The 48,054-nt window shown below is 64.6% G+C and carries 48 protein-coding genes and 1 pseudogene; 27 read left to right on the top strand and 22 right to left on the bottom strand.

What is annotated here, in order from left to right; genetic code table 11:
* A partial coding sequence (locus M3I53_RS25530) for a hypothetical protein (protein WP_254318616.1) occupies positions 1–757 on the bottom strand: 757 nt, incomplete at its 3' end.
* Positions 758–1,174: 417 nt separating this feature from the next.
* Positions 1,175–1,768 (bottom strand): TetR/AcrR family transcriptional regulator, encoded by a 594-nt coding sequence (locus tag M3I53_RS25525; RefSeq protein WP_254318615.1) that lies wholly within the window; start codon positions 1,766–1,768, stop codon positions 1,175–1,177.
* 124 nt (positions 1,769–1,892) lie between these two features.
* On the opposite strand from M3I53_RS25525, the gene M3I53_RS25520 reads away from it, so the two are divergent.
* Together M3I53_RS25520 and M3I53_RS25515 are read left to right on the top strand one after the other, a co-directional pair.
* The gene (locus M3I53_RS25520) at positions 1,893–2,318 is read left to right on the top strand and encodes a Tautomerase enzyme (RefSeq protein ID WP_254318614.1); all 426 of its coding nucleotides are present in this window, start codon (positions 1,893–1,895) and stop codon (positions 2,316–2,318) included.
* 154 nt (positions 2,319–2,472) lie between these two features.
* On the top strand, positions 2,473–2,781 hold the full coding sequence (locus tag M3I53_RS25515; RefSeq protein WP_254318613.1) for a DUF4148 domain-containing protein: 309 nt from the start codon (positions 2,473–2,475) through the stop codon (positions 2,779–2,781).
* 24 nt (positions 2,782–2,805) lie between these two features.
* Here M3I53_RS25515 and M3I53_RS25510 read toward each other — a convergent pair whose 3' ends face one another.
* Positions 2,806–3,639, bottom strand: coding sequence for an oxidoreductase (locus M3I53_RS25510; protein ID WP_254318612.1), 834 nt, complete (start codon positions 3,637–3,639; stop codon positions 2,806–2,808).
* Positions 3,640–3,732: 93 nt separating this feature from the next.
* Here M3I53_RS25510 and M3I53_RS25505 point away from each other — a divergent pair, with 93 nt between their 5' ends.
* A complete protein-coding gene (locus M3I53_RS25505; RefSeq protein WP_254318611.1) occupies positions 3,733–4,704 on the top strand; it encodes an AraC family transcriptional regulator in 972 nt (323 codons plus the stop codon).
* A 66-nt stretch (positions 4,705–4,770) separates the two neighbouring features.
* On the opposite strand, the gene ccsB is transcribed toward M3I53_RS25505, so the two are convergent.
* The 3 genes from ccsB to M3I53_RS25490 all read right to left on the bottom strand — a co-directional run bounded on the left by ccsB (position 4,771) and on the right by M3I53_RS25490 (position 8,291).
* Positions 4,771–5,943: a c-type cytochrome biogenesis protein CcsB gene (gene ccsB, locus M3I53_RS25500; RefSeq protein WP_254318624.1), complete on the bottom strand. Its 1,173-nt coding sequence runs from the start codon at positions 5,941–5,943 to the stop codon at positions 4,771–4,773.
* Positions 5,944–6,049: 106 nt separating this feature from the next.
* Positions 6,050–6,721, bottom strand: a complete 672-nt coding sequence (locus M3I53_RS25495) for a cytochrome c (RefSeq protein WP_254318610.1) — start codon at positions 6,719–6,721, stop codon at positions 6,050–6,052.
* Positions 6,722–6,782: 61 nt separating this feature from the next.
* Positions 6,783–8,291 carry a cytochrome C gene (locus tag M3I53_RS25490; RefSeq protein ID WP_254318609.1) on the bottom strand — a complete coding sequence of 503 codons (1,509 nt, stop codon included), beginning with the start codon at positions 8,289–8,291 and terminating at the stop codon, positions 6,783–6,785.
* Between the two features lie 783 nt (positions 8,292–9,074).
* Here M3I53_RS25490 and M3I53_RS25485 point away from each other — a divergent pair.
* The 10 genes from M3I53_RS25485 (at position 9,075) to M3I53_RS25440 (ending at position 18,467) form a co-directional block, all read left to right on the top strand.
* Complete coding sequence (locus tag M3I53_RS25485) at positions 9,075–10,163, top strand: sn-glycerol-3-phosphate ABC transporter ATP-binding protein UgpC (protein WP_254318608.1); 1,089 nt, start codon at positions 9,075–9,077, stop codon at positions 10,161–10,163.
* 81 nt (positions 10,164–10,244) lie between these two features.
* On the top strand, positions 10,245–11,078 hold the full coding sequence (locus M3I53_RS25480) for a carbohydrate ABC transporter permease (RefSeq protein WP_254318607.1): 834 nt from the start codon (positions 10,245–10,247) through the stop codon (positions 11,076–11,078).
* Positions 11,075–11,938, top strand: a complete 864-nt coding sequence (locus M3I53_RS25475) for a carbohydrate ABC transporter permease (RefSeq protein WP_254318606.1) — start codon at positions 11,075–11,077, stop codon at positions 11,936–11,938. The genes M3I53_RS25480 and M3I53_RS25475 overlap by 4 nt, the downstream gene beginning before the upstream one ends.
* Positions 11,939–12,063: 125 nt before the next feature.
* Positions 12,064–13,395, top strand: a complete 1,332-nt coding sequence (locus M3I53_RS25470; RefSeq protein WP_254318605.1) for an extracellular solute-binding protein — start codon at positions 12,064–12,066, stop codon at positions 13,393–13,395.
* Between the two features lie 73 nt (positions 13,396–13,468).
* Positions 13,469–14,980, top strand: a complete 1,512-nt coding sequence (locus tag M3I53_RS25465) for an alpha-N-arabinofuranosidase (RefSeq protein ID WP_254318604.1) — start codon at positions 13,469–13,471, stop codon at positions 14,978–14,980.
* A gap of 17 nt (positions 14,981–14,997) precedes the next feature.
* Positions 14,998–15,762, top strand: a complete 765-nt coding sequence (locus M3I53_RS25460) for a FadR/GntR family transcriptional regulator (RefSeq protein WP_254318603.1) — start codon at positions 14,998–15,000, stop codon at positions 15,760–15,762.
* Positions 15,763–15,905: 143 nt separating this feature from the next.
* Entirely contained in the window at positions 15,906–16,805 is a 900-nt protein-coding gene (locus M3I53_RS25455; RefSeq protein WP_254318602.1) for a hypothetical protein, read from the top strand.
* A gap of 434 nt (positions 16,806–17,239) precedes the next feature.
* Positions 17,240–17,380: a hypothetical protein gene (locus tag M3I53_RS25450; RefSeq protein ID WP_254318601.1), complete on the top strand. Its 141-nt coding sequence runs from the start codon at positions 17,240–17,242 to the stop codon at positions 17,378–17,380.
* A complete protein-coding gene (locus tag M3I53_RS25445; RefSeq protein ID WP_375542578.1) occupies positions 17,377–17,622 on the top strand; it encodes a DUF6726 family protein in 246 nt (81 codons plus the stop codon). The genes M3I53_RS25450 and M3I53_RS25445 overlap by 4 nt, the downstream gene beginning before the upstream one ends.
* A 14-nt stretch (positions 17,623–17,636) precedes the next feature.
* A complete protein-coding gene (locus M3I53_RS25440) occupies positions 17,637–18,467 on the top strand; it encodes a hypothetical protein (protein ID WP_254318600.1) in 831 nt (276 codons plus the stop codon).
* Between the two features lie 71 nt (positions 18,468–18,538).
* Here M3I53_RS25440 and M3I53_RS25435 read toward each other — a convergent pair whose 3' ends face one another.
* Positions 18,539–18,709 (bottom strand): hypothetical protein, encoded by a 171-nt coding sequence (locus M3I53_RS25435; RefSeq protein WP_254318599.1) that lies wholly within the window; start codon positions 18,707–18,709, stop codon positions 18,539–18,541.
* Here M3I53_RS25435 and M3I53_RS25430 point away from each other — a divergent pair.
* Positions 18,636–19,286 carry a flagellar basal body L-ring protein FlgH gene (locus M3I53_RS25430; protein ID WP_375542579.1) on the top strand — a complete coding sequence of 217 codons (651 nt, stop codon included), beginning with the start codon at positions 18,636–18,638 and terminating at the stop codon, positions 19,284–19,286. The genes M3I53_RS25435 and M3I53_RS25430 overlap by 74 nt on opposite strands.
* 649 nt (positions 19,287–19,935) lie before the next feature.
* Here M3I53_RS25430 and M3I53_RS25425 read toward each other — a convergent pair.
* On the bottom strand, positions 19,936–20,754 hold the full coding sequence (locus M3I53_RS25425; protein WP_254318597.1) for a response regulator: 819 nt from the start codon (positions 20,752–20,754) through the stop codon (positions 19,936–19,938).
* Positions 20,755–20,838: 84 nt separating this feature from the next.
* The gene (locus M3I53_RS25420; RefSeq protein ID WP_302057839.1) at positions 20,839–21,438 is read right to left on the bottom strand and encodes a hypothetical protein; all 600 of its coding nucleotides are present in this window, start codon (positions 21,436–21,438) and stop codon (positions 20,839–20,841) included.
* Positions 21,439–21,867: 429 nt separating this feature from the next.
* On the opposite strand from M3I53_RS25420, the gene M3I53_RS25415 reads away from it, so the two are divergent.
* The 3 genes from M3I53_RS25415 to M3I53_RS25405 all read left to right on the top strand — a co-directional run bounded on the left by M3I53_RS25415 (position 21,868) and on the right by M3I53_RS25405 (position 24,964).
* Positions 21,868–22,800 carry a lysozyme inhibitor LprI family protein gene (locus M3I53_RS25415; protein WP_254318595.1) on the top strand — a complete coding sequence of 311 codons (933 nt, stop codon included), beginning with the start codon at positions 21,868–21,870 and terminating at the stop codon, positions 22,798–22,800.
* Between the two features lie 78 nt (positions 22,801–22,878).
* Positions 22,879–23,646, top strand: a complete 768-nt coding sequence (locus M3I53_RS25410) for a response regulator (protein WP_254318594.1) — start codon at positions 22,879–22,881, stop codon at positions 23,644–23,646.
* Positions 23,647–23,650: 4 nt separating this feature from the next.
* Positions 23,651–24,964 (top strand): ATP-binding protein, encoded by a 1,314-nt coding sequence (locus tag M3I53_RS25405; protein ID WP_254318593.1) that lies wholly within the window; start codon positions 23,651–23,653, stop codon positions 24,962–24,964.
* 40 nt (positions 24,965–25,004) lie between these two features.
* On the opposite strand, the gene M3I53_RS25400 is transcribed toward M3I53_RS25405, so the two are convergent.
* A complete protein-coding gene (locus M3I53_RS25400) occupies positions 25,005–25,937 on the bottom strand; it encodes a tyrosine-protein phosphatase (RefSeq protein WP_254318592.1) in 933 nt (310 codons plus the stop codon).
* 212 nt (positions 25,938–26,149) lie between these two features.
* Positions 26,150–26,314 carry a hypothetical protein gene (locus M3I53_RS25395; protein ID WP_254318591.1) on the bottom strand — a complete coding sequence of 55 codons (165 nt, stop codon included), beginning with the start codon at positions 26,312–26,314 and terminating at the stop codon, positions 26,150–26,152.
* A 50-nt stretch (positions 26,315–26,364) separates the two neighbouring features.
* On the opposite strand from M3I53_RS25395, the pseudogene flhC reads away from it, so the two are divergent.
* Positions 26,365–26,892 (top strand): annotated as a pseudogene (flhC, locus tag M3I53_RS25390) (flagellar transcriptional regulator FlhC); the annotation flags it as partial.
* 188 nt (positions 26,893–27,080) lie between these two features.
* Here flhC and M3I53_RS25385 read toward each other — a convergent pair.
* Complete coding sequence (locus M3I53_RS25385; RefSeq protein WP_254318589.1) at positions 27,081–27,608, bottom strand: hypothetical protein; 528 nt, start codon at positions 27,606–27,608, stop codon at positions 27,081–27,083.
* Positions 27,609–27,655: 47 nt separating this feature from the next.
* Here M3I53_RS25385 and M3I53_RS25380 point away from each other — a divergent pair, with 47 nt between their 5' ends.
* The 5 genes from M3I53_RS25380 (at position 27,656) to M3I53_RS25360 (ending at position 32,380) form a co-directional block, all read left to right on the top strand.
* The gene (locus M3I53_RS25380; protein WP_254318588.1) at positions 27,656–28,120 is read left to right on the top strand and encodes a hypothetical protein; all 465 of its coding nucleotides are present in this window, start codon (positions 27,656–27,658) and stop codon (positions 28,118–28,120) included.
* A 120-nt stretch (positions 28,121–28,240) separates the two neighbouring features.
* Positions 28,241–29,212, top strand: coding sequence for an alpha/beta hydrolase (locus M3I53_RS25375; RefSeq protein WP_254318587.1), 972 nt, complete (start codon positions 28,241–28,243; stop codon positions 29,210–29,212).
* A gap of 172 nt (positions 29,213–29,384) precedes the next feature.
* Positions 29,385–30,374, top strand: a complete 990-nt coding sequence (locus tag M3I53_RS25370) for a hypothetical protein (protein WP_254318586.1) — start codon at positions 29,385–29,387, stop codon at positions 30,372–30,374.
* Between the two features lie 78 nt (positions 30,375–30,452).
* Positions 30,453–31,136: a TetR/AcrR family transcriptional regulator gene (locus tag M3I53_RS25365; RefSeq protein ID WP_254318585.1), complete on the top strand. Its 684-nt coding sequence runs from the start codon at positions 30,453–30,455 to the stop codon at positions 31,134–31,136.
* Positions 31,133–32,380 (top strand): glycosyltransferase, encoded by a 1,248-nt coding sequence (locus tag M3I53_RS25360; RefSeq protein ID WP_254318584.1) that lies wholly within the window; start codon positions 31,133–31,135, stop codon positions 32,378–32,380. The genes M3I53_RS25365 and M3I53_RS25360 overlap by 4 nt, the downstream gene beginning before the upstream one ends.
* Positions 32,381–32,382: 2 nt before the next feature.
* Here M3I53_RS25360 and ubiM read toward each other — a convergent pair whose 3' ends face one another.
* From ubiM to M3I53_RS25345, 3 genes are all read right to left on the bottom strand, one after another.
* Positions 32,383–33,579, bottom strand: a complete 1,197-nt coding sequence (gene ubiM / locus M3I53_RS25355) for a 5-demethoxyubiquinol-8 5-hydroxylase UbiM (protein WP_254318583.1) — start codon at positions 33,577–33,579, stop codon at positions 32,383–32,385.
* A gap of 23 nt (positions 33,580–33,602) precedes the next feature.
* A complete protein-coding gene (locus M3I53_RS25350; protein WP_302057838.1) occupies positions 33,603–34,043 on the bottom strand; it encodes a hemerythrin domain-containing protein in 441 nt (146 codons plus the stop codon).
* A gap of 272 nt (positions 34,044–34,315) precedes the next feature.
* On the bottom strand, positions 34,316–34,525 hold the full coding sequence (locus M3I53_RS25345) for a hypothetical protein (RefSeq protein ID WP_254318581.1): 210 nt from the start codon (positions 34,523–34,525) through the stop codon (positions 34,316–34,318).
* Positions 34,526–34,745: 220 nt separating this feature from the next.
* Between M3I53_RS25345 and M3I53_RS25340 the strand changes: the two genes are divergently transcribed.
* The 3 genes from M3I53_RS25340 (at position 34,746) to M3I53_RS25330 (ending at position 37,331) form a co-directional block, all read left to right on the top strand.
* Positions 34,746–35,789 carry a D-cysteine desulfhydrase family protein gene (locus M3I53_RS25340; RefSeq protein ID WP_254318580.1) on the top strand — a complete coding sequence of 348 codons (1,044 nt, stop codon included), beginning with the start codon at positions 34,746–34,748 and terminating at the stop codon, positions 35,787–35,789.
* Positions 35,790–35,843: 54 nt separating this feature from the next.
* Positions 35,844–36,230 carry an SgcJ/EcaC family oxidoreductase gene (locus M3I53_RS25335; protein ID WP_254318579.1) on the top strand — a complete coding sequence of 129 codons (387 nt, stop codon included), beginning with the start codon at positions 35,844–35,846 and terminating at the stop codon, positions 36,228–36,230.
* 246 nt (positions 36,231–36,476) lie between these two features.
* A complete protein-coding gene (locus M3I53_RS25330; protein ID WP_254318578.1) occupies positions 36,477–37,331 on the top strand; it encodes an alpha/beta fold hydrolase in 855 nt (284 codons plus the stop codon).
* A gap of 4 nt (positions 37,332–37,335) precedes the next feature.
* On the opposite strand, the gene M3I53_RS25325 is transcribed toward M3I53_RS25330, so the two are convergent.
* The 7 genes from M3I53_RS25325 to M3I53_RS25295 all read right to left on the bottom strand — a co-directional run bounded on the left by M3I53_RS25325 (position 37,336) and on the right by M3I53_RS25295 (position 46,639).
* Positions 37,336–37,563, bottom strand: a complete 228-nt coding sequence (locus tag M3I53_RS25325; protein WP_254318577.1) for a hypothetical protein — start codon at positions 37,561–37,563, stop codon at positions 37,336–37,338.
* Positions 37,564–37,627: 64 nt separating this feature from the next.
* Positions 37,628–38,338 (bottom strand): YceH family protein, encoded by a 711-nt coding sequence (locus M3I53_RS25320; protein ID WP_254318576.1) that lies wholly within the window; start codon positions 38,336–38,338, stop codon positions 37,628–37,630.
* A gap of 95 nt (positions 38,339–38,433) precedes the next feature.
* A complete protein-coding gene (locus M3I53_RS25315; protein ID WP_254318575.1) occupies positions 38,434–41,229 on the bottom strand; it encodes an Hsp70 family protein in 2,796 nt (931 codons plus the stop codon).
* A 5-nt stretch (positions 41,230–41,234) separates the two neighbouring features.
* Positions 41,235–43,079 carry an Hsp70 family protein gene (locus M3I53_RS25310; protein WP_254318574.1) on the bottom strand — a complete coding sequence of 615 codons (1,845 nt, stop codon included), beginning with the start codon at positions 43,077–43,079 and terminating at the stop codon, positions 41,235–41,237.
* Entirely contained in the window at positions 43,076–43,672 is a 597-nt protein-coding gene (locus tag M3I53_RS25305; RefSeq protein WP_254318573.1) for a DUF2760 domain-containing protein, read from the bottom strand. The genes M3I53_RS25310 and M3I53_RS25305 overlap by 4 nt, the downstream gene beginning before the upstream one ends.
* A 381-nt stretch (positions 43,673–44,053) precedes the next feature.
* The gene (locus M3I53_RS25300) at positions 44,054–44,563 is read right to left on the bottom strand and encodes a DUF1269 domain-containing protein (protein ID WP_254318572.1); all 510 of its coding nucleotides are present in this window, start codon (positions 44,561–44,563) and stop codon (positions 44,054–44,056) included.
* Between the two features lie 150 nt (positions 44,564–44,713).
* Entirely contained in the window at positions 44,714–46,639 is a 1,926-nt protein-coding gene (locus M3I53_RS25295; protein WP_254318571.1) for a potassium transporter Kup, read from the bottom strand.
* 261 nt (positions 46,640–46,900) lie between these two features.
* On the opposite strand from M3I53_RS25295, the gene M3I53_RS25290 reads away from it, so the two are divergent.
* Positions 46,901–48,010 (top strand): purine nucleoside permease, encoded by a 1,110-nt coding sequence (locus tag M3I53_RS25290; protein WP_254318570.1) that lies wholly within the window; start codon positions 46,901–46,903, stop codon positions 48,008–48,010.
* Positions 48,011–48,054: the final 44 nt, after the last annotated feature.

Raw genomic sequence — 48,054 nt, 5'->3', positions numbered from 1 at the left:
CCACTGCCGCCCGAACCGGCACCGCCGCCGCCCGAACCGGCGCCGGTTCGGGTGGCGGCGGCGCCGGTTCGGGCGGCGGCGGTGCCGGTTCGGGCGGCAGTGGTGCGGGAGGGAGCGGCCATGGTGCCGGTAGTTCTGGAGCGGGTAGTTCCGGTGAAGGCGGCTCCGGCGCAGGCAGCTCCGGTGCAGGCAACTCCGGCGCAGGCAGCTCCGGTGCCGGCAGCTCCGGTGCAGGCAGCTCCGGCGCAGGTAGCTCCGGCGCAGGCGGCTCCGGTGCAGGCAACTCCGGTGCAGGCGGCTCCGGCGCAGGCAGCTCCGGTGCAGGAAGCTCCGGTGCAGGCAACTCCGGCGCAGGCAGCTCCGGTGCCGGCAGCTCCGGCGCAGGCAGCTCCGGTGCAGGCAGCTCCGGTGCAGGCAGCTCCGGCGCAGGTAGCTCCGGCGCAGGCGGCTCCGGTGCAGGCAACTCCGGCGCAGGCAGCTCCGGCGCAGGTAGCTCCGGTGCAGGCAGCTCCGGCGCAGGTAGCTCCGGTGCAGGCAGCTCCGGTGCGGGCAGTTCCGGTGCAGGCAGCTCCGGCGCAGGCACGGGTAGCGCAGGCACGGGTAGCGCAGGTGCAGGCGCCGCCGGCGGAGGTAACGCGAGTGCAGGCGGCCCTGGCGTGGCTTCGGCCAGCACCCTGGCGAGCATGTTCGCCCGCTTGCGTATGAGGCAGAACGTGGTCGCGGTGGTGCCCCGGACCGCGCCTGATGCGAACTCCATAGCGCGCGCCGCGCCGGCAACATATACCCAACCGAGGGTGACGGGCGCGGGCGGCAGCAGAAACGCCCCGGCGACGGCTACCTCGGATACCGGCTACGGCCCGCCAGGCGTCACGGGCACGGGGACCGGCTCTCGCGGTACCGCGGCCGCCATACCGGTAAGCAGCGACTACAGCCGGCCGGGTGTCGGCCCGACTGTCGGTTCGGGCCCGTGGGGCGGCTTCGCCGTGGATACGGGCGGCATTGAGCCACCGATCCTGACGCCCAATGGGCCGGTCAAATGATCAAGGGCGGTCGCCACGCGGCCGGCGGGACGCATTGCTTCGACGTCGAGCCGCCGCGGCATTGAAGTGTCCTATGCGGGAGCCAATCACGGAACAACGTCTCGGCCAGTGTCGGCAATCCTCACTGCCCGCCCTCAGCCGTGCTTGCGCGGCACCGAAGTCAGCGCAACCGCCGAGCGCTCGACAGCGTCGGCGATCCGCTTCGACAGCACCGGATCCGGCACCGCCCGCGCCAGCGTGACGCCGCCCGACAACATCGCAAGCAGCGCGATCGCACGGTCGTCGCGCGACGCGCCAGGTTCGTCGGGCAGCCCGGCCGAGACCTCCTCGATCAAGCGGCGCAGTTCCGCCTCGTAGGCTTCGCGAGTCTCGCCGTCGGCGCGAACCATCTCGGGCGAAAAGCTCGGCAGCGCGCAGCTTTCGCCGATGTCGCAAGTGCGCTTCGGGCCCAGATAGAAGCGAATGAACGTCTTGAGCCAGCGTTTGCCGTGGCTCGCTTTCAGATCGGCGACGGCGAGCCGCAACTGTTCCATGCCGGCCAGAACCACCGTGCGGAACGCCTCGCCCTTCGATTTGAAGTGCCCGTAGAACGCGCCGTTGGTGACGCCCGCCTCCTTCGTCAAGCCGTCGATGCCGGATCCGCCATAGCCGTCGCGCCGGAACAGGCGGCTCGCTGCATCGACGATGCGTTTGCGGGTTTCGTTCTTGTGCTCGGCGGTATAACGCATCGCAACCTCACATTCGGAGCGATCGGTCTTTTTTCTTGCTTAAAGAGCGATCAGTGTCTATACATAGAGAGCAGTCGCTACATATATACCACTAACCGCAGTCACTGACACATGAGGATCTGACATGCCGATCACGCTGACCGTATCCGAAGGAGTGCTGTCCACCGAGGCCGAAGCCCATACCTTCGCCGCCTTGACGCAGGCGCTGTTGAGCGTCGCACAACTCGAAGGCAACGCATTCATGACGCCCAACGTAATCGGAACGCTGAACGTCATTCCGGCCGAACGCATGTTCTCGGCCGGCAAGCCTGCCGCCGCGGCCTTCGTCGAACTCACCCTGCCGCAAATCGCGCTCGCCACGCCCGAGGCCAAACGGGCGTTCACCGAAAAGGCGACCGCGATCCTCGAACAGGCGGCCGGTGGGCGCCTGAAGCGGGATCACATCTGGACCAACATCGTCTATGCTGCGGAGGGCTCCTGGGGCATCGCGGGCCGCGCCCACAGCAACGCGGAGCTCGTCGAGGCGATACAGGGAGCGGCGATCGCGTGAACCGGGCGATCGCATTCCACTGCTACCCGGCTTTCTTCGTTTTGTTGTGCGCCGTCTTCGGCGACTGGCCTAAGGCAAGATAAACGCGAAAGTCACGCGACGGGCGGCATCGCACCGCTGCTCGTCGCGCCAATCAGACCCGTGGAGATGCGCTATGGAGAGCCGCCCGAAACACCGCCGGACGCTGACTGCGCTGGTGCTCCTGCTGGCAGGATGTGCCGCTGGCGGCGTGCCACAAAGCGGGCCACAGCTGAGCGCAACGGAGTGCCGTGACCTGGCCGCGCTCAGAAGCAACGCGCCGCCGACGATGGCGCAACACCAAAGCGAGGTTGCGGCGTTGAGGAAGGCGGGCTACGACCCGTCACCATGGAACGACCCATACTATCCCGAGGATCTGCAGGCAGCGCAGCGCCTCGTCGACCATTGGTTCGCAACGGAGTGCCAGCAGTTTCAAGCCGGATGAGAAGCCCCGATACGCCTGCGATCTTCAGCCGTCAGTCGAGACTGTCACGCTCTCCCAGACACGGATTTCGTCTTCCAACGCGGACAGCTTGTCCCTCACGAGACCGAGTGCATCGCTACCGAGCAAAAGATGCGCGGGCGGGCGGTCCGCGGCGATAGCAGCAAGCATTGCACGCGCAGCCTTTTGAGGATCGCCGAGCTGTTTGCCGCTTTTCTCCTCGCGCGCTTTGCGGATGGGGTCGAATATCGCGTCGTAATCCGGGATCGAACGCGGCGTTCGTTGCATCGAGCGACCGGCCCAGTCGGTGCGAAAGGAGCCAGGCGCGACGGCTGTCACGGAGATACCGAAAGCCTTGACCTCTTTGCCAAGCGCCTCGGAGATGCCCTCCAGGGCGAACTTGCTGCCGCAGTAGTAACTGATGCCCGGCATGGTGATATAGCCGCCCATCGACGTGATGTTCAGAATGTGGCCACGTCTGCGCGCACGCATGAACGGCAGAACCGCCTTCATCATGGCGACCGCGCCAAATACGTTGACGTCGAACTGTCTGCGCATTTCGGCCAGGGGCGATTCTTCCATGACGCCTTCGTGCCCGTAGCCAGCGTTGTTGACCAACACGTCGACCGGCCCGACGCTCGCCTCGATTTCCTCGACGACCCCGTCGATCGCATCGAAGTCGGTCACATCGAGTACGCGTGCAAATACGGAATCTGCAGAGAGAGATTCGAACTCGCGCTGCGCCTCGACACTTCTGACGGTACCGACGACTTTGTGACCTGCCGCAACCGCCTCTTGCGCTAGCGCGCGACCAAAGCCGCTACTCACCCCGGTGATGAGCAGAATTTTGCTGGACTCCATTGAAGCTTCTCCCGAATGTGAACTATGAGTGCATACTAGTCTTCAGAACGGTGCGAACCAAGCGAAATTCCGCTATTTTTCTTGCCTAAAACTATGAGTACGAAGGCCGCCTCTACCCACAATCCTGACCTCTCGCCGCGCAGCCGCAAGCGCATCATTGCGTTGCTTCGCGCGTTGGCGCCCGAGGAAGGCTACAACCTCACCTCGCTGCCGGGCGTCCGTATCCTGCGTTCGAACCGGCCGCTGTCACGCACGCCGGTGCTCTACGACCCCGGCATCGTGATCGTTTGCCAAGGGCGCAAGCGAGGCTATTTCGGCGACCATCTCTACCTGTACGACGAACAACACTATCTGGCCGTGTCCGTGCCAGTTCCGTTCAGCATGGAAACCGATGCGACCGGGGAGCGTCCGCTGCTCGCGCTGTACCTGCACCTCGATTTCGCATTGGCCGCCGAACTGGCGGTACAGATCGATCGCGAAGGCGTAACGGAGCGCGTGCAAGCGCCTCGAAGCATGATGTCGACACCGATGGATGACGTGATGCAGGTCTCGGTGCTGCGCTTGCTCGAGGCGATGCATCAGCCTCTCGAAGCCGCCGTATTGGGTCCGTGCCTGCTGCGCGAACTCTATTTCCGGGTGCTCACCGGCGCACAAGGCAGTTCGATGCGAGAGGCGCTGGCGATGCGAGGTCAGTTCGGCCGGATAGGCCGTTCCCTACGCCTGATCCATGCCGGCTACGCGCAGCCGCTGGACGTGATGCAGTTGGCGCAGGAAGCGGGAATGAGTGTGCCGAGCTTCCATAGCCACTTCAAGGCGATCACCCAGGTTTCGCCGATGCAGTACGTGAAGTCGACGCGTTTGCATCAGGCTCGCCTATTGATGCTCCGCCAGGATCTGACCGCCGAGGCGGCGAGCCTCGCGGTAGGCTACACGAGTGCCTCCCAGTTCAGCAGGGAGTTCAAACGGCTCTTTGGCCTCACTCCTGCAGCGGAAACGAAGCGGATGCGCGCCGGCTTTGCCATTCCCGAGCCGTTCGCGGATGCGATATATGTTTCGTCGCACTGAGTCCGGCGCACGTTGAGCACGGACTTAGCGATGTACCGCCGCGTGTCATCGATTCCTTCGGTATCCTCACAGGCGGCCATAGCTGTGCAACCCGGACAGAAACATGTTCACCCCCAGGAACGCGAAAGTGGTGACCAATAGCCCTGTGAGCGCCCACCACGCGGCGACATGCCCCCGCAGCCCCTTCATCAGCCGCATATGCAGCCAGGCCGCATAGTTCAGCCAGACGATCAGCGCCCACGTTTCCTTCGGATCCCAACTCCAATAACCGCCCCACGCCTCGGCGGCCCACAGCGCGCCGAGAATCGTCGCAATGGTGAAAAACCCAAAACCGACGGCGGTCGACTTGTACATCACGTCGTCGAGCACGTCGAGCGCCGGCAGCCGGTCTGCCAGCACGCCCCGCTCCTTCAGCAGGTACGCCATCCCCACCATCGCGGATAGCGCGAAACTGCCGTAGCCGATGAAGTTGGCCGGGACGTGAATCTTCATCCACCAGCTTTGCAGCGCCGGCACCAGCGGCTGGATCTGCTGCGCGTCGCGCGCAATCGAGTACCACATCAGGAACCCGACCGCCGCGCTGACCACGAGCAACACGAAGGCGCCTAGCGAGCGCGTGTTGTAGTGCTCCTCGTAATACAGGTAAAACAGTGCCGTGATCACGCTGAACAGCACGAACACTTCATATAGATTCGAAATCGGAATATGGCCGACGTCCGCACCGATCAGGTACGACTCATACCAGCGCACCATCATCCCGACGAACCCCATCAGTACCGCGGCCCACGTCAGCTTAGAGCCGATTGCGCCACCCGACGGCGAGCGCGACAGCGTTCCCAGCCAGTAGAACAGCGTGGCCAGCACGAAAAGCACGCTCATCCAGAGGATGGCCGACTGGCTGGACAGGCAATACTTCAGGAAGAATGAGCTGTCGGCGCGCCCCAGGTCGCCCCGGTACATCTGGATCGCGCACAGCGATAGCGCTGCGATTGCGGCAATCAGCAGACGTGCGGGCCTCCATTGCCAGCCGAGCACGACGAAGGCTGGCACCGAGCACATCAATACCAGCTCGTCATAGGCGCTCATGGACGCGTGGTAGCGCAACAGGGCGAAGCCGCTGCCCGCAAGCATCGCGACGGCAAACAGCCAGTCGAATGCACCGAGGCGCCTCGCAAAGGAACGCTCCTCGGAAAGCAGGCTCGTTTGATCCGCGCTCCACGTGTGCCGAGGCCGATGCATCGCCACTGAAGCCGTTACCGCTGCATCGGAAGAGGATGGGGATGATTTCATGGCATTCACTGTTCAATGATGACGTCGACGCATCGGTGTCTGCGCGCCTGTTTACTCATCGATCGCCTGCGGGACCGGCAGACGCCTCCCCTTCCGGCGGAAACGCCTCGACATACGCCGCGACGGCACGCATATCCCGATCCGACATATTTGCGCACACAGCCTTCATGGCCGCGCCGCGAGGCCGGGAGTCGGTCCCCTGGAAGACCTGGAGCTGCTTCATGACGTAGTCCGCGTGCTGGCCCGCAAGCCGTGGAAACTGATTCATCCCTTCGCCATGCTGGCCATGGCACGCCATGCATGGCGCGACACCCTTGTCGGGCAGGCCCGAATGATAGATCGCGTTGCCTTCGTTGATGAGCGCGAGATCGCTTGCTTCGCCGAGGATCACGGGTTGACTCGAGAAGTACGTCGCAAGCTCGTCGATCTGCGCGTCGGTCAAATGGGTGAAACCCCACATAAAACGCTGCGCGTTCGGGTCGGCTCGCGAATGACTCTTGAAGTCCGTCAGTTGATCGACCAGGTATTCCTTGCGCTGCCCGGCGAGCTTCGGAAACGTAGGCGACACCGACACACCGTTCACACCATGGCAGTTCGAGCACACCTGCAAGGCGATGGTCTTTCCCCGCACCTGCGGATTGTCGACCTGCCGCGAATGCTCGAGGTCCTGACATGCCGTCCCGGCCAGCAGCATCCCGATGGAGATGATATGCGTCACTTTGTTCATGGCAACAACCTCCTTGTTGCAGCCTTTACGGCCCTCTGCAACTCTCACGGCGCACGTGCCATCACCATGAAGCAGCCCACAGATAGATGAAAAGCGTGTCGTTGTCTCTCGCGTTACGCCCGGCGCCGTCGTAGTTTGACGTCGCTCCAAGAAACTTGGTGTAGTGCGTGTACTGAATACCGACCCGAATGCGTTGATTCGGTATCCAGAATATTTCCGGCGTCCACCCCTGCGTGTTCGGGTGAAAATTCGCGCTGGCCGCGTAGGCGGTGCTGTCTGGACCACCCGTGGTATTGAAGAACGAAAGACTGAACCCGTACTTTGCCTGATACACATACGACGCCTTGATCCTCAACGAGTTGAGATTCCCCGACGTGCTGTCGCCCAAGACCAGATTGTTCGGATCATGGACGTTCTCAAGCACATAGCGAGCTTGCGCGGTAATCGTATGCGGCTCCAGCAGGTACTCGTACTGCGCGTCCACGCCGTAATCGCGGAAGCGCGTCACGCCCTGCGTGAAGATCGGGAACTGGTTGGAGTCGTTCGGATAGATGTTCACGTTCAACAGGAACGCGCCGACCATTGCGCTGTGCGGTCCCCACTCTCGCGTCAAGGCGATGCGCGCGTACGGGTTGTAACCGCGCAGATAAATTTGCGGGTGAGCCGCGTTCCCTTCCCGGTTACCGTGACTCATGAACGACCAGATGCCATCGGCCGTGCTGTATGCAGTCAGTTCGGCGTAGACCGTCTTGTTCCAGTACAGGTAGCCGCCGATGCCTGCCACCTGTGTAGCGAGACTGCCTTCGATCACCGGAAGATTGGGGATTTTGGCAACCGGACTGATCGTCGACGAAATATACGGGTAACCCCATGCCGGCGCGGAGTTCCAGACATCCTGCACAGTTGGATTGTTGTGCAGCGTTACTCCGAGGATAAGGTCGTTCGCTTCGCCCATAATCCGGTCCACGAACCGGAAGTCTGTATTGTCCGATGCCCAGTGGCCTTCCCATTTGTTCGTTGTGCCATTCTGATGGTCGTAGTTCGTGTAGGTAAACTGGGTAAAGGCCCCAATTTTGTCGGTGATCTTTCCCGCAAGAAAGATGCTCGCAAAGTCGAATATCGGAAGACCATTCTTGGTGTTGATGGTGTTGCCGCTCGAATCAGTATTGACTCGCGTCTGGCTCAGATCGCCGATTGCCATTGCAGCAATCGGGATCGTGCGTTCACCTAGCGTATAGCCAGTGAGCTTGAACATTCGCCCATAAGGCGTGAGCTCAGGAAATTGTCCCCCGGCGTGGCAAGCCACACAGCTCTGGCCGGTTTGGCGCGCGAAGATCGGCAACGCGTGGGCGATAGTCGCCGGCAACAATGCCAGCAACACGAATGCAAGTGCCCAGCCACAGAACAGCCAATGATGAAATGCTGCATGACTGACAAGTACCTTTGTCATAGCTGCCACTCCTGCGCCGCGTCGAGAAAATGCATCGCATCGGCGGTAGGCGCTGAAGTCCGTATTCCGGTTTGCGCGGCGATCAAGGAGCGACAGGCTCCAGCTGGTGAAACCGTTCACGATGAACCCTTTTCACGCACGCGACGTCTGCATTGTGCAAACGCGCAATCAGAATCGCGATGGGTCAACCTCCTCTATTTTTGGTAGGGGGCTAGCTAGCCGCCGCGATGCATCGCGTAGCGCGACTAGCGTTCTGCTTAAACGAGAAGGCGCCCCGAATATTCCCTAAGAGTTGCGCGGAACACGATGGAAAGGGTTCCGAAAGATCCGATAGCCGGCGCCAGACCGTGGCGCCGGCGCCCGACGCAACCGGTTGCCCGTATACGAACCCATGCGGCGTGAATTGGCGGGCCGCGCGGCCCGAGATCGTGTCGAATGTTGGCGTGCTTCGCTTTCGCCTGACGTTCGCGACTGACTGTATAATTCGCATCCCGAATCAATTGCCACGTAGCCGATTTTCCCGCTTTGCCTCGCCACTCACGCCGACATCTCGGCCGTCCTCCCCGTTCTGATAGGTGTGGGCGGCCTCGGTACGCGTTACAGTCTCCATTGAGGGCGCCGCCGCGCCCTCTCTTAGTGTCTCCTCAAACCTCTTGCCCGCCTCGTGCGGGTATTTTTTTTCCTCGCTAACGCATTGCACCTCCCACTCGTTCGCGATACGTAATTGCCAGGCAATCCTCTCCGTCTCATCCTGCACAATCGTCCCATCGAGCCAATGCGCATAAAACCCGTTATTTGGGACACCAGACGATCAGTGTTTACACGAATGGGTTAGGGTGCCTATCTTTTCATAATATCAACGCACTAAAAGCGGCGGTACGAGACTACTCCACAGGAGGCACCGTGACGGGCATCCGACTGAGCGGCGTAACGAAGCGGTATGGCGAAACCGAGGTGATCACCGGCCTCGACCTCGACATTCAATCCGGTGAGTTCCTTGTCTTCCTCGGTCCCTCGGGCTGCGGGAAATCCACCTTGTTGCGCATGATCGCCGGACTAGAAGCCGTGAGCGACGGCCAGATCAGCATCGGCGAGCGGCGCGTGAACGACCAGCCGCCGGGCAAGCGCGGCGTGGCGATGGTGTTCCAGCACTACGCGCTCTACCCGCACATGAGCGTGTACGACAACATGGCGTTCGGCCTGCGCAATACGGGCGTAAGCGCGGGCGAAGTCGAGCAGCGCATCAACGAGGCGGCGCGAATGCTCGAACTCGGCCCGCTGCTGCGGCGCCGTCCCGCCCAGCTGTCGGGCGGCCAGCGCCAGCGTGTCGCCATCGGCCGCGCCGTCGTCAAAGAGCCCGAAGCCTTTCTCTTCGACGAGCCGCTCTCCAATCTCGACGCCGCGTTGCGCACCCGCACCCGCCTCGAACTTGCGCGCATTCATCAGCGCCTGCATTCCACCATGGTGTTCGTCACGCACGATCAGGTGGAAGCCATGACGCTCGCCACGCGCATCGTCGTCATGAACCGCGGGCGCATCGAGCAGATCGGCGCACCGCTCGACATCTACAGGCGCCCCGCCACGCGCTTCGTCGCGGGCTTCATCGGCACGCCGGCCATGAACTTCATCGATGTCGAGCGCGTGGGCGACAACGGCGGCCGGCTGATCGTGGCTCTGCCGTTCGACGGCGTGGAGGCACCTACCGCGATTGCCGCGGCGAGCCTGCCAGCAGGCAAGCTCACGCTGGGCGTGCGCGCCGAACACGTGCTGCTGGACCCGCAAGGGCCGCTGGTCGGCCGCGCCGAAGTCATCGAACGGTTGGGCGACCGCTCGCTCGCGCATGTAGGCATGCCCAACGGTCAATTGCTCGTGGCCGAGTTGCCGCGCGCACGCGAACTCGAAATCGAAACTGGCGACACCATCCGCATGAGTCTCGACGCGGCGCACCTGCATGTATTCGATGAAACCGGCAAGGCCTGGCATGGCCTCTAACCGCTCGCTCGCCATGCGGATGCCGAAAACGCGCGAGGGCCGGCGGCGCAACCTGCGCGCCCCTGGTCCAACGCGCTGTTCGTGCTTCCGTTCGTGATCGTCTACGTGCTGTTGCTGATCGTTCCGTTGTGCTTTGGCTGGTGGCTCAGCCTGCAACGCGTGGACCTGCTAGCGGGCACGAGCGAGTTCATCGGCATTCGCAACTATCTCGATCTCACCCTCGACCCGATCTTCCGCGGAGCCCTGCGTAACACGTTCTATTTCGTCATCCTCACGGTCCCTGTATTCGTGCTGCTCGGTCTCGCGCTCGCGCTGGTGCTGAATCGACCCGGGCGCTTCGGTGCCGCGCTGCGCGCGCTCTTTTTCGGCTCATCCGTGTTATCGGTCACAATCGTCACGCTGGTCTGGAAACTCGTGATGATGCCCGGCAACGGCCTGCTCGCCGACCTGAGCCACGCGCTCCATTTGCCGGAATTCGTTCCGCTGATGCACGAGGCCACCGCGCTGCCCGCCATCGCCGTCGTCACTATATGGTGGATCATGGGCCTGCCGATGATGCTGTTCCTGGCCGCGCTCCAGCAGATTCCCCAGGAGCTGTACGAGGCCGCGGCGCTCGACAACGCCTCGCGCTGGCGCACGTTCACGAAGATCACGCTGCCTTCGATCTGGCGCACCGTTGCGCTCGTGGCGGTGATCGAAGCGGTGCTGCAGTTTCAGTTGTTCGGCCAGGCCCAGTTGCTCACGGACGGCGGCCCGAACAACTCGACGCGTCCGCTCGTGCAATTCATCTACGAAACCGGCTTCCGCCAATGGTCGTTCGGCTATTCCGCAGCGGCGGCGCAGGTGCTGTTCGCGCTGATGCTGATTGGCGTGGTTGCGCAGGCCTGGCTTCTGCGCAAGAAGGAGAAGGCATGAGCACGCTCGCTTTGGAAACCCGCTCGCGTGGCTCGCTGACGGGCCGCCTGGGCGACCGCCTGATGCTGGGCGCCGTGGTCGTACTCGCGCTTTTCTGGATCACGCCGCTCGTCTGGGTGCTGTGCCTCTCGTTCAAGCCGAATGCGTTTCTCGAACAGCACACCGACGTGCTCTTTTCGCCGCCCTTCACGCTGCAGAACTACACGAACATCCTCAACACCTCGGCGGTGGGCGGATGGCTCGTCAACAGCCTCATCGTTTCGATCGGGCAGACGCTGCTCACGCTCGTGATTGCCTCGCTCGCCGGCTATGGTTTCGCGCGCACCGAGTTTCCCGGCAAGCGCTATATCTATGTGCTTTGCCTTTGCGGACTCGCGGTGCCCGAGCAGGCGCTCGTGATTCCACTGCACCATATCTTCGCCACGCTGGACTGGCACAACACCTACGGGGCGCTGATCCTGCCTCGCCTTGCCTCGCCGTTCGGCGTGTATCTCATGACGCAGTACTTCAAGGCCGTGCCCATCGAAATCGAGGAGGCCGCATTGCTCGACAATGCCTCGCGCTTCAAGGTGTTCTGGCGCGTCGTGCTGCCGCTTTCGCTGCCCGCGCAGGCTACGCTCGCCATCTTCACGTTTCTCAGTGCGTGGAACGACTATCTCTGGCCGCTCGTTTCCGCCTCGAAGCCCGAGATGTACACACTGACGATCGGCCTCGCCTCCACGCAAGGCAATTTCGCGCAGTCCGAGGGCATTGGCTACCTCATGGCGCAGGCCGTCTTCGCCGGCCTGCCAATCTTCGTGCTGTATCTGTTCTTCCAGAAGTACATTGTGGCGGCCGTAGCCGGCACCGCAGTTCGGTAGGCGGCGCCCTCGAAGCACGCCTCGACAGGTCGCGCTTGATCCCCGCTTGATTCGCAGTACACACAAAATGACCCACTGAGAACGCATGCACAGCGCGCCAGCGGGGTCTTGCACAGGAGAGAGACATGAGAAGATCGTTGGTGCGCAGCGTACTCACGCTGGCTGCGCTCGGCCTCGCGGCGACCTTGACGGCGCCGGCCCAGGCGAAAACGGAAATCACGCTGTCACGCTTTTTCGGCGCCTGCGACGCCGAATACGGCAAGGTCAACGACGTGAGTCAGGCCTCGGGCGAGTGCGGCATCATCACGACGCTCGTCAACCAGTTCAACGCGACGAACAAGGAAGACATCGTCGTCAAGCCGCAGATCATCGAGTGGGCGCCCTACTATACGCAGATCGACGCGCGCATTCTGAGCCGCGACGTGCCGACCATCTCGGTCATGCACGAGTCCGTGCTGGGCGACTACGTGAAGCGTAATCTGGTCGAGCCGCTCGACGACGGCTTCAAGTCGGTTGGCGTGGACAAGAGCGATTTCACGCCCCAGGCCCACCGCGCCGTGACGTTCGGCGACAAGACCTATGCGCTGCCGTTCGACACGCATTCGTGGCTCTGGCACATCAACGTGAACCTGTTCAAGAAGGCGGGACTCGTCGACGCGAGCGGCAAGCCCATCCTGCCGAAGACGCCCGAGGAATTGCTCGCGCAGGCGAAGCAGTTCAAGGACAAGACGGGCCTGCCCTACTTCGCGGTGCCGATCGCCAACGAGTCGGCCGCGCAAACGCGCACGTTCGACACCTGGGTCTATCAGCAGAACGGCACGCTGTTCCCCAATGGCCCGACGAAGATCGACACGCACACGCCGGCCGCCACCAATGCGCTAACGCTCTACGACAAGCTCATGAAGGCGGCCGCGATCACGCCGGGGCTCGACTATGGTGCGGCCAACCAGGCCTTCGAAAACGGCAAGGCGGGCGTGCTCATGTGCGGCACGTGGATGATCGAGGACTTCACGAATCTCGCGAAGAAAACGGACTCGCCGCTTGCCAACGGCTACGACGTGGTGCCGTTCCCGAATCTGTATCAGAAGAAAGCGGTGTGGGCCGACGGCCATTCGTGGGTCATGCTCAAGGGCGGCGCGAAGGACGAAAAGACCCGCCACGCCGCGCTCGTGTTCCTCAAGTTTCTTTACGACCACGACGGCGACTGGGCCCGCACCGGCCATCTGCCCGCGCGCCAGTCGATCATCACGAGCGCGACGTTCAACGCGCTGCCGCACCGCGCCGAAATCAAGGAGATATCGACCACCGGTTACGCGCTGCCGAACACGGTGCCGCGCCAGTTCGCGATCCAGCAGATCGTGGGCGAAGAGATCAGCAACATGCTCTCGACCGGCAAGTCGGTCGCCGACGTGCAGAAGCAAGCCGAAGAACGCACCAACGCCCTGCTCGCGCGCTAACGCCGCTGGCGGTCGAGGCCGCCCGGCGCGGCCGCCTCACTTCACATAGCTACAGGATGGATAGAGGAACACCATGATCGCTTCCCGCCTCATCGTCGATCGCGACTTCGTCATTTCCGAACTCGACCGGCGCCTCTTTGGCGTCTTCGTCGAGCACATGGGCCGCTGCGTCTACACCGGCATTTTCGAGCCCGGCCATCCGGACGCCGACGAGCGCGGCTACCGCAAGGACGTGATGGCGCTCACGCGCGAACTCGGCCCGACGATCGTGCGTTACCCGGGCGGGAATTTTCTTTCTGGCTACAACTGGGAAGACGGCGTGGGCCCGCGCGAAAAGCGCCCGCGCCGCCTCGATCTTGCGTGGTACTCGACCGAAACCAACCAGTTCGGCACGAACGAATTCATCGAATGGTGCCGCTCGCTCGACATCGAGCCCATGTACGGCGTGAACCTCGGCACGCGCGGCCCCGACGAGGCGCGCCGCTTCGTCGAATATTGCAATCATCCGGGCGGCACGGCGCTCTCCGACCTGCGCCGCGAGCACGGCTATGAACAGCCTCACGACATCAAGTTCTGGTGTCTCGGCAATGAAATGGATGGCCCGTGGCAGATCTGCCGCAAGACCGCCGAAGAATACGGGCGCGCCGCGCTCGAAACGGCCAAGCTCATGCGCTCGGTCGATCCCACCATCCAGCTCGCCGCGTGCGGCTCCTCCACGCACGAAATGCCGACGTACGGCATGTGGGAGGACCGCGTGCTCGACCATTGCTTCGAGCAGGTCGATTTCATTTCGCTACATACTTACTTCGAGAACCGGCGCGACTCGACGGCGGAATTCTTCGGCAACATCGAAGTGATGGATCTGTTCATCAAGGAAATCGTTTCGGTGGCGGACAGCGTGGCCGCGCGCAAGCATTCGTCCAAGCGCATCATGCTTTCATTCGATGAATGGAATGTCTGGTACAAGGCGCGCACCATCAACGATCTGCGCAAGCCGGGCTGGCCTGAGGCGCCGCGGCTCATCGAGGAGGTTTACAACCACGAGGACGCGCTCGTAGTAGGCGGTGCGCTCATCACCATGATGAACAATTCGGACCGCGTGAAAACCGCCTGTCTCGCGCAACTCGTCAACGTGATCGGGCCGATCATGACGGAGCCAGGCGGCCGTGCGTGGCGCCAGACCATCTTCCATCCGTTCGCGCAGGCATCGAAATTCGGCCATGGCCGCGTGCTCAAGGCGGTGATCGATTCACCCACCTATGAAGCGGAAACCTTTCCGGAGATCCCCTATCTTTGCGCGGCGGTGGTGGACGATCGCGCCACGGGCACGACGACCCTCTTCGCGCTCAACCGCCACCTGAGCGAAGAAATGGAACTCGATGTCGAGCTGCGCGGACTCGGCAAGGAACGTACGCTCGATCACGCGCTCCAGTTGTATCATGCCAACATGAAAGCGGTGAACACGGTGGAGGCGCCGACGACGGTGGCGCCGGCAGTCAACAGCGCCGTGTCGGTCGAGGGGGAACGCGTGCGCGCGAAGCTCAAACCGGGCTCGTGGAACGTGATTGTGACGACCGCCCGATAACACAGCACGGACACGCTGTGCACGACGTCCATGAAGGGGAAGTGATGTTCGAGCGCGAACCGATCGTTGGCAATATAACAACGCAGATCGCCAAGATTATCGGCATGCGCGTGGTCTCGGGCGAGTTCGCGCCCGGCGATGCGCTGCCGGTCGAGAGCGAACTGTGCAGCGCGTACGGCGTGAGCCGCACCACCCTGCGCGAAGCGATCAAGCAGTTGGCGGGCAAACGGCTCATTGCCGTTTCGCCCAAGATCGGCACACGTGTCCTGCCCTTCTCCGACTGGAACCTGCTCGACCGCGATGTGCTCGCGTGGCGCCTCAATGCGCAGTTCGACTCGAAGATCGTCGAAGACATCTTCGAAATGCGCATCTGCTTCGAGCCGCGCGCGAGCTTTCTCGCCGCGCGCCATGGCAAGGAGGAGACCTTCCAGATCATCGAGCGCCGCTACCTGGAACTGGCCAGCGCTTATGGCCACTCCGCCCAGCATGGCGCCTCGGACATACGCGCGGCTGCCGACGCGAACCTCGAGTTCCATCTCGCCATCATCACGGCCTCGCAGAACGGCATGTTCATCACGATCGGCAACGCCATCAAGGCCGCGCTGCGCGTGTCGTCGGAGATGATGCAGCGCCAGGCCGCGAAGCCCAGCGAAGATCTCGAACTGCACGATGCCGTGCGCCGGCACATCGTCGCGCGCGAAGCCGACGCTGCGGCGGCTGCGATGACGCGCCTGCTCGAGCAGTCGCGCGACCGAATTCTGCGTTATACGATCGCGCCTTGACGAGCGCCTGGACCCGCCGAATCGGGACGTTTCCCTCGGGGTGCCAGATCGCCGGGATCGCCGGTTCGCGCAGTCGGGCATGACCGTTGCGCCGAGGCGTCGTACGCGGCGGCACCGCCCGTCGAAAGCGAAGGGAGACAGTCATGAGGCAAACCGTATTGGGCGTCTACGACAGCTATGCCAGCGCATGTTCCGCGCAGAAGGCACTAGGCGACGCAGGCGTCGCGCAAGCCGATATAGCCATTTACTCGATGTCGATCGAGGCTCCGGCGGAAAAAGGGCCGCGCGTGTATGCACCGGGCGCCAGCGATACTGAGCAACGCACGCCGGTATTCGATCAGCTCGAACGCTTGTTCGCGCGGCTCTTCACGCACGGCGCATATCCGCCGGAGACCGAAGATTACCGGGAGTTTATCCGTCGAGGCGGAACCGTCGTCAGTGCGGACGTTTCCGAAATGCAGGTGAATCTGGCGCGCGAAGTGATGCGCAGCGCGGGCGCAGCGGACATCGAGGAACGCAGCCGTGCCTGGCACAACGCGTCGTCCGGCAGTGCACCCTCCATGAGTACCGCTCGCGCGGGCGGCAATTTCCACGAGACGTCGCCCGAACCGGCCATCCAAACACGACAGTCCGCATTTTCTTCTGCAGTGCCAACTGTAGTCAGCGGCATGCAGCAGGTCACAACGCACGCAGCGACAGAGCCCGAACGAACCTCGAGCGCGGGCGATGCGCCGCAGACGTCGGCGAGAGGCCTGGTGGGCGATCCCGTCATGGGCACCCCACTCGACGACAGATCCTACGAGACGGAAGTCCGCAAAGACTATGACGCAAACTACGCAGACTCCGGCATGTCCTACGAAGAATATTGCGCAGCCTACGAGCACGGCACAACGCTAGGCCAGGATGAACGGTATCGCGGACACGACTGGCAAGGCATTGAGCCGAGTGCCCGCGAGGATTGGGAGTCGCGCTACCCGGAAGACGGCTGGGAAAGATTCAAGGCGGCCGTGCGGCACGGATGGGAGCGCATGAAGAGGGTTTGACGCCGCCTGCTTCAACCTTCCTTCTCTTTTACCCAGGCTGCCGACCCTGGCAGCTTGGGAACGTGCGCCCGATTCATCGCCCTCCCCGCCCCTTACACCCCGTGCGCAAATCTCGTTTGCGTCATTCCTTCGGTTCCAGTCCGGTTCCGCGCCTCGCCAGCGGTTCCCCCGCCGATTTCCCGCCTTTCAAACTTGCCCATTCGTATACCCCTGGAAGGACTCGTAAGCGATTGCCCAAAGGCCACGCTGATTCGTGCTTCATGCAACCGCTCTGGAAGCGAAGATTTGCCTCGCCGCACGCCGATTGCCCCCGATCGGCGTAAAGCGGGGCGCGCTTCCCCCCTTCTCGGCGCGCCCCTTTTTTGTTCCATTGCGCCAAGGAGGCCCATCTGACCAGCCCTATCGGTTCGAGCAGTATCGCGCACACGTCTTCGTTGACGACGCTGGGCGAAAACCACAACACCAGGAACTCCAGCACGGGAGGCACCGCCGGCAACCCCTTTCCGCAGCAGGAAACCGTGAATCCGGCCACGCCGATCGGTCCGCTCGGCCACAACATCAACACATCGGCATGACCACTTCGCTGTCACGGGAGCCGTCGACGCAGCGCTCGCCCATGTGCCTGACACCACGGTTGTCAACGCATGGGGTGCGCGCCGCGTCGGCCATTGCCCTCGCCTGCCTGGCGCTGCCGCTCGACGGCTGCGCCGTGGCGGCCTTTCCATGCCGGGTCGCATCGGCCACGCTGAAGATCGTGCCGCTGGTCGGCCATCCCGCAGCCGTGCCGTTCGACGCGTGCGCGGCGGCGGTCGACTGATCGAGGTTTAGCCGATGAAACGGGCGTCATTGATCGCATTCGTTTTGAGCGCGGCATGCCTGGCCGCGCCGCTCTCGCCCGCGTATGCGGACACTCACTACGAAGGGCGCGTGCAAACGTACGTCGCGCCGCCGGCCCCCGCGCCGGCGAACCCGCCGAGCGCGGCGAGCGCAGTGATTACCGCGAACGCGGTGCTTGAGGCAAACGCAGCAAAACCGCCCGCCCCGCCGGCGAAAAAGCGGCGACCGGCGCCGGTTGCATTTCGCACCCGTCCGCGCGTTCCGGTTGCGGATGACTCGCCCTTTGCGTTTCGCGGCATTGTGCTCGGCACGCCGCTGAGCGCGCTGCGGCAAACGGACATGGTGCGCGCGACGCCGCACGAGAGCGAACTGCTGTGCGAGACCGACATCGCGGGCAGCGACATGGGCATGATGGTCAAGAGCTACACGAGCCAGACGATCGCTTGCCGTTGGGCGCACCACACCGCGCAAGGCTGGACGCCCTCGCGCGCCGTCGTGGACGGCGTGCCCGCGGTGGACCATATCCTGCGCTTTGCGCACGCATCGGCCGGCGACCCGCTGCGGCTTTATGAAATGTCGTTCGTCGTGGACTCCACAACGGCATTCGACCTGCGCAACCTGCTCGCCTCGCGCTACGGAGCGCCGCGTGTGCTTGGCGCGTCTTCCCTGCCGCTGCTCGTGTGGGAGAACGCATCGAGCACGATCACCATCTGCCTGCTGCCCGACAGCCAGCGCGCGACGCTCACCTACCTGCTCAAGCCGGCCACGCTGCGCGCCAAAGGCAGCGAGAAGACGCTCAAGCTGAGCCAGTTCGACGAAGGCTGAAACGGTGCACGCCAATCCGTCGCCGCCTCGGCGAACTCGACGAAGCCGCTGAATTCGCTAAATCCGATGAATCACTTTTGCACCTGCTCCTCCGTCATGCCATTCAATCCATCGGAATCCTCATTTTCCAGCGCATGCCGCGCGACTCGTTTGAAAGGTCTGCCGCGTGTGTTGCTGTGCGCATCGCTCGCCGCGGCGCTCGCTGGCTGCGCGACGCCGGAGTCGATCGTCAACACGCCCATGACGCCGCCGCTCGCGGAACCGCTGCTGAACGTCAATACCAGCGGCTCGATCTATCAGTCGGGCACCGCGATCTCGCTGTACGAAACACCGCGTGCGCAGCGAATCGGTGACGTGCTCACGATCCGGCTTTCCGAAACCTATAGCGGCAACGATGTCGCGAATGCGGCTGCGAAGCGCGACAGCAACATCACGGCCACGGCCGCCGACCAGTCGACCGGCGCGGCGGCGCGACTTGCGCGCCTGTTCAATATCGGCTCGGCTTCGACCTCGTTCAACGGCAGCGGCAGTCACACGCTTTCGAGCGACATGACCGGCACGCTGGCCGTCACGGTCATCAGCAAGACGCCAACGGGTAATCTGGTGGTCTCCGGGGAGAAGATCATCGCGATGAGCGGTGAGCATCAACGGTTGCGGCTTTCCGGGATCGTGAATCCTAACGATGTGGAGGCTGATAATTACGTTGAGTCGGGGAAGATTGCTAATGCCCGGATCGAGCAGGTGGGGCGTGGGTTGCTCAATGATGCGACTACCGTCGGGTGGTTGCAGCGGATGTTTCTGAGTGTGCTTACGTTTTGAGTTTTCTTGTTTGCTTTTGCGTTTTCTTGTTTTCTTGTTTTCTTGTTTTCTTGTTTTCTTGTTTTCTTGTTTTCTTGTTTTCTTGTTTTCTTGTTTTCGCGGTGGTCTGCTAGCGTTGCCCCTGTGCGGGGCGGCACCTCCTTTCTTTGCCGCGGCAAAGAAAGGAGGCAAAGAAAGCCGCTCAAACCGCTAGCGCCTGCCACGGTTCACATCGCGCCGCTAACGGTGAATGGCTCCGGAGCGTCTGTCATCTCGCACCTTCAAAGGTAGTGACAAGGCGCTCATTCATCCCGCTGCTCGCTACGCGCGCTGCGGCTGGGTCTGCAGGGGAAACCAAGGGGCCGGTCAGCCTCGGCGAATGCATGCGCACCGATTGTTTCAGGTTATGCCCTTCGGCGCGCGGAGCGCCGCCGGAAGGATGAGCGCCTTGTCACTCCGGTTGTGGGCGAGTGGCGACAGACGCTCCGGAGCCATTCACCATACGGCGAGATGTGAACCGTGGCAGGCGCTGGCGGTTTGAGCGGCTTTCTTTTGCCTACTTTTCTTTGCCGCTGCAAAGAAAAGTAGGTGCCGCCCTGCACAGGGGCAACCCAGGCAGACCGACGCGAAAACAAGGAAATGCCAATGGTTTAAAACAGAGCCCGAAAAATCAGTCATCCTCATCTTCGGCCGTTTCACCTTCAAACTCATCCCCATACTCACTGCCGGCTTCACCGGCCGGCTCCCGAGCGGCATGCTCACCAAACCGCTCGGCAAACCCCACCTCGCCATCGGGCACAAACACATACCCGTGCCCCCAAACCGTCTGAAGATACCGCGGCTCAGAAGGATCGGTTTCAATAAGCCGCCGCAGACGCCAGATCGCGACATCGAGACTACGGTTCCGATACCGCCCAGCCTCCCCATACACGATTTCAATAATGCGTTCGCGCGAAAGAATCGTCATCGAGTGATTGACGAACAGCTTGAGAAACGCGAATTCGCTCGAACGCAGCGGCATGCGAACTTCGTCGCGATACAGCTCCCGCGAACGAAAATCGAGTTCAAACGGGCCAAAGCGAAACGATTCCCGGCTCTCCGGCGCACCCGTGAGGTTCGATATGCTGCGCCGGCGCATGACTGAACGAATGCGCGCCACCAGCTCGCCCGGATCGAACGGTTTGCCCACATAGTCGTCGGCGCCGAATTCGAGGCCCAGCACGCGGTCGATCACTTCGTTGCGCGCGGTGAGCATGATGACCGGCAAGTCGTCGCCGCTTTCGCGCAAGGCGCGCAGCGCGCTGATGCCGTCCACTTCCGGCATCATGATATCGAGCACGACAACCTGCGGGCGCTCTGAGCGCAGCCGCTCCTGCATCGCACGCACGGAAGGCAGCGTCGTGACAGTAAGGCCGCGCATCTGCAGGTATTCGGCCGTGACGTCGCGCACGACCGGATCGTCGTCGACGAGAAAGATATTATTTGCCATGCGTAAATCGTAAGGGACGAGAACGAGCCGGTACAGGCCCGCAGCCTTACCGATCCTTTCCCGCGCCTCGCGCGGGAGACCGTTTTACTGGTCGCTCGAAGCGGACTGGAATGAATTGCCCAATTGAGTCTGATCGACCACCATGCTGTCCAACAGCCCCTTGAGCTTCACCGCCGCGCTCGAATAGCGGTCGGTGCCAAGGCCGTGCACTTCGTAACGCCCCGTAACGGCAATATGGTTGTGCATGAAAATCGTCAGATTGATCGTCGAAAGATAGGCCCGGCTTTCGTCGCTGAACGTCGGCTTGCCGAATTCGATCGATGCGTTATACACGAGCCGTCCTTCACAACTCACTGGCTCCGTTCCTGCGCCGTAAACATCTGAAGTCACGCCGCGCTGCGCTAGCACGAGCTGCAGTGATGGCACGAAGTCTCCCGACGTGACCATGGGATTGTTCTCGATGCAGATCGAACTGAGATTGACCGGCCGCCCCGACACGAATTTTGGCGAAGAGTAATTCGACGCGACCGCATAACCCGCCTGAATCACGGAGCCGGTCGCATCGGCCGCGGTGATGAGCGTCCATGCGCAGCCGTTGAGCGCGAGCGTCACGGCGCACGCGGCGCCGAATTTCACCGGGCGCGTCCTCGCACGGCTGACGGATGACACGATTTCATGTGGCATGGGAGCGGATACCCGATGCGTTGATGGGCTGCGCGGAACATGACACGTTCCCGGCAGGACTCGCCACGCATGATCGGTGCAAAGCAGTACGCGCGATGGCCGGGACATCGGTCAATGTTGAATGCCACTTTCCACTTCTTCAAAGACCTACCGTTCGGTAAGGGGTTGAACGACGCTCGCGCGCGCCTTTTCGACGCAGAGGCGCGCACGACAAGCGCTTTTCGACCTTCGCTCATTACCGCGCGCGGTGCGCGTGTAATGTTTCGTAAGTGCTCCTGCATTCTCCCCGCTGAGTGAGACATTGCGGATTCACTGCCGCGCTATCGTTCTCACTGCGGTTCTCACTGCGGCGCCTCGCGCGTTTGCGACGCCGGACGAGCCACGCGCTGTTCCTGTTTTTTCTTCTATTTCAACATCATCTTGGCTGCCATGAACCGAGAACCGAAAATCCGTCGCGCCCCCTTCTTCAAGCGCGGCCTGAACGCTGCTGCGATCGCGCTATTCGCGTCGCTCGCTGGCTCGCCGTTCGCGCATGCTGCAAGCTTTCACTGCCCGCATAACGCGTCCGCTTCCGAGCGGATCGTGTGCAACGATCCGACGCTCTCCGCGCTCGACGACAAACTGGCCGCGCTCTATCGCAGCGCCTTCGACGCGAGCACCGACACGACGGCGCTCGAAGCCGACCGCGTGAGCCAGTGGCAATGGCGCCAGCACAACTGCAAGGACAAGGCGTGCGTGACGGACTGGTACGACCGCCGCATCGCCGAACTCGAAGGCGATCTCAAGCATGGCAAGCAGGCTGCCGTGCGGCGCGTGAAGGAAGGCGTCGTCGACCAGCACCTGGCCCCGTCGGCACAGGACGCCGTGCTCGAAATGCACGGCATCCCACCTGCGCCGAAGGACGATAGCGCAGCGGCCGCATCTTCTGCGGACAGCGCGAAAAGTGTGAGTAAAGCGGGCGCGAAGGTTGCGACTAGCGAAGCCGATGCGTCGCTGCACTTGCAGAAGATGCCGAGCGGCGTGGCCGCCGACGCGCGCCAGACGCGGCTCGCGCAGACACAAGCACACGCCCATCGCCTGCCCCAAAGGGATGCTGCACCGACGGGCGACGTCTCGGCGATGACCGCGAAGATGGCTGGCGCCAACTCGGCGTTCGCCAAGGCGGCAGGCATGGCCTCCATCGATACACCGGCCGCGCAGCCCGCGAGCCCCGCGGCCAACGAAGCAGCCGCGAAGCCGGTGACGGACCAGACGAACGCACAGCAGGGCTTGAGCGCACTCAACTGCGCATCCGTCGCGTCGACGGAATCCGCGCACGCTACGCAGGCATCCGTCGAGCAAGGCACCGTCGCCGTGAAGTAAGAGGCCATGTAAGCTACGGCAAGAAATCTGCGGTCGCGCGCTGTTCTGCCGGTTGTCGATATCAAATAAAATACGCCGATGAGTCCACACGTTCTCATCGTCGACGACGATCCGGTCGTGCGCGATCTCCTCTCCAGCTTTCTTCGGGCCAACGGGTTCGAGGCCTCGGTCCTCCACGACGGCACACACCTCGGCGCCCGGCTGCAACGCGAGCGGCCATCGGTCGTCGTGCTCGACGTCATGATGCCGCGCACCGACGGCTTGCGCGCCCTCGCCGCGTTGCGCGCGCAAGGTGACGACATTCCGGTGATCTTCGCCTCCGCACGCGGCGCGGTGGCCGACCGCATTGCGGGTCTCACGCTGGGTGCGGACGACTACGTTGCCAAGCCCTTCGATCCCGAGGAATTGCTGCTGCGTATCCAGACCGTGCTGCGCCGGCGCAGCCACGGCCCCACAGGCGCACCCGTGGCGCGCGAACGCTACCGCTTCGGCGCCTTCGAGCTCGACTTCATGGCGCGCACGCTCGAACGCGACGGCAAGCGCGTGCCGCTGCGCAGCAGTGAGTTCGTGCTCCTAAAGATTTTCACGGAACATCCGTATCGCGTGCTTTCACGCGTGCTGATTCACGACCTGCTCCACGCAGACGGCCTCGAATTCAACGAGCGCAGCCTCGACGTACCGGTCTGGCGCCTGCGCCGCGTGATCGAAGACAATCCCGCGCAGCCGCGCTACGTGCAGACCCTGCGCGGCAAGGGCTACGTGTTCGTGCCGCAGAGCGGGGTCGGCATCGAAGGCGACGTCGACTATCTACCAGCAGACGACAGCGGCCGCAGCCCGAACGCGTAATGGCATGAACAATCCGTTGAATACGCTGTTCGGGCGCATGGCGCTGATGTCCGCGCTCCTGCTGTTCGCCATTCAGGCATGCTGGTTCATCGTGTTCGCGCCGCAGCCGCGCCGCCACGAAGTGGAAGGCTTCGAGCGCGGTCTGCTGCTCATGCTGCATGCCGCGACCAGCGGGGCGCCCGGTACGGCGACGAGCGCGGCGCCCAGCGCGCCCCCCAACGAAATGGACCTCGCGCCGGCCCTGCGCGTGCATCTCGTACCCACGTGGAACATGCCAGCCGACGTGCGGCTAGAGGTGCCCAAGCGCGAGCCGCTTGCCGACTTGCGCAAGCAGCTCCTGCGCGATTTGCCGCCCGGCACCGAGATTCTCGCCGACCTGCGCCATCGCGAAGCCCTCTGGGTGCGTTTTGCGGGCCAGCCCACGTGGATCGTCGCGCCCGTCGATCTGCCGCCGCCGCGCAACCTGCTGCCGCTGTTCGGTTCGATGCTGGCCATCTCGCTGCTTCTCGCGCTGCTCGCCATGTGGCAGATGCAGCGGCCGCTTTCCCTCGTGGCCCAGGCCGCGCGAGCGTTCGGCACCGGCCATCGTCCCGCGCCCGTCAAGCAGCACGGGCCGCGCGAATTGCGCGATCTGATCGGCTCGTTCAACGGCATGATGAAGCAGCTCAACGAAGCCGACGACGATCAGGCCGTCATGCTCGCGGGCGTCGCTCACGATCTGAAGTCGCCGCTCACACGTCTGAAGCTGCGTGCGAGCATGATGGGCTCGGAGCGCGAGCGCGAACAGCTCATCCGCGAAGTCGATTCGCTGAACGATATCGTCCAGCAGTTCCTGGAATTTGCCCGCCAGCGGCCCGAATCGGGTCCCGAGGTGGAAGTCGATGCGCTGTTGCGCGAGCAGTTCTTTTCCGATGCCGGCGACGACGACGATGCGCTCTTCAGGCTCGATCTGCGCGCAGGCTCGGCGTTCAGGCTGCCGCGCACGCTGCTCGACCGGCTCGTGTCGAATCTCGTCGATAATGCGCTCGAACATGGCGTGCCGCCCGTGGAAATGGCCACGCGCCGCGAAGGCGCGCAGTGGATCGTCGAAGTGCGCGATCATGGCCCCGGCATCCCCCCCGAGCGCGTGGCCGCAGCGCTCAAACCCTTCGTACGCCTTGACGAAGCGCGCGGCGGCGAAGGCCATTGCGGGCTGGGTCTCGCCATCGTGACGCGCCTCACGCGTAATCAGGGTGGCCGCTGCGAGCTGTCCAAGCACCCCGAAGGCGGGCTGCGCGTGCGCATCGCGCTGCCGGCCGATGCACGCGCCGCTGTGTAAGCCCGCTGGAATTACCTGTTGATTCAGCGCTGCGCGCCGCTCAGACCACGAGCCTGCCGCGCACACGATTCACCGTGTCGGACGCAAGGCCGAGACCCGCGGTGAGATACCGGTTGAGGTCGCCGTAGCTGCCCTGCACCGCGTCGAACGCGGCCTGCAGATAGCTGGCCTGCACGGGCGGCGTCAGATTGGCCGAATCCACACCCGTCGAGCGCCACGCATCGGTCAGCATGAAATCCTTCACGATGATTTCGAGCGGCACGTTTGCGATCAGCAGCAACAGGGCGCACGCCCAGCCCGCCACGTCCACGCCTGTGCCACCCGTGATCAGCAGCGGCCCCGGTGCATCCGCAATATGTTCGAGCAGCGCGCCGTAGATCGAGCATTGCGTGCGGCCTGTCACGAGCGTGCGCCAATGCATTTGCATCGCCGCAACGAGTTCGCCGGGCAGCATGCCCCCGAACGACGGCGGCTCGAGCGTGCCCAGCACATTGAGCGCGAGGTAACTGGCGGTGCTAGGCGTTACGTCCGGCGCCGCGTCGATCTCAGCAGGCGTGCGCAGATCGTAGATGTTGGACAGCGCCATGCGCTCGAGCGTCGCGGCGTCGGCGGCGCTCGGCGTGAGCGCGTCGGAGCGGTAAATCAAGGCGCGGCGCACGTGCGCGCCGTCGCTCGTCGAGTAGCCAGGCGCAGCCCCGCCCAGATCGCGGAAGTTCGCGACGGAGCCGATCACCGGCGTGGGCGCATCCTGCGCGCCGTCGCCTCCCGTGTATTCGCCGCCACACGCACTCAACAACGTGCTCGCGCAACCGCTCAGCGCGAGCAGGCTCACCGTGCCCTTGAGCAGCGCGCGGCGCGGCGGGTTGTCGAGCGCGCCGCCGCCACTGCGGTTGAAGTTGCCGGTCGCGGCCACGGGCAAACGCTTACGCGCCTGCGCGAACGAAGAAGTGTAGGCGGAGAAAGGCAAATTCATCGGTGGGCGGCTTATGTAGGGAACCCGCAGTTCGCGCGGGCCGCTGCAACGTCGCGTCGCATGCGTTCGGAAAGGGCGCAGTTTACCGGCAGATGCGCCTGAAAAGGTAAAAGCGCAAAACACCGTAATAATTTTTTCCGAATCACGGGGCATTGCGCACCGATATCTTCGTCGGTTTCTACTTATATTCTTACTGCACCTTTCCATTTACATCAGACAGGTAATTCTCGTGATAATACGCGCTTATTTGCCGTTTCAAGCCATGCCTGAATATCGGCTGCGCGAGGCATTTTCTTTATAGATCCTTCAAGTTCTTTCCAAATATTATTCTTGACGCTCTTTGTCGCGCTTTTATAATCGCCCGTGAATTCAGGCATTCGCCTGTACCACCGTGGCGGTCATCCGCTGCCCCTCGGAGTACCACGTCATGTACAAAGGCAGTGTGACCGAAGAAGCGCGTGAAGTGCTGCGCGCAATCGAGTTGATTCAGCTGGGCGCACGCATGCCTGTGCTCGAAAAAGAACTGACGCTTTCGCGCAATCGTTTGATCAGGCTTTATCGGGAACTCAAGAACGCTTCGCCGCCCAAGGGCATGCTGCCGTTTTCGGCAGACTGGTATTTCACGTGGCTGCCGAACATTCATGCGTCGCTCTTCTACAACATCTATCTGTTCCTTACGGATAGAGCAAAATGCAGCCGGCTCGATGCCCTCACGCGTGCATACCGCCTTTATCTCGAGCACTGCGAGAGCGCCGAAACCGAACGCGTGCTGAGCTTCACCCGGGCGTGGACCCTGCTGCGCTTCTTCGAAGGCGGCCTGCTTACGCTGTCGAGCTGCACTGTTTGCTCCGGCCGTTTCGTGCGCCACGTGCGCGACGCACACAAACCCGCCGCCTGCTGCATTTGCATGCCGCCCGCGCGCGCCGGCATGACGCGCGCCGCACGCGCGAGCCGCACGACGCAAACCAATACCCCGGCGGCGACCTCCGCCACGCGAGGCCGCGCCGCAGCAGCGCTGGGCGAACTCTCGGGCACCATGCGCGCCACGCTCGCCGAAGTCACGCGCGCTCTCGATCCAAAGCGTTCCGCGAACCGCCTGCGCCTCGTCGCTTCGGTTCCCGTCTAGGTTAAAGCGGCACGTTCCTACGTAACATCCTCATCGCGCTCTGCATCCGCCTTCAGAGCGCGAATATCGCACGCACAAATCCGGCAGATTGCTTTGTGGTCCTGATGAGCGTGCTGATTCTGTCGAAGCTCGCATTGCTGCGCCGCCAGCTCGATGGCGTGTGAGTGGGCGGCCTGCCAGATCTCCCAGGCGATCTGCGCGCCGCTGTGCGAATAATCGTCGTTTTGATCGCGCTCGAGCGCATCGGGCAGGCGCGTGTGGACTTGCAAATAGTGCGTGCGATAAAGCGCCTCGAAAATCTCGCGGCGTGACGGGCGCTTCAAGCTCGCCTCTTCGAAAACGTGACCGGATTTGTGAGGCGCAGAGACTTCATCCACATGCGACGTCGAGGCGTACTTCTTCTTACGGGTGGGGAGGATCACGTATTCGTCGCGCGGCAACACGCAAACGACGTTGCGGACATCGATATTGTCGCAGGCTGGGCAAAAGAATTGGCCGCGGAATATCGCGAATTTTTCTGCGTTATTCGTGAGTCGTTTCTGCATCGGACCTGCGAATATTGCAGGCATAAGAAAGTCGAAAGGAGTCGACCATGCAAATCGGGGCGGCGACACAGTTCGCCAACAGCAGCGCCAACACGAACTCACTCCGTGCGGGCGCGGCTTCAGACCAGGCAGAACAGGACGGCACGCAGTCGAGCGACGCATCGACGAATGTCGCGCCGTCCACATCGCAGGACGATGCCGTGCAGATTTCGCCGCAAGGCTATGCGGCCGCATCGACCGACGGTACCGCGGACAGCCGTGACGACGCGGCCGTCGTGAGCGATGCAACCGATGCGAGCGACACGAGCGATGCCGGCGATGCCACCGACACGAGCGACGCAACCGACGCGACATCGACGCCGGCCAACGCGCAGCCCGTGAAATCGCTCGTCTATGGCGCGCTAGGCCTCGAGCGTCCCGACGCGCCCGCCGACCCGAACCACACCTATACGTTTGGGCGTTGGATCGCGGCGGGCATTACACTGGGCGGCATCATTTCGCTGTTTATCTGAGTGCGCTGCGCCGCAATCCGGCGCGCATAATGTTTCGGAGACCCAATGATATGGGGGGAAAGTTCGGCTATTATCACTGCCGGCAAGACCTTCAACCCATAACTTACACGAGGTCCACCCATGGCTCTCAGCGCCGTTGCCGCTTCGCAAGCCGTTCCGCTCGCCGCCATCGCTGCCGCGGCCGTCGCGCTCGTCAAGGGCGGCCCCAGGCAGCCCGCGCCGCTCGAATCGATCAACGCGCCGTTCAAGGAGGTCGACTTTTCCGACCTTCATGCATTGTGCCGTTATACGGCGCGAGACGGGGCGTCGCTCGCGTGGCGCGCCTACCTGCCGCAGGCGGGCGCGCCGCAAGCGTGTGTCGTGCTCATCCACGGATCGTCGGCAAGCAGCGCGAGCCTTCACCCGCTTGCGCGCCAGTTCGCCGCCGCGGGCTACGCGGCCTGCGTGCCCGATATGCGCGGCCACGGGGAATCAGGACGCAAGGGCACGATTGCCTACATCGGCCAGCTCGAAGACGACCTCGAAGATCTGCTCGCCGCACTCCCGGACGAGCTGGCCGCGCTGCACAGAACGCTGATCGGTTTCTCGTCGGGCGGCGGCTTTGCGCTGCGCTTTGCAGGCGACGCACGTCAGCGTCTGTTCGAGCGTTACGTGCTGCTCGCGCCCTTCCTGCACCATAAGGCGCGCACCACGCGCAATGAGGTCGGCGGCTGGGTGTCGGTCGGCATACCGCGCCTCATCGTGCTCGCCATGCTCAACGGACTGCGCATCCGCGTCTTCAATCATCTGCCGACGATCGCCTATGCGCTCGCGCCCGAGGTCCGCGACGAGCTCACGCCGCAGTATTCGTTCAACCTGATGCGGAATTTCCGCCCGCACGACGACTACCGCGCGGACATACGTGGCGCGCAGCAGCCGCTGCACGTGCTGGCCGGCGCCGACGACGAAGTTTTTCTCGCCCACGAATACGCGGCGGCGTTCGAGGAAGCGGGCGCACACGTGCCGGTCACGATCGTGCCCGGCGTTGGGCACATCGGCTTGACACTCGATGCCACTGCAATCGACACGATCATAGGCTGCGTGAAGGCATAAAGCACATAAGGCCGGGCGCCACTCGCCGGCGCTTCGACTGTCCGTATCCGCCAAACTGGCGGAATCCGCCGATTGATCTTCGCCGCGAAGTGGCCCATATTCGAATGAGTGCGTAAATCAGGCACCGATTTTGCGGCAATTCGTCAATCGAAGCGAAAAGCGCGCTCCTCCCATGCTCAACGCCCCTGGTCACGACGATTACGATCCGTCGGAGTGCCCCTACTGCGGGACCAGGTTCAATGCGCCGCTCGCACTCTGCCCCCAATGCGGAGCGAATCAACAGGCCGCTGCCGCCCGTATCGCAGCCGCGAGCGAAGGCCTGCCGGACGAACGCGCGCACGGGGCAGCCGGGCGCCTGCGTACGAACCTGGGCGCCCTGCCGGGCGCCCTTGGCGGCGATCGAGCCTACGACGGCGAGTACCCTTCGATCGACGAGGAACACGTCGCCGAGCCCAAGCGGCTGGCGCGCTATGTCTGGGCGGGTTTCGGCGCGCTCGCGATCGCGCTCGCCGGCCTTGCGTTCCTGCATCGCAGCGAATGGGAGCCGAAGCTCGGCGCACAGGTGGTCGTGGGGTCCGTGATCGGGTCGAAGGGCATACAAGACGGACGGGGCACTATGGGCACCCTCGCCGCGCTGCCTGACCGGCGGCCCACCGTCCTGCCGCGAGCGAACGCGGCCCAGCGCCACGTCGCCCAGGAGAATGCGCCGACCGTCTCACGACCGGCCGCCGCGCCGCGCTATGCGAGTGCGCATCCCGACGTCACGAGCAATCTGGCCAGCGCGCGTCTGAATCTCGACAAGAACAACCTCTGGCCCGCACGCAGGGCGCTCACGAGTGCGCTCGCCGTGGAGCCCGGCAACCCTGAAGCGCAGCAGCTCCAGGCCGACCTCGTCGCGCGCGAGCAGCGGCGCGACGCGTTGATCGGCGAGGCGCGGCAATGCGAGCACGAGCGCCAATGGGCCTGTGTGCGGCAAGACGCCGGGCACGCGATGGAAGTCGACGCATCAAGCCGCGAAGCGAGGCACCTGCTCACGCTCGCCACCACCGCGCACCGGCCGGCCGCCGGCAAGCGCAATGGCCGTACATGGCCCTGGGAGAGCCAGTATGCCCAGGCAGGCGACAGCCGCTCTCGCCAGGATCCCCTCTTCTGGCATCACTGATCCACCCCCTCAAGCAGTACTTGCAGACGATTTGTGAACGATGAATAATATTGAACTTCGTTCAATATTATCGTCCGCATGTCCCCGCCCACGCCCGCTCCCCCAGGCCGCCGCGACCGCAAACGTCTGCAGACCCTGGAACATCTCGCGCGAACCGCTGCCGCGCTCTTCGAAGCTCACGGTTACGAACCGGTGACCATGGAGCAGATCGCCGCCGCCGCGGACGTGGCCAAGGGCACGCTGTACAACCATTTTCCGGTGAAAGAGGCGGTGCTCGCCCATTGGCTGCATCTAGAACTGGCGGCGAATCTCGCGGCGCTGCACGCCAGGCTCGAACATACTCCGGGCTTCGCCGCGGGCGCGCGGCTCGTGCTCGATCATTCCGCGAGCTGGTGCGAGGCGCACCCAGACTATCTCGCGCCTTACCTGCGATTTCGCTTTCTCGGCATCGGCATGGAGCCTTCGCCGTCGCGGGACAGCGAGCAGCTCGGCGACATCGCCGATACCTTTGCCTGGCTCGTCCGCCGCGCGCAGGTGCAAGGCGAACTGCGCGACGATCTCGATGCGGCGCGGCTCGCCCTCTCGTTCCACCACCTCTACCTCGGCGCCATGCTGCGCTGGCTCGCCGAACCGCGCCTGAAGCTGCGCAAGGAGTTTGCCGCTGCGGTCGATTTGTTCCTGCATGGCTCAGCACTTCCCGCGCAAGCGGCCAGAACCGCACCCCGGAAGGCCGCGCTGAAATCGAGGAGAAAGGTCCCATGAAGCTACTGATCGCGACCTACGGCACTGAAGGCGATGCGCGCCCGTTCGCCGCGCTGTGCCGCGGCTTGATGGACGCCGGGCACGAAGCGCGCCTGCTCGCCGATGCAGCGACGCTTGGCAGCGCCCACGCACTGGGCGTGCCGGCCACGGCGCTGGCCGGCGACATTCGCGGCATGCTTCGCCCGGACCGCGCGATCGCGGGCGTCGTCGCGAAGGGTGGCGGCTTCAACGAGACCGCACGCGCGCTCGCGAAGATCGCTAACGAAAACGCGCAGTCGTGGATGCGCACCATCGTCGAGGCGGGCGAGGGTTGCGATGCGATTCTGGTTGCCGGGCTGGCCGCGTTCGTCGGGCTTTCCGCGGCGGAGTATCTCGGCGCGAAAGGCATCGGCTCGGGCATGATCCCGATCACGCCGACGGCGGCCTTTCCCTCGCCGTTCTTGCCGCCCAGGTGGGTGCCGCGCGCGCTCAACCGCGCCAGCCACGGCCTGGTGAACGGCCTGCTCTGGAAGGCGTTCCGCGACAGGACCAACGCGGCACGCGCAATGCTCGGCCTGCCGCCGCGCAAGGCGGTATGGAAAGACCACCCGATGGTTTATGGCGTCTCGCGAGGCCTGCTCGCCGCGCCTGCCGACTGGCCCGGCAACGCTCATCTCTGCGGACAGTGGCTGGCGCCGAGTCCGGCATGGACGCCACCCGCTGCGCTGACGCGCTTTCTCGCCGAGGGAGACGCGCCCGTCTACATCGGCTTTGGCAGCATGACGGGCTTCGACAATGCGCGGCTGCTCAATGCCCTCATCGAAGCGATGCAGGGCCGGCGCGCACTCTTCTACCCGGGCTGGAGCGGCATCGATCCGAAGGGGCTTCCTGAAAACTTTTTCGTCGTCGGCGACACGCCGCACGACTGGGTGCTCCCGCGCACCGCCGCCGTGATTCATCATGGCGGCTCGGGTACTTCGCACTCCGCAACACGTGCAGGGGTGCCTTCCATCGTGACGCCGTTCGCGGGCGACCAGTTCTTCTGGGCGGAGCGTCTGCGCCAGGCGGGCGTGGCCCCGCCGGCAGTCGACGGACGCAAGCCCACTGCCCGCGCGTTCGCGAACGCACTGGACTTCGCCGCCAGCGAAACAGTGCGACGCCGCGCCCGCGCCCTGGGCGAAACGATGCGTGCGGAGAATGGCGTGGCGAACGCGGTGGCCGCCCTCGAGCGCATTGTCGCGGTGGATGTGCGCGAGGGCGCGTGAAGTCAGCCGGTCAGCGAAGCTGCGATGGCTTTCCTGAACGGCACTAGTTTCGAAGCCGCGCGCAGCATAAAGTCGCGTGCCAGTTTCGCGGGCGCGGTGTTGTTCGTATAGACGTCGGTGATGAACCGGGTCGCGAGAAAGAGCGGCCGGGTCGCGCGGCGGTGCTGGGTTTCATAGCGCTGCAAGACCGAGGGAGCCGCGATATCGAAGCCGCTTTTGTGCGCCTCGATGATTCGGTTACCTAAGGTTTCCACGCCGAGCAGACCGAAATTGAACCCATGCGCGGTCACCGGATGCATGCCCACCGCGGCGTCGCCCACGGCCGCGAAGCGTTTTCCGACGAAGCGCTCCGGATAGACGGCCACGAGCGGATACACATGCCGCGTGCTCGCCAGCCTCATCGCGCCCAGCCTGTGCATGAAACGATCCTCGATATGGCGCGCGAATGCGTCGGGCGCAAGCGCGGCGATCTCGTTCACGTGGCCCACGGGCAGCGTGAGTACGACCGACGACTGATGCGCGTTCGTCGAGCGCTCCGCGTTCATCGGCAGCAACGCCAGCGTCTGATCGTAGCCGAACCATTCCCACGCTGCGTGCTCGTGAGGCGCTTCGTGCGTCATGCGGCAAACCAGCATCGCCTTGCCGAAATCGTGCATGTCGGCGGAAATGCCCATCATCTTGCGCGTGGACGAGAAGCGGCTGTCCGCAGCGACGATCAACTTCGCCGAGAGCGTCTCGCCGCTCTCCAGTGCCACGCTCGCCAGAGCGTCATCGGCTTTCACAGCGCTGACCTTTTGCGCCGCAAGCAGCGTCACGTCGCCATGCTCCGCTGTGCTTTGCCGCAGCGCCTCGTAGGCGGCCTTGCGAATCAGGTGATTGGAGACGAGCCAGCCCAGTTCCGTGTGGCGGCTCAGGTCGTGCCCGATCTCGAGCGCACCCGGCGAGGGACCATTGAACACTCTGGCGCTGCGAAGCGGCGCACGCGCGTGCGGGTCGATGAGATCCCAAAGCCCGAACCTGCGCATCGCGCGCACCGACTTCTGGGTCAGCGCGATCTCGCGCCCGTCGAACTGCGGCTCGCTGATGTCGGCAAGGCTCTGCTGCTCGACCATGATGAGCTTGAGGCCAACGCCACTGAGCGAGCGCGCAAGACACAGCCCCACCGGCCCGGCGCCCACGATTACGATATCTGCTTGCATGAATCCAACGATTGGAATGTGACTCAAACAACCTGGTGGACGTGATCGGCCTTCGCGATGCTGCGTTCGCGCTGTGCTTCGACCATCAGCGCGTCCATCGACTTCACGTGCCAGGCGAACCATTCAAGCAGTTCGCCCACCAGTTGCCGCCCCGTGTCGAAGCGCCCCTCGTCGGCAACTTGCCTGCGCACCTCGCCGGCCACGTTGAGCACGTGCCGATGCTGGCTCCCATGGCAATGGCGCGGACTAAAGTTCATTTCCTCCATCCACGCTTCTTCGCGCGCGAAATGCTGCTTCGTATGCGCCGCCCACGCGTCGAACGCGCCGAGCCAGGTTTCGTCGCTCGCGCGCGCGAGCGCGTCGAGGAGCGCGACGAATTCGGCATGCATCGTATCGGTCATGGGTTCGCCCAGCTGCAGCTCGGGTGCGAGTGTTGGTGAAGTGCGCGGCGCGGGAAAATGCATGAAGGGAGTGACTGCGCTCAGGAACGGTCTGAAAAGCCCTCTCGGGCAATTTTCCAAGATACCGAGGCGCGTGGAATTTCGCGCTGATTTTTAGCAAACGTCGCACGATGGTCAGTGAGGCCGATGGACGCGGCTGAGCGCGTGCAGGCACAGCGATCAGACGAAAAGAAACATCGATTCCGGCGCAGCGCGGGGAGCGCGGGCCGCAAACGTGGAAGGATGCGAAGAAAGGTGCCGCAGACGCGAAAACACGAAGCCGCGCAGCGCGCGGCTCAAACTAGTTCGGCGAGATTGACGAGGGCGCGGTCGCCGTCGGATTGTGCTTCGTCTTCGGCGTGGAACGTCTTCTCGCTGTACGCGATGACCTTGAACCCGCCGCCTGCCGAACGCTCTATGGTGATACCCCAGTGCCAGCCGCCTTCCTGTTCGAATACGTGCAGCCTCGGACTCGATGGTTGGCTCGGCGATTGAAAAATATTCATGTGAAGCCTCCCGTAGTGGGAATATCGTCTCCGACGATTGCCTGGATAAGAATCAGTCTAAAAATCTCCTTGCTGCGACGCAATACGGAATTACGTGGACGTGAGAACCCTGAGGCGTTGCGCATTATTCGAGAATTACCCTGGTTATTATTCGCCGCTCGGCAAACGTAAATGCCGCCAGCAACGCGCCTATCCCAAACTTCGAGACAGCGAGAGCCCGATGACTACCGTAACGAATGCCGCGACGCATGCCGCGTCCCCGTATCAGCTCGATCTTTCGCGGCATGCCCGCCGCGCACTGCTGGAAGGGCCAACGCCGATCCAGGCATTGCCGCGTCTAAGCGACGAACTTGGGGGCGTGAATGTCTATGTCAAGCGCGACGATCTAACCGGCCTCGGCGGCGGCGGCAACAAGCTGCGCAAGCTGGAATTCCTGGTGGGCGAAGCGCTGGCTGCGGGCGCGGACACCATCATCACTGTAGGCCCGCGCCAGTCGAACCATGCGCGCTTGACGGCGGCTGCGGCGGCGCAAGCAGGCTTGCAGTGTGAACTCGTGCTTACACGGGCCGTGCCGCGCGACGACTTCGAGTATCTGCAGAACGGCAACATCCTGCTCGACGACCTGCTCGGCGCACACGTGCACGACCTGCCCGGCACGGCCAACGCCCAGGAGTTCGCCCAGGCGCGCGCCGACGAGTTGCGCGCACAGGGCCGCAAGGTCTACGTCTGCCCGCTGGGCGGGTCGAGCCCGGTGGGATGTCTGGGCTATGCGGCGTGCGCGGCGGAGATCATGACGCAGGCCTGCTCGCAGGGATTGAGCTTTGCGCGCGTCATCGTCCCCAATGGCAGCGGCGGCATGCATGCGGGGCTCGCCGCAGGCTTTGCGGCGCTGGGTATCGATCCGAGTCTCGTGCTCGCGTATACCGTCCTGGCGAAGGTTGAGCAGGCCCACGCCGCAACGCTCGAAAAGGCCGGCAAGACGCTCGAACTGATCGATCCGGCGCGGCGCATCGAGGGCCGCTCGATCGTGATCGACGAAGCCCAGCTCGGCGAAGGCTACGGCATTCCCACCGACGCGATGCGCGAAACCGTGCGGCTCGTCGCTTCGAAAGAAGGCCTGCTTATCGACCCCGTGTACGGCGGCAAGGCATTCGCGGGTCTCGTGCACGCCGCGCGATCGGGGCGCCTTGCACGCGGCGAGAACGTCCTGTTCATCATGACCGGCGGCTTGCCGGGTCTGTTTGCTTATCGCAGTGCATTCTGATGCGTCGCGCGCCGCATTCTAGAATCGTCGAACTGAACGACGAGGGAGTCCACGATGACCGATGACGAACGTGCCATTCGAGAGCTGGTGCAAACCTGGATGGAGGCCAGCCGCGCCGGCGACACGGCCAAAGTCCTGAGCCTGATGACCGACGACGTGGTGTTCACGGTGCCCGGCCAGGAGCCGTTCGGCAAGGCCGAGTTCGCGGCGGCCTCGCAAGCGCAGCAAGACATGCGCATAGAGGGCACGGCTGAGATCGTGGAACTTCAGGTGCTGGGCGATTGGGCCTTTCTGCGCAATCGCATCGACATCTCGATCACGCCGCCGGGCGCGCCCCAGCCCATACAGCGTGCAGGTTACACGCTCACGCTGGTGCGCAAGGACGCGAGCGGACGCTGGCTGCTCGCGCGTGACGCCAATCTCGTGGCGCCGAAGGCGTAAATCCCCCGCCGCGAACGCGGTCGGCGCCGCGACAAACCACGATCCTGCCGCCGCGCTCCAGGCCGCCGGCGGCGCGAGCGCACCCGCTTGCTTTCACCGCTGAAAGAGAACAGCCCCGCGCGACAGGCCTCGCCGCGTTGCGCCCCTTTTTAGAATCAGAAAAGCTTATCGATTCCTTCAGTTTATTGAGTTTCCCTTAATCGTTCGGTTGCGGCAAAGTGACGCCCATACGCTCGGAGCCACTCCTTGAACCAACGCATCGATCCCTGCCTACTTGCTGCGCCCGACCTGTCGTACGCTACGTTGCACTCGGGCATTGCCCTGCCGTTCCTCGAGCGCGGCGATGGCGAGCCGCTGCTGTTCGTCCACGGATCGCTCTGCGATTACCGCTACTGGATGCCGCAGCTCAACGGGCTGTCGGAGCATTTCCGCTGCATCGCGCCGAGCCTGAGCCACTACTGGCCCGCGGCGGACGCCTGCATCCAGGGCGATTTCGGCTGGGAGAGCCACGTGAGCGAGCTGGCCGATTTCATCGCCGCGCTGGGTCTCGAATCGGTGCACCTCGTGGGTCATTCGCGGGGCGGCTGCGTTGCATGGCATCTGGCGCGCCGCTATCCGCGCCTCGTACGCACGCTGGTGCTGGCCGACCCGGGCGGCCCGCTCTCGCGCGTGGACGACGACGAAGCCGCGCTGCCCCCCGCCACCAACGCGCTGCGCACGCGCGCGGCCAACCTCATCCATGCCGGCGAAGTCGAAGCGGGACTCGAATTGTTCGTCGACTCCGTGAGCGTGCCCGGCGCCTGGAAGAAAGGCTCGGCGGCGTTTCGCCAGATGGCCATCGCCAACGCCACGACGCTGCCCAAGCAGTTGCAGGACCCGCTGCCGCCGTATGCGCCGCGCGCCGCCGGCGAGATCAAGTGCCGCACGCTGCTGATCGACGGTCAGCGCAGCCCGCTCATGTTCCGCAACAACGTCGAAGCGCTGGACGAGTGGATCGAGTTCGCACGGCGCGTCACGATCAAGGGCGCCACGCACGGCATGAACGGTACGCACCCCGACCTCTTCAACACTCACGTCCATACCTTCATCACGCAAGGATGAGACTTTAGTCACGGCCCGGTTGATATGTCGCCTGTGGTCGAGGCGACTCAACCGTTGGCCGCAATTCCAGCCGCACCGGCATGCGGTTCGGCACCATCGCGAACGCCGTGATTTCCTCGATCGTCGAAGGTTCCTGCGCCCACTGTTCGAGCACGCGATGCAGCTTGGGCGCGTTCAGTTGATGCAGATTGCCGATGAGCGGCAAGCCGCGCGGACACGGCAGGTCGCGCACCCGGCGCAGACGCTGGGCGGAGGAGGGCGGCGGCGTCCATGGCGCGACGGCGGCGTGACCGTACTCAGTCGAGCGACATGCCTAGCTCGGCGGCCATGCGCGCGACGAGCGTTTGCAGGCGTGCGACTTCGTCAGCGAGGCGCTGCTGTTCGGCGCGCACCGCCTCGAAGTCCGCGAGCGAGACGCTCTCGCCGGCCTCCTCGCGCGCTCCTGGCGCGATGGTCCCCGCAGCGACGAAACTCGCCGTGTTGACCTCGCCGCACAGCAAATGCATCCAGCGGCTTTCGCGCTCGCCCGGCGCGCGCGGCAGCTTCACGACGAGCGGCGGCTCGCGTTCGGCCAGTTCTTCGAGGAAGCCTTCGACCGACGAGACATCGGCGAATCCGTGCAGGCGCGACGAGTTCAGGCGCAATTCCGCCGCCGTCTGCGCGCCGCGCAGCAGCAGCACGGTCAGGAGCGCCACGGCCTGGCTCGGCACGCCGAGCACGCGGTTCAGGTTGTGCTCGAAGCGCGGCACGCGGCTGCTGCTAGCTTCGAACACGAGGCTCAGCAGTTTGAGGTCTTCGATGGCGGCCAGCACATCGGCTTCGCTCACGTTCATGACCGGGGTGCGCGCGGTCTTCTGGTTGCAGCCGAGCGTGAGCGCGTTGAGCGAGAGCGGATAAGTGTCGGGCACCGTGTGCTGCTTTTCGACCAGCACGCCGACGATACGCGCCTCGATCGGCGAGAGCGCGCGCAAGGCGCGCGGCGAGGAAGCATCGGCAGGAGAATTCATGGGCAGATCAGTCCGCTGTGTTTCGGTTGGAATCAGGCGTTCGATCATACGCGCGCCGGGCTTCCCGCAGAAGTCACGCGCCGCTCGGCCAGCGATCAGCCCGCGATCAGCTTCAGCCCCGCCGGGAGCGCCTCGCCGAATACCCGGCCCGTGTCCGCCGTGTCGAGCGCGACGACCTCGCGCACCATCGTCACCCACGCAGGCGGCGCGTTCGCCGACTCCATCCGGCGCACAACGGTCTCGCGCAACTCGATGGGCAGGTCGCGCGAACGGTCGCCGGTCATGCGCGCGATTTGCGCGGCGGCGAACATCGCCGGTTCGATCTTCTTCCAGTCGAGCGCGAGAATCGCGTCGAGCCAAAGCGCGGCGGTGTGCGGCGGCACCACGCCGTGCGCGCTGCCGTAGAACGGCTGGCGCGCGCCGATGCGGCCCACGGCCCACCACGTCTGATGATTCTCGGTAGGCTTCTGCAGCCGCTGCAACAGCCGCTCGCCGATCTCGATCTTGCGCTCGGCCGCAATCTGCTCGAGCGACGCATAGAGCCGGATCATGTCCGGCACGCCGAGCTTCGCGGTGTCGAAGGGCAGCTTGTGGCGCTTCGCGCCGGCCGCCTCTTCGAGGTACGTCATCGCCTCCAGCACCTCGTGCTGCTGCGCCTCGTTCAGGCCGCCCGCCGCGCGCCGCCAGAGCGTCCACCACTCCGACCACACCTGGCCTTCGCCCACGAACTGGATGCCGTCGTCGAACAGCGTCCAGAGCTGCTCGACGCGCCATTCGTCCAGCGGATAGCCGAAGCCCGGACGCACGCAGAAGCCCGCAAGGTTCAGCCACAGGCGTTCGTGATCGGCGGAGCGCCGGCGCTTGCCCGCGCGTTCCCAGAGCGCGCCGAACAGCTCGCGCAGCAGCGGGCCGTCCCAGTTCTGGCGCGGCCCGAGCCGCTCTTCCAGATGCGCGCGCAAGCGCTTCACTTCCTTCGCGTCGATCTTGGCGGAGCGCGCGCCGAACACGCGTTCGATCGACTCGATGGCTTCGTCGAGGCCCGCATGGCGCGACTCGCCGCTCCCACCCCCTGCACCGCCCTCGTGCTCCGCACGGCGCAGCGCGAATTCGAGCAGCCAGCGCTGCGAGGCGTCGTCAGTGGCGATGCAGTGCATCTCCAGCGTGCCGACTTCGGTGAGCGCGGTCGTGAGCTTCACGGGACGCTCGCGCGCCGTCTTTGCATCGCCGCCTGCGGGCACGACGGCCGCGAGCGGCGGCAGGCGCACGAAGTCGGCCGCCGCGAGGTCGGCCAACTCGCCGGGTTGCCACGCGGTATTTGCCACCGTCGATGCGAGGTGGAACTGCACGGGCTGGCCCAGCTGCAGTGCGAACGTGCGGTCGTCCAGATGCAGTTCGCGGCCCTCCTCCGTGCCGCGCGGCAGGACGCACACGCCGCGCGCAGCGGCATCGGCTGCCGCGCCTTCGTCGAGCACGAGAAAGTAGCTGCGCGGCGAGCCGCCGCCAATGCGCGGCGCGTTGCCGGCCCGCGCAAGCGCATAGGCGACCGCGCCGCGTGCGACGGCCACGTCGGGCTGATCGTTCTGCAGTACGTTGAGCGGCGCGCCGCGCCACGTGCCTAGCGTATCGGCCAGACGCTGCGCAAGCGAGCGGGCGCGGAACACGCCGCCGTTGAGCAGCAGCGCGTCGGGCATGGGCAGCGCGGCTTCCGGTTCACCGGCAGCACCAGGAGACCCAAGCGCCTCGCGCGACCGCGCCGCGAAGCGCTGCAAGAACGCCGCGATATGGCGCGTGATGGCCGGATCGGCGGCATAGGGCAAGCCGAACTCGACGATCGCCGCGCGCGAGCGGCGCGGCAGGTCGCTGGCAGTGCCCATAGGGAAGAAGCCGTCCACCACGATCTGCGCGACTTCCTCGCGGCCGAGCTGCGTGGTGCGCGCGCCGCCCACCAGACGCGCACCCGCGCCGAGCAGGGTGATCGGCACGGATTCGGGCGCGCTCGCGTCGAGCAACTGCTCCTTAGCGACGCGGCAGCGCTCCACGAGCTGCGAAAGGCTCGCGGCGCTCAGGCGCGTTTGCGCGTTCGCGAGCCGGCTTTCGGCCAGATGCGCGAGCGCGAGATCCATGTTGTCGCCGCCGAGCATCAGATGATTGCCCACGCCAATGCGCGTGAGCTGCGGCTCGCCGCCCTCGAACTGCACCTTGATGAGCGTGAGGTCGGTCGTGCCGCCGCCCACGTCGCACACGAGCACGAGGCGCGACGCGCCCAGCTCCGCGTCGAGCGCCGCGCGATGGTGGTACAGCCAGTCGTAGAAAGCGGCCTGCGGTTCTTCGAGCAGACGCAGCGCGGGCAATTTCGCCATGCGCGCCGCTTCGAGCGTGAGCGCACGCGCGCCGTCGTCGAACGAGGCGGGCACGGTGAGCACCACGTCCTGATCTTCGAGCGGCGCATGCGGGAAACGATGGTTCCACGCGGCGCGCACGTGCGCGAGATAGCTCGCGCTCGCGGTCACCGGCGAGACCTTGGCGACGTCGTCGGGCGCGCCCCACGGCAGGATCGGCGCGAGGCGGTCCACCGCGGCGTGCGAGAGCCAGCTTTTCGCGCTCGCGACGAGCCGGCCGGGCACCTGCGCGCCGAGCGCGCGCGCGAGTCGACCGATGACGGCGTCGTCGCCCGGTGAAGGCGCGCTCCACGGCAAGCGCAGATCGCCCGCCGCAAGCTCGCCCGCCGCCGGGTGATAACGCGCGGAAGGCAGCATCTTTTCCGCGCCCACTTCCCCGAGGCCGGTGAGCTGCTCCACGTCGAACACGCGGATGGCGTCGCCGCCTGCCTCCACGTACGCCACGACGGTATTGCTCGTCCCCAGGTCGATGCCGACGACGTATGGCTTCATCGTGCTCAGCCGCCTGCTCCGCCGCGCACGTCGAACTCGACCTTCCAACGCTCGTTCGTGCCGCTCGGCATGGCCTCAAGCTCCAGCGTGCCCGCCTCCGTCACGCGCGCGTGCAGCTTCACGGGCACGACCTCGCCGGGCGTGCGGCCTTCGGTCGGCAGCGTCGCCTGGATTTCCTCCAGCTCCTGCAATTCTTCGGGCGACCAGTAGTCGAGCATCGTGCCGACCTGATCCAGGCGCCGCACCGAAGAGCCGAAGAAACGGAAGTGCACCGGCTCGCCCACGACGAGGCCGAATTCCTGCGGCGGCAGCGCCGCCTCGGTGCCCTCTTCCATGCCAAAGGGCGCGACGCAGAGCGCCGACACGGGCGGCTCGAGCCCCGGCACCGCCGGCATGGCCGATTCGACGGCCACGTAATACGCGCGCGCCGTGCCGCCCCGAATGCGCACGCCCTTGCCGCGCTTCACGTAGCCGTAATAGGCCGCGCCGCGCGCCACCGCGAGGTCGAGGTCGGCGCCGCCGAGCAGACGCGCGCTCGCCGCGCCCTCGGCCGCGAGCCAGCCGTTGAGAATATCGAGGACACGTTGCGAGAGCAGCGCCGACTTGAACACGCCGCCGTTGAAAAGGACCGCCGTGGGGTGGAGGAAGGTCGCGCCTGCGGGCGGCGCGCCAAAGCCTTCGAGTTCCGAGAGCGCCTGCACCTGGCGGCCGAGGAAGGCTGCGAGATGGCGCGTGACGCCCGCGTCCTGCGCGTACGGCAGGCCAAGCTGCGTGAGACCCACGCGCGTGCGCACGGCGGGACGCGCGGCGGCGTCCACCTGCGGGAAGAAGCCTTCGAGAATGATCTGCGTGAGTTCGGTGCGCGTGAGTTCCGTGCGGATCGAACCGCCGATCAGCTTCGAGCCGCGGCTCGGCACGACGATCGGCACCGTATCGACAGAGGCGTCGCTTAGCAGCGTTTCCTTGGCCGAGCGGCACGCGTAGGTCAGCGCGCGCAGCTGCCACGGATCGGCCTGCGTGCCCTGGGTCGCGAGCTTGCGCGCGACCACGTGCGCGAGCGCGAGGTCCATGTTGTCGCCGCCGAGCAGAATGTGCTCGCCCACGGCCACGCGGTGCAGTTCGAGATTGCCTTCGCGCTCGACCACGGCGATCAGCGAAAGATCGGTCGTGCCGCCGCCCACATCCACGACGAGGATGATGTCGCCGACCTTCACTTCCTTGCGCCACGCGCCGGCGCTTTTCTGGATCCAGCTATAGAGCGCCGCTTGCGGCTCTTCCAGCAGCGTCATGTTAGCGTAGCCGGCGGTCTGCGCAGCCTCGGCCGTCAGCTCGCGCGCGGCGGGGTCGAACGAGGCCGGAATCGTAACGGTGATCTCCTGCTCGCCGAACGGCGCCTCCGGGTGCGCGTGGTCCCAGGCCTCGCGCAGGTGCGTGAGATAGCGCACCGAGCTTTCGAGCGGCGACACGCGCGTGACCTCGGGCGGCGCGTCGTTGGGCAGAATGGCCGCGCGGCGATCCACGCCGGGGTGGCACAGCCAGCTCTTCGCGCTCGACACGAGGCGGATCGGCGTGCCCGCGCCCCGGCTGCGTGCAAGCTCGCCCACGGCGTACTCGCGCGTGGTGGTCCACGGCAGCGTGAGGTCGCCCGGCGTCAGCTCGCCCGCATGCGGCAAGTAGAGAAACGAAGGCAGCAGGTCGGGCGATTCCAGCGTGCCCGGCGCCGTAAGCTGGGTCACGTTGAGCACGCCCTGCTGGGTCTTTTCGCCATCGCTGGCGCTGAGGTCGACGTAGGACAGCGCGCAATGCGTCGTGCCCAGGTCGACGCCAATCGAATAACGCGGATCGCTCACAGCTCCACCTCCGCCGGCGCGATGATGCGCGCGTCGTGCGTCTTGACGAGTTGCGGCAGCTTGACCTCCTCGACGCGCCAGCCGCGATGCGTAAGGCTCCCGCTGAACGGCGCCTCGCCCACCACGTTGCCGGTGAGGCGCACGGCGGCGGCGTCGAAGCCGGCCGGCAGCGTCACGCGCGAGCCTTCGGACTCGCTGCGCACCGGGCGGATCGCGAAATGGTCGCGCAGCGTGGCGCGGCAGCCTTCGTGGACGATTCGGGCGGCGGCGCCGATATCCGCATCGGCATAGCCGGCAATGTCTTCCTCGACGAAATCGACGAAGCGCGCGTTGCGCTGGAGCAGGCCGAGCAACTGGAGCGCGGCGTCGGGCGTGGCTTCCTTGATGACGGTGGGCGCGGGTGCAGGTGCGGGTGCGGGCGCCGGCTTCGCAACCGGAGCCGCGGCGGGCGCAGGCGCAGCGGTGGCGGGTGCAAACCCGCCTTCACGCAGACGGCGCACGTTGGCGGCGAGCTCGCCGTCGCCGAGGATCGCGAAGAACGATCCCAGCGCGACCGAAAGGCGGCCGAAGAAAGACAGATTCGTTTCGGGCATGTAGACGACTCCAATATCGCTTGAGGGCTCGCAGACAAGGCGAGCCGACCTGCCGGGCTCGCAACGAGGCCCGATCGATGCCTGGAAGGAGGCGGCCGGCAGGGGAAATTGAGCCCGGCGCGGGCTCAAAACCCGTATTTTGCCTTGTCGCGGGCGCAAGCCGGTCAAAATGCGGATTTGGCGAGGGAATGGCGCGCCCGGCGGCGGGCGCGGGGCGTTGCGGCGGGCGGGGCAGCGCGGCTGAACCTCGGTGGTCACTGGCTGAACGCTGTGCCCCTAAAAAGGGCGGCAAGGCAGATGAACTGGGGCGCGCATGGCGACTTGCGCAAGCGCCAACAGGCCTGCGCCGCCCCCGTGATTCGCTTTCAAGCCCCGGCGCTTTCAGGGAAAGATGGGCGTCGTCGCTTCCGCGCCTTCCACGTCGGCACGCGGAACGTGTTGCGCGATGTTCGCCTCGATCTCCGCTTCGCGCGAGCCGGGCACATCGGCCATGACCAGCAGCTGACCCTCTTCGATCGGCACGTGAAAGCGCGAGAGCCGCGTGTTCGGTTCGTCCACTCCGATCATGCCGGCCACCCACGCGCCGAATATCATGCCCGCGAGGGTCAGCGCGACGACCACCCCGCCCGTGATATCGAAGTTCTCAGGCGGAAATATCAGCGCGACGAGTCCGACGATCGCGCCGGTCGCTGCGCCGAACATCACGCCGCGCTCCAGCGCGTGCACCACGTCACTGCGCTGCAGCAGCGAGGCCTCGGGCAAACGTTCGAGCCCCACGCTGTGATTGGCGAGGACGTGAATATGACGCCACGTGATGCGCGCGCGCAGCAGATCGTCGACGATCGCCTGCGCCGTGGTGGTGTCGGGAGCGAGGAAATAGAGGCGTCTCATGATGGCCCTCCTTCCGTCATGCGGCGAACCGCTTGCAACCGGCTCGTCGCCACATGACTACGATGCGATTTCGATCATCCTACGCCTGAGTTCCCCTCAGCGCGACAGCCTGGCGTGGGTTTGCGCGACAACCCACGCGCATCGAGACACCTAGATCTCGACGCGCGCACCGACCTCGATCACGCGATTGGCCGGCAGCTTGAAGAACGCGGCGATATTGCCGACGTTGTGCAGCATCACCGCAAAAAGGCGCTCGCGCCAGAGCGCCATGCCATGGCCGCGCTTCGGCACCACCACGGCGCGGCTGAGGAACCACGACGTCTCGTCGAGATCGAACGTCAACTCCGCGGACTTATAGGCGGCGAGCGTGCATGGCAAGTCCACCTCGTCCTTGAATCCGTAATTGACGACGACGCAGTAGCAGCCCGGACATAGCAGTTCGACCATCACGCGCTCGCTCTCGGCCACCCATGGCACATCTTTCGTCCTCACGCTCAGGAATACTACGCGTTCGTGCAACACCCGGTTGTGCCGCAAGTTGTTGACGAGCGCGTGCGGTACGGCGTCGGCGTTCGGCGTGAGGAAGATCGCCGTGCCGCCCACGCGCACCGGCGAGCTCTCGAGCAGCGTCGCGAGATAGGGCTTGAGGGGCTTCTTGCCGGCGCGCACGCGCGCCTCGGCCGCCATCATTTCCCAGCCCTTGCCCCAGGTCGCCATGACCGTGAACATCAGTCCGCCGATCACGAGCGGGAACCAGCCGCCGTCCACGATCTTGAGCAGATTGGCCGAGAAGAACATGGCGTCGATCGCGAAGAAGAAAGCCGTGGCGAACACGCATAACGCCCAGTTGTAGTGCCACGCATAACGCACGACGAAGAACGTGAGGAACGTCGTGATGAGCATCGTGCCGGTCACGGCGATGCCGTAAGCGGAGCCGAGCGCCGTGGACGACCGGAAGCCCACCACCGCCGCGACCACGGCGACGAGCAGGATCCAGTTGATCCCGGGCACGTAGATCTGTCCGATTTCGCGCTCCGAGGTGTGCACGATATTCATGCGCGGCAGGAAGGAGAGTTGCATGGCCTGCATCGCCATGGAATACGTGCCTGAAATCACGGCCTGCGAGGCGATGACCGTGGCGACGGTCGCAAGCACGATCATCGGCACGATCGACCATTGCGGGAAGAGCCGGTAGAACGGGTTTTGCACTGCGCCGGGATTGGCCAGCAGCAGCGCGCCCTGCCCGAGGTAATTGAGCGCGAGCGCTGGAAACACCATGCCGAACCACGTGAGGCGAATAGGCTGCTTGCCGAAGTGGCCCATGTCTGCATAGAGCGCCTCGGCGCCGGTAAGCGAAAGCACGACCGCGCCCAGGGCGACGAAGGCGAGCCAGCGGTGATGCAGACAAAACGCGATGCCTTCGCGCGGATCGAGCGCGAACAGCACGGCCGGCGCGGAGAGGATGTTGGCCACACCCGCCGCGGCGATCACGATGAACCACAGCACCATCACCGGACCGAACACGGCGCCGATGCCACCCGTGCCGTGCTTTTGCGTGACGAACAGCACGATGATCGCCGTAAGCGTCACCGGAATCACGTAGGTCTTGAGCGCGGGCTCGGCGACTTCGAGGCCTTCCACGGCGCTCAGCACCGAGATGGCCGGCGTGATCACGCTGTCGCCGAAAAAGAGCGCCGCGCCCATCACGCCGATCACGAGCAGCGTGGCACGCAGATGCGGCCGCGACGCGACCGAGGAAGCCGCTAGCGCGAGCAGCGCCATGATGCCGCCCTCGCCGTGATTGTTCGCTCGCAGGATGAGCGCCACATATTTGAGCGAGACGACGATCATCAGCGACCAGAAGATCAGCGAGACGATGCCTACGATATTGAAAGCATTGAGCGCGAGGCCGTTGCCGGGATCGAACACAGTGGCAAGCGTGTAGAGCGGGCTCGTGCCGATGTCACCGTAGACCACGCCGAGCGCGGCCAGTGCGAGCGCGGGAAGCGCGGGGCGATGCGGGCCGGAGTCGCCAAGGCGCCCGTGCGCGGGCGCCGCGGATGCGGATTGTCCCATGTCTCCCTCCTGGTGGTGCCGCATGCGTGCCGGGGGGCCGCGCGGCCGTGTCGCTTCGTATTGGCGAGGCTGCCTCATCGGGCACACTAGTCGAAGTATAGGAACTTGGCGCGAAAATGCGCTTTGCGTGGCGCGCAACGGCTACAGCGCCGTGGGAGGCGCCGCGCCTTCGCAAAACTGTCATAGTCGAACGTATTTTGCTGAACATTCGCCCGACCGATAGAGTCGCCCGATACGCGTACAACCATAAGGACATACACAATGCGAAGCCGCCTCACGCTCCTCTGCGCCGCGCTCGCGCTCGCTGCCTGCACGTCGCAGCCCCGTTCAGCGCAACAGGACGCCGGGACGCTTTCTGCGCAACCCTCGGTCTTCGCGCAAGCGGGCGCCGCCGCACACGGCCGTCCGGTGAAAGTCATGATCGTGACGATGTTCGCGCCCGAAGCGAAGACATGGCTCGATCGTCTCGGTCCCTGGGAGTCCGTGACAATCGCGGGCCTCTCACCGGACTATCCCGAAGTGCGATGCAATGCCGACGACGTCTGCGTGATGACGACCGGCATAGGCCATGCGAATGCCGCCGCTTCGATGATGGCCCTCGCCTTCGCGCCGCAGTTCGACCTGCGCAAGACTTACTTTCTCATCGCGGGCATTGCGGGTGTGAACCCCGAGCATGGCACGATCGGCTCGGCGGCCTGGTCGGACTGGCTCGTCGATTTCGGCCTGCAGTGGGAGATCGACGGAGATGACCGCCCGCGCGGCTGGCGCACCGGCTATCTCGGCATCAATACGAAAAGCCCCGGCGACAAGCCCGCGCTCGACTACCGCACCGAAGTGTTCCGCCTGAACCCGCGGCTCACCTCTGCCGCCTGGGCGATCTCGCGGGACGTGAGGCTCGCCGATAGCCCGCAGGCCCAGGCCGCTCGCGCGAAATATGCTTACGCTCCCGCCAACCGGCCGCCCACGGTGATCCGCTGCGATTCGGTCGCCGACGATACCTGGTGGTCGGGCAAGGCGCTCGGCGCGAGGGCGAGCGAGTTCACGCGCCAGTTGACCGGCGGCCAAGGGGTGTACTGCATGACGCAGCAGGAGGACAACGCCACGTTCGAAGCACTCAGCCGCGCGGCGCGTGCGCAGCGCGTGGACCTCGATCGCGTGGCCGTGCTGCGCGCGGGCTCTGACTTCGATCGTCCGTATGCGGGCGAATCGAATGCGGCGAATTTGCTGAACTATGCGAGCCAGGGCGGCTTTACGCCCGCGTTGGAAAACCTCTATCGCACGGGCCGTCCGCTCGTGCAGACCATCGTCGGGCACTGGGGCAAGTGGCAGGATGGCATTCCTGCATATTCGTCTGCAGCGTCGCCCCGCTAGCCGCATTAGGCCCTGGCCCCGCTTTGCCTCGTTGCATCAAACAT

The organism is Paraburkholderia sp. CNPSo 3272, from assembly GCF_024206495.1.
Lineage (GTDB): Bacteria > Pseudomonadota > Gammaproteobacteria > Burkholderiales > Burkholderiaceae > Paraburkholderia.
This window is presented reverse-complemented; position numbering and strand designations above follow the sequence as displayed.

Coding starts and splice junctions, on each gene's coding strand:
- M3I53_RS25525 (WP_254318615.1), bottom strand. CDS start 1,768: ATGCGTTATACCGCCGAGCACAAGAACGAAACCCGCAAACGCATCGTC.
- M3I53_RS25520 (WP_254318614.1), top strand. CDS start 1,893: ATGCCGATCACGCTGACCGTATCCGAAGGAGTGCTGTCCACCGAGGCC.
- M3I53_RS25515 (WP_254318613.1), top strand. CDS start 2,473: ATGGAGAGCCGCCCGAAACACCGCCGGACGCTGACTGCGCTGGTGCTC.
- M3I53_RS25510 (WP_254318612.1), bottom strand. CDS start 3,639: ATGGAGTCCAGCAAAATTCTGCTCATCACCGGGGTGAGTAGCGGCTTT.
- M3I53_RS25505 (WP_254318611.1), top strand. CDS start 3,733: ATGAGTACGAAGGCCGCCTCTACCCACAATCCTGACCTCTCGCCGCGC.
- ccsB (WP_254318624.1), bottom strand. CDS start 5,943: ATGCATCGGCCTCGGCACACGTGGAGCGCGGATCAAACGAGCCTGCTT.
- M3I53_RS25495 (WP_254318610.1), bottom strand. CDS start 6,721: ATGAACAAAGTGACGCATATCATCTCCATCGGGATGCTGCTGGCCGGG.
- M3I53_RS25475 (WP_254318606.1), top strand. CDS start 11,075: ATGAGCACGCTCGCTTTGGAAACCCGCTCGCGTGGCTCGCTGACGGGC.
- M3I53_RS25470 (WP_254318605.1), top strand. CDS start 12,064: ATGAGAAGATCGTTGGTGCGCAGCGTACTCACGCTGGCTGCGCTCGGC.
- M3I53_RS25465 (WP_254318604.1), top strand. CDS start 13,469: ATGATCGCTTCCCGCCTCATCGTCGATCGCGACTTCGTCATTTCCGAA.
- M3I53_RS25455 (WP_254318602.1), top strand. CDS start 15,906: ATGAGGCAAACCGTATTGGGCGTCTACGACAGCTATGCCAGCGCATGT.
- M3I53_RS25445 (WP_375542578.1), top strand. CDS start 17,377: ATGACCACTTCGCTGTCACGGGAGCCGTCGACGCAGCGCTCGCCCATG.
- M3I53_RS25440 (WP_254318600.1), top strand. CDS start 17,637: ATGAAACGGGCGTCATTGATCGCATTCGTTTTGAGCGCGGCATGCCTG.
- M3I53_RS25435 (WP_254318599.1), bottom strand. CDS start 18,709: ATGGGCGTGTTGACGATCGACTCCGGCGTCGCGCAGCCAGCGAGCGCC.
- M3I53_RS25425 (WP_254318597.1), bottom strand. CDS start 20,754: ATGGCAAATAATATCTTTCTCGTCGACGACGATCCGGTCGTGCGCGAC.
- M3I53_RS25420 (WP_302057839.1), bottom strand. CDS start 21,438: ATGCCACATGAAATCGTGTCATCCGTCAGCCGTGCGAGGACGCGCCCG.
- M3I53_RS25415 (WP_254318595.1), top strand. CDS start 21,868: ATGAACCGAGAACCGAAAATCCGTCGCGCCCCCTTCTTCAAGCGCGGC.
- M3I53_RS25410 (WP_254318594.1), top strand. CDS start 22,879: ATGAGTCCACACGTTCTCATCGTCGACGACGATCCGGTCGTGCGCGAT.
- M3I53_RS25405 (WP_254318593.1), top strand. CDS start 23,651: ATGAACAATCCGTTGAATACGCTGTTCGGGCGCATGGCGCTGATGTCC.
- M3I53_RS25400 (WP_254318592.1), bottom strand. CDS start 25,937: ATGAATTTGCCTTTCTCCGCCTACACTTCTTCGTTCGCGCAGGCGCGT.
- M3I53_RS25395 (WP_254318591.1), bottom strand. CDS start 26,314: ATGCCTGAATTCACGGGCGATTATAAAAGCGCGACAAAGAGCGTCAAG.
- M3I53_RS25385 (WP_254318589.1), bottom strand. CDS start 27,608: ATGCAGAAACGACTCACGAATAACGCAGAAAAATTCGCGATATTCCGC.
- M3I53_RS25380 (WP_254318588.1), top strand. CDS start 27,656: ATGCAAATCGGGGCGGCGACACAGTTCGCCAACAGCAGCGCCAACACG.
- M3I53_RS25375 (WP_254318587.1), top strand. CDS start 28,241: ATGGCTCTCAGCGCCGTTGCCGCTTCGCAAGCCGTTCCGCTCGCCGCC.
- M3I53_RS25370 (WP_254318586.1), top strand. CDS start 29,385: ATGCTCAACGCCCCTGGTCACGACGATTACGATCCGTCGGAGTGCCCC.
- M3I53_RS25365 (WP_254318585.1), top strand. CDS start 30,453: ATGTCCCCGCCCACGCCCGCTCCCCCAGGCCGCCGCGACCGCAAACGT.
- M3I53_RS25360 (WP_254318584.1), top strand. CDS start 31,133: ATGAAGCTACTGATCGCGACCTACGGCACTGAAGGCGATGCGCGCCCG.
- ubiM (WP_254318583.1), bottom strand. CDS start 33,579: ATGCAAGCAGATATCGTAATCGTGGGCGCCGGGCCGGTGGGGCTGTGT.
- M3I53_RS25350 (WP_302057838.1), bottom strand. CDS start 34,043: ATGCATTTTCCCGCGCCGCGCACTTCACCAACACTCGCACCCGAGCTG.
- M3I53_RS25345 (WP_254318581.1), bottom strand. CDS start 34,525: ATGAATATTTTTCAATCGCCGAGCCAACCATCGAGTCCGAGGCTGCAC.
- M3I53_RS25340 (WP_254318580.1), top strand. CDS start 34,746: ATGACTACCGTAACGAATGCCGCGACGCATGCCGCGTCCCCGTATCAG.
- M3I53_RS25335 (WP_254318579.1), top strand. CDS start 35,844: ATGACCGATGACGAACGTGCCATTCGAGAGCTGGTGCAAACCTGGATG.
- M3I53_RS25320 (WP_254318576.1), bottom strand. CDS start 38,338: ATGAATTCTCCTGCCGATGCTTCCTCGCCGCGCGCCTTGCGCGCGCTC.
- M3I53_RS25315 (WP_254318575.1), bottom strand. CDS start 41,229: ATGAAGCCATACGTCGTCGGCATCGACCTGGGGACGAGCAATACCGTC.
- M3I53_RS25305 (WP_254318573.1), bottom strand. CDS start 43,672: ATGCCCGAAACGAATCTGTCTTTCTTCGGCCGCCTTTCGGTCGCGCTG.
- M3I53_RS25300 (WP_254318572.1), bottom strand. CDS start 44,563: ATGAGACGCCTCTATTTCCTCGCTCCCGACACCACCACGGCGCAGGCG.
- M3I53_RS25295 (WP_254318571.1), bottom strand. CDS start 46,639: ATGGGACAATCCGCATCCGCGGCGCCCGCGCACGGGCGCCTTGGCGAC.
- M3I53_RS25290 (WP_254318570.1), top strand. CDS start 46,901: ATGCGAAGCCGCCTCACGCTCCTCTGCGCCGCGCTCGCGCTCGCTGCC.